Raw genomic sequence first — 57,507 nt, forward strand, 5'->3', positions numbered from 1 at the left:
TTAGTATGCGCCTTACACACAAAGCATCGGGAGATGTAGTTTGGTTTGCCAAATCATCAATAGATAGTGCAAGCTTTCACCGTGAGCCCCTAATCTATAGCTTTACTGAAGAAAAGAAGATCACTAACGAGTTAGAAGTTGTTGCGTTTATTCATAAACATAATACCGAACAGGCTCGGCTTAAGCGTGCTGAACTTAAAAATGAAGTAACGGCCCCTGCTTATAAAACCATTACTAAACTGAGTCGTTTAACTAAATTAAATGGGCCATGTACACGTACTGAGATAAGCGCATTAACTCCCATGATGCAATTTTACTTAAGCAGTATACTTATCGATAAAATTAAGGTTCAGTAGTTGCAGGACGACCGCTACATTTTTTTACAGATTTAGCCAAGAGTTTGACAATATACTAGGGTCTGTTGACCTTTCAAGGTTAAATTTGCAGCAGTCTGTTTGGTATTTAGGCAAGGCAGCGCATATGTGGTGTGGTTATTCCCCATAAATAGGCGATAACGCAGCATCAATGCCAAACAGGCGCTGCCCGAAGGGTTCTGCCTAGGGGCGATTTACTCTTTGTTGCTCGGTTTTGACTTAGCCCACTAGGTTACAAACCTCGCGCCGCGATTAAACCGCCCCTAGTTTGAACAAATTTTAATCCGCAAAGGTCAACAGACCCTAGCCTCTTTAGCAAACTCTAATTTAGGTTCCAAGGATGAAGCATTTCCCACAAAGACATTTTTTCCGTTGTGCAGCCTTATTGTTTGCGCTCATTTTTAGTGGCCAGAGCACAGCAAGCAATCGTTACTATGCCGATAACACATTGGAACCCACTACAGGGTTTGCCTGGGACTGGAGTGCGGGAGCAGGTTATTACATAGAAGATTCTTATTTGGTGGGCATGAATTCTTATGATGTTGGCGCCGAGTTAGATTTAAGCCTTGCGGTTTCTTACGATAATTTTTACCTTGATTTTGATCATAATCAACTCAGCGGTGGACTTGTTTTAGGCTATAGCTTAATTAACAAATACGATTGGGGCCTTGATTTATTAGGCACTAATTCCCAAGCCGGGTTTGACGAACAAGGCTTAGGTATTTATAACGATGGCATTATTGAGCCACTGCGCGGTATCAAAAAACGTAACTATGATTTTGATACTGGCCTTCGATTAACACGTCGATTTGAAAACTCACAAATTTCCCTTGAATACTTACATGATATATCTGGTGCTCATAATGGCTGGGTGGCAAACGTATTTTTTAGTCATATTCAGCCTTGGCGTAATTGGGAGTTTCGCTCTGGTATTGGCCTAAGTGCCTACTCTGCAGATTTTACAAACTATTATTTTGGTATTGATAGCGATGAAGCAAACGCAACTCGCCCTATTTATCAAACCAATGCCAGTACCAGTATTATGTTTGAATTTCATGCTGAATATCCCATTAATCAAGATTGGGTCTTTTTAGCAGGCTGGTTAACGACGTGGTTTTCAAAAGAAATTGATGACAGTCCAATTATTTCCCAAGGATATCAACACAAAGCCAAGGTAGGCGTGCGTTATGTACTTTAGATTTTTTTACTGTTTATTGTTTAGTTATTCAGGCTCTTTGCTGGCAGCCCCAGTGCAAATACCCGCTCAATTGAGTGCAGTACCTGATACCTGTGTGGCCTTACGTGAAGGACGTCACTGTTACGCCGATGTTGTTTTGTCATGGCAGCAAGTAGAAGTGGGAAATTATTGTCTACGCGATGCCACCTCAAAGTACATTATGCAGTGCTGGCTTAAACAGCGACAAGGTTCGTTTAATTATGCCTTTGACTCAACGCAAAGTATTTCGTTTGAACTATTTGACAGTAATACATCACAAGTCATTGCCGTCACAGAAGTAAAATTACAATGGGTGTATCAAAATAGGCAAAAAAAGCGGCGTTGGCGGTTATTTTAGTCACACACTATAAACATTATGATAGCAAAACATCATTTAGGTATGCGAAGAAAGCTTATGGATAATTACGGTACTATTTTACTGGTTGAAGATGATATTTCTCTTGCACAGTGGGTCACTGAGTATTTAACAGAGCAAGGCTATGTTGTACATGTATGTCATCGAGGTGATGAGGTTATAAGCCAAGTAAAACGTTTAAACCCACAACTTATTTTACTCGACATTATGCTGCCAGGGCTTGATGGTATTAGTGTATGTCGTGAGCTACGTAGCTTTTATCATGCCCCAATTATAATGCTTACTGCCCGCGATGAAGAAATGGATGAAGTCATTGGGCTAGAAGTCGGTGCTACCGATTATATAATAAAACCAGTACGCCCTCGCGCATTGCTTGCACGCATTAAATCTGCCTTGCGCTATAGTAGCGACACGCCTAAAACCGATGATCAAGCAAATATGATCAATATCGGTCAATTAAGTATTAATACCGAGTCACGCAACGTTTCCCTTAACCAACAGGATGTGAACATTTCAAGCGCAGAGTATTTATTACTGCATTACTTAGCCAGTAATGCTGGACAAGTTGTTTCCCGCGATGCGGTGTTTAAAGCAACCAAAGGCAGGGAATATGATGGTCTAGATAGAAGCGTTGATGTGCTTATTTCTGCCTTGCGTAAAAAGTTTAATGATGACCCACAAAAACCAGAAAAAATTAAAACCATTTGGGGACGTGGTTATTTGTTTGTGACTACAGCGTGGTAAGTTTTAATGCCTGAGTGCTTAAAATAATTAGCGCGATAGTAATAAAAGTCACTTCAATACACCCAGCCTATTATGGAATAGCATCAATGAAAAAGTTTTATATTTCACTACTAGGCAGTGCGCTGCTTTCAATTATTGTTTTAGGTTGGCTTATTGATGCATTTAGCCAACAAGCGCATGCGCCTTTGGATGAGTTTAGCGTTCAAAGCCAGATTATTGTCGGGTTAAGTAAACAGCTCACGACACTAAAACCCGATGCTCGCCCACAACAAGTAACAAAGCTCGCCGCTGACTTTGACCTTATACTTAACTACAAATTAAATCAGTCGCTGGCACTGCCCTTAGCGCTATTAGATAAAATGCAAACCCAAGGCGGATTAATACTCGAAGACGAGCAAGGCTTTTATATGCTCTACACAAATGATGAGTTAAGTCCTTATCATTTAACCATGCGTTTAGATAAACCCTATGAGGCCACACAACGAAACGATATTATTTTAACGCTATTATTTTACACTGGCTTATGTGTTTTTATGGGTTTTATTATTACCCCTTTAGCAAAGCGCCTTACGGTGTTAAACGAAGCAGCAAAGCAATTTGCATCTGGTAATGTTAAAGCGCGTATTACCCCCTCTCGATTTACCTATATAAAAGATGTGGAACTGACCTTTAACCGTATGGCGAGTCAAATTGAAAAGCTAGTTGCTGAAAACAAGCTAATGGCCTCCAGCTTATCGCATGATATTAGAACTCCAATTGCTTGCTTACGCTTTGGTGTCGACGCCGCTCTTGATAGTCATGACGAGAGTAAAATAAAGCATTATTTAACTCGCATGGAGACCGACTTGGATCATATGGAGTCAATGCTAAAAAGCTATTTAACGTTTGCTACTTTAGAGCAAAATGCGAATAAGCTTACTTACTCATCAGCAAACCTTAAACAATACCTAAGTGATATTGTATTGCAACTTGAGCCTAGAATAACCTCTCGCTCGCTTAATATTTCTTTAGAATGTGATGATCATACCGTTTATGCTGACTTACATTGGCTGGCAAGAGCAATCACCAACTTAATTAATAATGCCTGCGACTTTGCAAATCACAGCATTCAAGTAACCGCTTCAGTACAAGAACGTTTTCTGGTGGTGAACATCGCCGACGACGGCCCAGGCATTGCTCAAGAAAATAATCATAAAGTATTTAGCCCATTTTTTCGTGAACGCAGCCACCGTAATCGCAGTGATAATAGTTATGGCTTGGGGTTAGCAATCGTCGCCAAAGTTGCCGATTGGCATCATGGCACCGTAAAAGTGAGTAAAAGTGAACGGCTCTCAGGCGCCTGTTTCACATTAACCATCGCTCAGTTTGAACATTAATCAACAATGCAAAGATGCTCAATACAGCTGATAAACGAAATATAATTAAAAAAATTGTGCTATTTATAATCAAAATACGCACGTGTTATTTATACAGCTAAATAAAACGCAATAATTGTGCAACAGAGACAAATAAGCACTTTTTATTTAATTACAATTCCAGTAGATTGTCACGGCGTCGAAAAAATAGAGAAGCAGAATAATATGAGTGCAGTAAGAGGTGAGTTTAGCTCCCGCTTTGGTTTTATAATGGCCGCGGCAGGGTCAGCTGTTGGCTTGGGTAATATTTGGGGTTTTCCGACCCAAACAGCAAGTAATGGGGGCGCTGCATTTTTAGTCGCGTATTTAGTACTGGCTTTCTTTTTAGCCTACCCCGCGCTAATGGCAGAACTGATGATAGGTCGCCATGGGCAAGCTAATGCGGTCTCTTCATTAACTAAATTAACCACGCGACCATGGCAAAAGCAATTTGCCTTTGCTGTCGGTTTTGGTGGTATTTTATGTGCTGGATTTATTTTAAGTTTTTATGCCATTGTTGCCGGTTGGATGTTAAGTGCCACTTTAGAACCGGTAACCACATTGGTCGGCGCTGATGCCGCCTCTTTATGGTTAAGTGAGCAATCGCTTACTCGTAATATTCTTTTCACTGTTTTATTTATTATTTTAACTGTTGCTATTATCAGCCGCGGTGTAGAAAACGGCATCGAAAAATGGTCTAAACGCTTAATGCCCGCTCTGCTCGGTATTTTGTTTGCCTTAATTGCCTACGTGATGACTCAAGAAGGCGCTGTTGAGGGGTTAAAAGCTTACTTAGTCCCTGACTTTTCTTCTATTTTTGACCCTACATTGTTAGTGAGTGCCTTAGGCCAAGCTTTCTTTTCATTGTCACTGGGCACCAGTGTGATGATTATATATGGCTCATATATCAGTAAAAAAGAAAACCTTGTTTCCCTTGGCGCGTATGTAACCTTAATTGATGTGTTTATAGCGTTTGTAGCGGGTTTATTGATCATCCCTGCTATGTATGTGGCACAAGCGCAAGGTGTTGAAATATTCTCTGCAACTACAGGTAAACTTCTCTCTGAAGATACTCTCGTATTTCAGGTATTGCCTGCCTTATTTGATGGCATGGGTGGTGTAGGTTTATTTGTTGGCTTTGCTTTTTTTGCATTGATGAGTATTGCCGCACTAACTTCATCTATTTCCATGTTAGAAGCGCCAGTGTCGTACACGGTAGAGCGCTTTGCGATGAAACGTGTTCAAGCAACGTGGTTAATAGGCGCTTTAATTGCCATTGTGAGCATTACCATAGTGTGTAACCTAGGCACTTTATTTGGCTTAGTGATCACCCTAACAACCAAAGTTGCACAACCTTTATTAGGGCTTATGTGCTGTATATTTGTAGGTTGGATCTGGTACAGATCGTCACTACTAAAAGCGATTCAACAGGGTAACCCTGAGGTGCATAATACGTTATTTTGGAAGATATGGCCTTGGTATACTAAGTTTGTATGCCCTATTGCCATTAGCTTAGTATTCTTACATTCCCTACTAAGCTAGTTAAAAGATGCATAAAAAAGGCCCACATCAGTGGGCCTTTTTAGTGGAGCAATACTACTGCTTTAAAATCATATCCTGATGGGGTATGCCATCTTCTATATATTCATCACCAACACATTCAAAACCGAATGAGCGATAAAAATTCAGTAGGTAGGTTTGTGCGCCAATATAAATATCGCGAGTCGGCCATTGCGCCTTACAGCAAGCTATTGCTTCATTGACTAACTGTTTGCCTAATCCAGAACTTCGCTGTGATTGAGCAACCAATACACGCCCTATCGCACTGTACTGAGCATCTTTTTCATAACAACGGGCATAGGCATTCACCGATAGCCCATCAAGTAAATAGACATGACGTGTAGAGTCTGCGATATCGTGATCATCAAGTTCGGGGTAAGGACATGCTTGTTCCACAACGAATACGTCGACACGTACACGCATGATTGAAAACAGGGTTTGGGAGTCGAGCGCAGAGAATGGCTCACATTTAAACGCCATTTAAATACCTTTTTTATTGCAGGGGCTTACCTAAAGTAAGCCCCTAAAGCGATTAAGCAAATAATCGCTCTAACTGATCACATAACTGCGATAAATTAACATGGTCATGCTCTATGGTTAAATCAACATAGCCATCACTTCTAAATGCCCTGTCTAATTCAATCAATACATGGGTTTTATGCGCTTCAGGAATAAACGACAACTCAATTTCTTTTATGCCAAACAAACTGCGGCTATTAGGCTGATACTCAAGCTCTTGATAACATCCTGATACAGATTGAAAAGTAGGGGCACGTAAATGGCCTTGTTCTACATCGGCTTTAACTAAACTAAAACCAAGCTTTTCCATCGCTTGCATGCATGTTTTAACCGCTTCATTAGGATAAATGTGTAAATGGTCTTTATCTGTTGGATCAAGCGCAAGGTCAATATCAAGGCCTGTTTCTAACCATACATAAGATTGATTATAACCTGCAGTAATTTCAGTTATAGGCGTTTCAGAGTGTAAACGGGCTTCAAACGGAATAGTTCTTACTTCACCGGGCTCAATAATACCAATATCGGTAATGCGCCACTGGTCAATCACATGATTAGTGAAATAATCACCGTCTTCACTCGCCACTTTGACACGGGTAACTAACATTAAGTCTAAACCGGTAATTTCTTGGCTCACATCACCTGCAGTAATTACAATTTGCGCGTTAAATAATTGCCCCGGCTGAAGATGCTCGGTCTCTAAAATAGTATCTACTTTGGCGGCACCAATGCCTACCGATGCTAAAATCTTTTTAAACATATTTTCTCCTTAAGCTAAGCAACTCTAATGTTTGCTTACGCTTAAACTCCTTCGTTATGGCATCTTAACCACATTTAAAAGCTCTTGTCAGCGAAAAACTGCTATTTACATGCTGTTTACCATAAAACCAGCCATATATGTGCATTTTTTATACATTAAAGCTACTTTACCTCTGCATAAACTGACAGTAGCAATCATTTGATAAATACTCACTATCACGTAACTAACTGCGTTAAATAAGTAGATTAATTGTCAATAAGCATTGTTTTTCGCTACACTACAGTGCCTAAAAAAGTGGTATTAATAACTATGGAACTAATTTATTTTGCTACCGCCTTCGTCTGCGGTTTTGGTATATACCAGCTAAAATTGCCGCCACTTATCGGCTTTCTTATGGCTGGATTTATTCTTAATTTAGCGGGTTATAAAAGCACGGAACTGCTGGAAACAATTGCATCTTTAGGGGTTACACTGCTACTTTTTAGTATTGGCCTCAAGCTTAAAATTTCAAATTTAATAAAACCTCAAGTCTGGGCTCCGGCCACCTTACATATTATTCTAAGCAGCGCTTTATTTAGTGGCTTTATGCTACTACTGGGTGTTTTTGCACTGCCATTATTCGTCGATTTAAGTTGGCAAAGTGCGCTGTTAGTTGGTTTTGCTCTGAGCTTTTCAAGCACCGTATTTGCGGTAAAAGTTCTTGAAGAGCGCGGTGAAATGGCAAGCCTGCACGGTAAAATAGCCATTGGTATTTTAGTTATGCAGGATATATTTGCGGTTATATTTTTAGCGGTCAGTACCGGTAAGTTGCCGAATATTTGGGCCTTAGGGTTAATTATTGCCTTACCTTTATTTCGCCCTGTTATGTACTGGGTGTTAAACCGCTCTAAACATGGTGAGTTACTGCCGCTATTTGGGTTTTTCTTTGCCTTAGTAGCAGGTTATAACGCCTTTGAATTTGCAGGTCTCAAAGGTGATTTAGGTGCTTTGATTGTAGGTATGATGTTCGCACCACACAAAAAAGCCGGTGAATTGTCTAAGTCATTGCTTAGCCTAAAAGATATATTGCTAGTTGGCTTTTTCCTAAGCATTGGTTTAAGTGCAGAGCTTACTGCCCACTCCTTAGTCGTCGCTTTAGTGCTGGTATTAATTATTCCAATTAAAACCCTGCTTTATTACATACTAACCAACCTATTTAAACTTCGTGCGCGTACCTCTTTGTTAACAGCATTTAGCCTAGCTAACTTTAGCGAATTTGGTTTGATTGTGTGTGCAGTTGCCGCATCTACCGGCATGGTTACCTCTGAGTGGCTTGCTGTTATTGCGATTGCGGTGTCGATCACCTTTGTAATTGCTTCTCCTTTAAATAAACGCTCTAACGAGCTATACGTTAAAATTGAACGCTTTTTATTAAAGTTTGAAAGCAAAACCCGCTTAGCTGAAGAGCTCCCAGTAAACTTAAATGACACAAAAATTGTTATTTTTGGTATGGGTAGGATTGGCACAGGTGCCTATGAAACAATAAACGCAACTCATCCGGATGTTGTTGCAGGTATTGATATTAAGCCTGAGGTAGTTGATAAGCATGTAAAGCGAGGTCGCCGAGTATTAATTGCCGATGCCACCGATCCTGATTTTTGGCAACGTGTTAACCACTCCCACGTTGAAATGGTAATGCTAGCTATGCCTAAGCACATGCAAAATATTTTTGCCTTAGAGCAATTACAAGCATCGGGTTATAAAGGGCAAGTAACGGCGATTGCCAACTACCCCGATCAGCAAAAAGAATTAGAAGAAATGGGAATAGACTCTACTTACAACTTTTACTTAGAGGCAGGTAGCGGTTTTGCAGAGCATGTAAAGCAAACCCTGTTTCCTTAATAGGGTTTAGATGCAAATAGATTGCATTTACATTCCTTTACATCTGCGTATTTTAATGGTTTAAAAATAAGGTAAAATGTCTGTGTTGGTTTAGTAAAGCTAATACCTAAGTGTGTATTTAAATAAAATATACACAACTGGACCCCTTGCTTTTAATTAACCAATAAGATTCTCAAATTAGAGGGCCTACTCCCTCTATCAATAGGCTGTTACTTGCCCGTTACAGCCTATTTTATTTCTTTATTATCCCTTACACTTAACACCTCTACTCATAAAAGATGTCAATAATGGATCCTCAACAACTTAAAGTCGCCATTAATACCATTATGCCGTTTGGTAAATATGCAGGACGCCCCTTACTTTTGCTGCCTGAGCCTTATTTAGTGTGGTTTAAACAGCAAGGCTTTCCTGATAGCAAGCTCGGCTCTCAACTTGCAATGATGTACGAAGTGAAGCTTAATGGTTTAGAGCAAATGTTGATGCCATTACTAGAAAAAAATAGTAAATAAAATAGAACTTTTCTATAAGTGGCCTGTCTATCTATTTGCTACTTGTTGATTTTTTGGTTTTAAACCGCAAAAAAGCGCCTTTACGGCGCTTTTTTATTGTGTGAAATTTACTAGTCTAAGCTAATAATAAACTTAACCCCACCCAGTGTTGAGTCTTCAATTGCGCACTGACCTTTATGCCATGACACAATTTTACTCACTATCGCCAGTCCTAACCCAAACCCACCGGTTTTTTTATCACGACTTTTATCTAAGCGCGTAAACGGCTTAAATACTTTTTCGCGCTCAGAGAAGGCAATGCCGGGGCCATCATCTTCAATCACTAGCAGTAACTTTTCATCGGCAGTACTTAAACTAATATGTACACTTTTCGAGGCATGTTTAAGTGCATTACTGATTAAGTTTTGCAGCACCCGCGACATAAAATGACTATCGCATAAGTAAATAAATTGAGTGGGGAGCGTTGTTGTTAGTTTAATACGGGTATCAAAGTTTACTTTTTCAATATTAGTTTTAATTAATGCAACGATATCGCAAGGGGCTAATTGTAAACTAGGTTGCTGTGTGTCTAAACGGGCGTATTCCAACATTTCAGATACCAAGGACTCCAGTTCATGAATATCCATTTGCATGTCAGATAAATACTGCTGTGCTTTGGTATCGTGAGTTTTATCCTCGAGTATTGCAATAGCAAACTTCAACCGCGCTAATGGCGTTCTAAATTCATGAGATACAGAAGAGGTGAGCTCTTGCTGAGCACTCAGTAAAAACTCAATACGTTGCTGCATTACTTGCAATGTATCGGTGATGGGTAAGAAGAATGACTTTGAGCCATGGCTTAATTGAAAGTCTTGCGAGCCACCCACTGCCTCGCATGCATGACTCAGCTTTGCAAAGTCTCGCCACAACAAAAAGCTCCACAAACCTATTGGTAAACTTATAATAAACAACACCAGTAAATACGGTAACACAGTCCCTGAGCTGCTGTGTTTAACACCCACAGGGCCTACTTGTAGCAATTGTGAATTATTTAGCGTTACATACCAAACGATACGCTGCTGTTTATCATATAAATAAAGGTAATGGTTTTGAAATAGTTGTGCTTGCTGTACAGGTGGAAGCACTAGATCTTGCTGGGCAATGACTTGGCTATCAAAATTATGTTTAAGCTGCTCAAGCCCATCTGGGGTTTGTGAAAGCAGCCATAAAGACTGCCCGAATTCGTCATCTAACAATACACTTTGCTGAGATTCATCATAGGGCCAAAACTGCTCTATAACGCCACTAACAATAAACAAAGAGGCAATAATATACACGTAAAGGCTTATAAATAGCTTTCCCATTAACCTAGCCTAACACCTTGCATTTATTACATATCCCACGCATCTGATACAAATAAATAGCCTTGCCCCCACACCGTTTTAATACGGTATGGTTTATCACTGTTATCACCGAGCTTTTTACGAATGCGTGATACACGAACATCCACCGTGCGGTCTAAACCGTCGTACTCACGCCCTATCATATGTTGATGGACATGCTCTCGACTGAGCACTTCACCAGCATTTGAAGCCAATAACCACAGCAATTCAAATTCATGAGAAGTCAGGACAATTTCAACACCGCTTAGCTTTACAATGCGGCTGGTTTTATCTATTGATAAGTCACCAAATTGAAGTTCTTCAATCGCTTTAACACTTGGCTGTCCACGGCGAAGCAATGCACTAATTCGAGCAAGAAGTACACGCGGCTCTGCCGGTTTTATAACGTAGTCGTCAGCCCCGAGTTCTAAGCCTATGACTTGATCGAAGTCTTCACCCTTTGCTGTTAGCATTAAGATAGGGAGAGTGTATTTGTCACGTACTTGCCGACATACGCTAAAGCCATCTTTTCCTGGCAACATTACATCTAAAATGATCAAGTCGACGTGGTTTTCACTAAGATAAGGGAACACTTCGTCACCGCGTTCTAAAACGTCAACTTCTAAGCCATTATGCTCAAGATAGTCTTTGGTTAATTGTTGCAACCCTAAATCATCTTCAACAAGTAATATCTTTGGCATTTACTGCTCCTAAATTAAAAAAAGCTCCAAGGTGAGCGTAGCCGATGTTTTTTCTTAGCGTATGCGGTTTGCACTTCTATTTGCACACTCGCTAACGATACACCTGTATGGGGATTAATCAGGGAGTATATGGTCTGCACCTGAACACGCGCTTTATAACTAAGTTGGCCTTTTTTGACACCTTGCCAGCATTGTAATTGTGTATCTTGTTGGTATAAACATACATCGCTAGCGGCTGACAGTTGCCACTTAAATTTTAACTCAAGATCACAAAATTCTTGTTGTTCGGAAACCACACAGACTTTGGGTGATACGTTAAGTGAAGAGGCTTTTGCAACGCTAGCGTTGCTAAAAAATGAAGCTGCAAGCACAACCAACATAAAACACTTCATATTAAAATGTATGTTCGAATCCTATAAAGGCGGTCATTGAATAGTCATGTTCAAAAAGCGGGCTGCTATCCATTGCTGAATAATCATAATAGGCTAAATGAAAACGAAGCGCGTTGACTCCATCTACAGGCCAACGGGCGTCGATTTTAGCATAAGGTTGCCAACTACTACCAACTTCTATTTCACCGTAAATGGATTCAGCGCTATTTAAACCATAAAAATAGTTATTTAGTTGGGCTGATTTGTAATTAACGCCTAACGTCGACTTTAACGTTAATTGCTTAAACTCATGGTGATATTGCCATTGCAACGATCCCCTATAGCCATTATAAACGCTGTTTACATCATGCAATAATTGCGCAGAAAATACTTGCTGCTGCTTTACAAAAAAATAGCTGATACCGGCATCAAGTGCGACTCGTCTTTTTTGTATATTATTTATATTTACTTGACGAGGTGAGTCAGTGTGTAGCGATTCTAATATCTCGTTTTCAGACGTTGTTTTAAAGGCGAAAATATTTTGTGGATGCCAATCAATAAAAAAACGTGACTCAGGGTTAATTTCTGACACAAAACTAACGTTATGTTGTTTGCTTTGTAAAAAAGAATAACCAAGACGGCCATTATCAAAAAACCAATTTTGACCATAATAAGCCACTTGCGGAATAACAACTAAGGGGATGTTATCTGCACCATACAGAGGATTTGTGAACACCCCAGCACCAACACTCACACTAAGATTAAGCTCATCAGTGGATATATGTTGCTGCTTCTGAGCAATCGCATTAGTGCTTAATAGCACTAATAACAGGCATGTGTTTATTCTCAGATGGAACCGCATGAAGTTAATCGCTAGTTTATAAAGTGGCTTTGACCCTATAGTAGCAAGTAGTATGAACACAAGCTCTAGAGGGTTACAATCATTAACAAATTTGATACAAACAGAACACGTTTACATATCGGCCGCTATTTCTACCCGATTACGACCATGGGTTTTAGCTAAATAAAGTGCTCTATCTGCCTTTTCAACTAATAAACAGCTCTTACTAAAAGGTTCCATTAAAGCAATGCCGAAACTGGCTGAAATATTACGTTTATTATTACTGTCTTCTTTTTTACGAATCGTCAATTTGGCAATGCTCAAACGAAGCTGATTACAAAATGCCATCGCATCATTAATGCTTTCAAAGTAACCCGTAATACAAAATTCTTCACCACCAAAACGATAAGCTTTGTATTGCTCTTGTACACTATTTTGCACTTTTTGAGCTACTAGCTTGAGTACCTCATCGCCTTTTTGATGGCCAAAATCGTCATTAAAACGTTTAAAATGATCAATATCGAACATAATCAACACCGCTAATTTACCGTGTTCATTTTGTGAAGAGGCGTTCAAACAAAACTCAACAATGTCTGTATCAAACTTACCGCGATTAAATAATCCGGTTAAGGAATCTTTATCAACCGCTTCTTGGGTCACGCTAAGCGCTTCTTTTAAATCTTTAATTTCGTTGTACGCTTGCGCTAATTTGGTTTGGAATCCACGGGCGTAATCTTGCATCGCAATTGATTCGTCAGTTAGGCGCTCAACGCAAGAAAGGATCTCATTAAATGAGTTAATACTAGAGAGCGTTTTTAATTCATTTTGTGAATCAACTAACGAGGTAGTAAAGCTTTTCGAATATTGAATGGAGTCACTAAGATCAAACTGCATTTGCTCTACGGTGCCATGAAACCTTTCAGACATTTGTTGAAAAAATGCAAGCTCTTCGTCATTAATATGCTTATTAAAAATTTCTTGGGCGGTTTGAGCTGAACACGTATTGTGCAAAGAGATGACTTTATCAAGCTCTGTGTTTAGTTGTGGGTTGTCGCCCTGTACATAACAGTACCAAATAGCATAATTTATTGGCGTTACAGGCATTTTGTATTTAACCATCAACGGAATGGCTTTTTTTAAACACTGGGCAGAATGAGCAAGTGAAACCGTATTATCCATAATTAAAACTCTTAGACATCACAACAAAGATGTTAATAAACACATAAATATTAGCGGTTTATATTAACAGTTTTTTATCATCCAACAAGCCTATATTATGTTTTCCCCCATATTTTGTGCAATATTCCAAAGTGCACTAATAGCAGGGTCGTTTAGTTCTTTATGTAATACAGCCAAACCAATTTTAAACCCTTGTGGTGGCTCGCCTTTATACTCTAAAACCTGAACCTTATCGTTAAGCGGACTATTATCGAGTACAATTTTTGGGATCATGGCCACGCCTAACCCTAAACTCACCATAGATACCATAGCTTCATGCCCTGCCACTTGCGCGTAAATTTTTCCTTGTACATTATTTTTTCGCCACCACTGCTCCAACCTTTGTCTTGAAAATCCTTGTTCAGCAACAATAAATTCAAGCTCAGACCAATCAATAGTTTCGCTACTAGTGGCTAATTTTTCTGTGATCGGACATTGAATAGTGGGTGCAATTAATACCAATGGCGAGTAGCCAATATCTACAAATGCAATTTGTGCAGGTAATTTACTGGGTCTGGCTGCAATGGCCATAGATTCATGTCCATCTAACACTCGGTTAATAGCCAAGGCGGGATCGCCCGTATTTAAGGTAATTTCAATATGCTGATGCTGAGCTCTCAGTTGCTCTAAAATATGATGCAAAAAACTGTAAGACGCGGTAACGGAGCAATAAAGGCTCACATTGCCATAAATATGTTGTTGCGGTTCGTTTAAATTAGCTTTAAACCGCTGCCAATGACTAAGTGTTGCACTGGCATACTCCTTAAATGCAACGCCTTCGCGGGTAAGCTTTACACTGCGATTATCACGCTGGAATAACATCACCCCTACTTCATCTTCTAACTGCTTAATATTACGACTTAAAGTGGGCGCACTTATGTGGCATAACTCACTGGCACGAGAGAAATGAAGCGTTTTTGCCAACGCCAAAAAGTAATTTAAATGCTTATGATCCATAACAACACCGGTATTTCATATTATGAAACACTTTAATTCAAATATATCATTTTACGCAAGAAAAGATTTTCCATATTGTTATTCCAAGCAAAGCAAAAGCAATGCATCTAACAAACTGAATTAATAGGAAACTTATCATGGCAAATTATTTTAATAGCTTACCTTTACGCGAACAATTAGCGCAATTGGCACAATGTGAATTTATGGGCGCAGACGAATTTAACGACGGTGTTGCTGCACTTAAAGATAAAAAATTGGTAATTGTAGGCTGTGGCGCTCAGGGCCTAAATCAAGGCTTAAACTTACGTGATTCTGGTTTAGATGTAGCCTATACACTTCGTGATTCAGCCATTGCTGAGCGTCGTCAGTCATTCTTAAATGCATCTGACAATGGTTTTAAAGTGGGTACATATGAAGAGTTAATCCCAACAGCCGATGTAGTACTTAACTTAACACCTGATAAACAACATACTGCAGTTGTTAATGCCATCATGCCATTAATGAAACACGGCTCAACCCTTGCCTATTCACATGGCTTTAATATTGTTGAAGAAGGCATGCAAGTTCGTGAAGACATTACCGTTATTATGGTTGCACCAAAATGCCCGGGGTCAGAAGTACGTGAAGAGTATAAACGCGGCTTTGGTGTACCTACATTAATTGCGGTTCACCCAGAGAATGATCCTCAGGGCCATGGCTTGGCACAAGCAAAAGCCTATGCAGCAGGTACAGGTGGTCATCGCGCGGGGGTACTTAAATCATCATTTATCGCTGAAGTGAAATCTGATCTGATGGGCGAGCAAACCATTTTATGTGGCATGCTACAAACTGGCTCTATTTTATGTTTTGACAAAATGATTGAAAAAGGAATTGATGCCGGTTACGCCTCAAAACTTATTCAATATGGCTGGGAAGTGATCACAGAAGCACTTAAATATGGCGGTGTAACAAACATGCTTGACCGCTTATCAAACCCTGCAAAGGTTAAAGCGTTTGAGCTAAGTGAAGAGCTTAAAGTGATTATGCGTCCTCTTTATAACAAACACCAAGATGACATTATCGATGGCACATTTTCACGTGTAATGATGGAAGACTGGGCAAATGATGACGCTAACTTACTAAAATGGCGTGCTGAAACTGCAGAAACTCATTTTGAAAAAACCCCTGCAGGCGATGTAGAAATTGCTGAGCAAGAATTTTTTGACCACGGTATTTTAATGGTGGCAATGGTAAAAGCGGGTGTAGAACTGGCATTTGAAACCATGACAGCGGCCGGTATTATTGCAGAATCTGCCTATTATGAGTCACTGCATGAAACGCCGCTGATAGCCAATACTATTGCACGCAAAAAGTTATTTGAAATGAACCGCACTATTTCAGATACCGCTGAGTACGGCTGCTATTTATATAACCATGCCTGTTTGCCGCTTCTACAAGAATTTATGCAAGGTATTGATACTGATGTTATTGGTAAAGGCTTAAATGAGCAAAGTAATCAAGTTGATAATCAAACTTTAATTCAAATAAATACGGCTCTACGTGAGCACCCTGTTGAGAAAGTAGGCGCAAAATTACGCGGCTACATGTCTGCAATGAAAAAAATAGTTTAACCCAAGGGTCCTAGAACTTTCACTTGTTAGAAACCAAGCCCACTTGCATTTTGCTGTGGGCTTTTTTAAGTGCAAATTAATCATCAATAGCTGAAAATAAATAATGTGCTAAAATAATTCCCCTCATTGCCTCAGTTGTAAATATAAGCACTATCATGACGATACAAAATCTCTCTATTACTCAAAAAATAACAGCCCTTGGAAGCATTATTGCTATTTGTGTTGCTGTATTAATTGGTTTGACGTCTTTGCATAACTCAAAGAATATTATTGAGCAACGCATGATCGAATCTGAACTGCCAAGTAAATTGCAAACAATCAGTAATCATATTGGTGGCGAGATCAATGAACTTCTTGGTGCAGCACAGCAGCTTTCGGCAAATACCTTTATTTTAGATTGGGCAAATGCTGGCAACAACAACGACACGCTATTACTTAAAGAGCTCAATCGTTTGGTTGACCAATACGATCTTGCCACGGCTTCGTGGGCGAATAAAAACACGGCACAATATTGGAATCAAGATGGCTTTTTACGTGTTTTAAAAAATGATGCCGCAGATGGATGGTTTTTTGCTTTTACACAATCAAAGCAACCTTACTCAATTAGTATTTATCAAGAGTCAGAAAACGATGTAAAAATGTTTGTTAACCACCAACAACCTAATGGTTTAGGCTTGGCAGGCTTAGCAAAAAGCATTACAGATATGCAAAAGCTGCTACAACAATTTAAAATTGAGCAATCAGGGTTTGTGTTTATTGCCGATAAAAACGGATTAATTCAGTTACATAAAGATGCAGACAAAGTCGCTAAGGTTAATATAGATAGTATTTACAGCGCTAATATTCATAACAAATTACTTAATAAAAACGGCTTCGCTTTAGAGGAAGTAAATATCAACGGGCAAGCCACACTCATTGCAGCCACACCGATTAAAAACACTGACTTATTTGTCTTAGCTCAAGTCCCAAAAAGCGAAGTATTTTCTAGTGTAAATACCCTAGAGTGGCAAATATTCACTTTCACTATCATCACTGCGCTAATCGCAAGCGTGATCAGTTACTTATTAGCTCGGTCTTTAGCTTCACCGTTATCAACAATGGCTGAGTTATTTTCGCGTTTAGGGCGTGGCGATGCAAATTTAGCCTATCGCTTACCAATATCTCCCCAACCTGAGCTAAATAATTTAACCACCGGCTTTAATCAATTTATTGAAAAAATAGAAACCGCTATTGTGCAAGTAGCTAATGAGAGCCACGGTATTCGCCACAGCTCAGATCATGTATTTTCGCAAGCCAAGCAAAACTCTTTAGCGCTTGATAAGCAAAAAGAGCAAACTATTTCAGTTGCAGCAGCCATTAATGAAATGGGCGCTACAGTGCAAGAAATAGCGCAAAGTGCTGCCAATGCAGCTAAGTTAACCAACGATAGCCGCGATAACACCAAGCAAAGCCATCAACAAGTGTTACAAAGCCAAACGACAATCTCAGCCCTTGCCAGCGACATTGACGGCATAACCGAGCAAGTTGCTTTGCTTTCTAAAAAGACTATTGATATCGCTAGTATTGTGGATTCAATTAGAGGTATATCTGAACAAACTAACTTACTGGCTCTTAATGCAGCCATTGAGTCTGCTCGTGCTGGTGAACATGGACGAGGCTTTGCTGTAGTTGCTGATGAAGTAAGAGCGCTGGCGAATCGTACCTCACAATCGACCACTGAAATTCAATCAATGATTGAAGAACTCACTCATATTTCAGATGACGTTGTCAGCGATATCGGTCAATCAAAAGATAAAGTACAACAAAGCGTAAGCGCAATGCAAAACTCGGTTGAGTTACTTAATACCATTACTGAAACAGCCAATGAAATTAACGATATGGCGACCTTAATTGCCACCGCCACCGAACAGCAAAGTAGCGTTGTGAATGATGTAGGTCGTAGTATTGAGCAAATAAGTGAGATCAGTGATAAGTCAATGAGTGAACAAATCAATACAGAACAAGCAATTCGTGATTTAGCCACCAGCGCACAAACACTTGATGCACTCGTTGCTACGTTTAATCAGCAACGTTAAATAGAGTGCTACATTAAAAAATAACCTCTGTACAAAATAACCACTATACTTAAGTGTGTTTTTTGTACAGAGGTGTGTATGAATGCTCTCCAAGGTAAACATTATTTACTGATTGTGTGTCTGCTGGCTCTGTGTGCTTGTAGCACCACAGATAACGCCAATATAAGCGTGCCAATCCCCACTATTACTCCTCCCATGCAATTACAACAGCAGCTGGTAGAGTCTGAGCAACAAATATTTCAACTCGACGATAGCCTCAAACAGCAATTAAATGCTTACGTGCAATCGAGTAAATCAGTTGATGAAATAGCGTATAGCCTACTTAGTTTTTTACTCACAAATGGCGATAGCGCTTTATCTTATCAATCCACCACGACACAAACCGCATCTCAGAGCTATCAAAACTTAAACGCCAATTGCTTGTCACTATCAATTTTAGCATATAGTTTAGCTGAGCATTTAGGGCTTAAAGCTCGCTTTCAAAAAGTACACATTCCGGAGTATTGGTCACTAAATCAGGGATTTAATTTACTCACGGGGCACATCAACCTTGCCATAGACAATAAAACGAAACTCAAAGACAGCTCACTTGTTTATCAGCGTAATAAGCGTTTAATCATTGATTTTGATCCCAATAGCAGACAAGCCCGTTTTGCAACCTCATTGCTTTCAAAAAAAAGAGTGACCGCCATGTTTTATAATAATAAAGGGGGTGAGGCACTGGTAAATAAACACTATGATTTAGCGTTTAGCTATTTCAAAGCAGCAATCAATACGGACGCTTCATTTAGTGCTAGCTGGGGCAATTTAGGGGTACTCTTTAAACAATTAGATGATTTAAAGCAAGCGGAGCAAATGTATCGCTATGCTATTGCCTTAAATACTGATAATAATACTGCACAAGGTAACTTAGCATTATTATACACACTCACAGATAGAGTGGCCGAAGGCGAAAAGCTATTGGCTGAGCTTGACAAAAAACGCCAAGAAAATCCTTACTATCATATCTCGCTTGGTAACAGTGAGTATGTAAATGGTAATTTTAAAGGCGCAATTAGCCACTATAAAAAAGCTAACGCTATGTCACCAACCTTACATGAAAGCCACTTTGGACTGGCGCGAAGTTACTTTGAGTTAAATAATATAGCTAGGGCGGAATTTCATTTGCGTAAAGCCAGAAAAAAAGCAGACTTTACACATGACAAACAACGCTATGATAATAAACTCATCGCATTAAAATCACTTATCGTTAAGGCGAATCATTATTAAATTATTTAGTTTAACCTGCATTGTATTTTTTATAAGTTGGAGTGGACTCTCAAAGCCGATTGAGCCGCAGTTATTCACTGATTTAACAACGCTAACCAGCTCTAAATTAGCAGGCAGAAAAACGAATAGTCACTCGGCTTTACTCACCAGAGAATATTTAAAAGCACGCTTTAAAGAGCATCAACTGACGGTTATTGAACAACCTTTTACTTATCCATCAGGGCTGTTTTCTAAGGCGCAAGGCGTAAATATTGTTGCGACCAAAACAGAAAAAAATTTGCCTGTTATTGTTATTACAGCGCATTACGACCATTTAGGCCTAAAAGCCGGAAAATTACACCCTGGCGCTAACGATAATGCCTCGGGTGTTGCCGCATTACTATACTTATCGAACGCTTTAAAGGTGCAATCATCCTATGGTTTTGTGTTTGTTGCAACAGACGCTGAAGAAAACGGTTTACACGGCAGTGAGCACTTTGCCAAAACAATGCGCCAGTTCCCTGTTGCTTTAAATATTAACTTAGATATGTTGGCAATTAAAAAATCGCATAAGCGGTTATACGCGCTAACAAGTCGTTCGTTAAAAAACCAACTCACTCCACTATTTAGCCAAATAAAAAATACGAGTGTCGAATTAAAGCCCGTTTATTCATCACGAAAAATGAGTCGACTCACCAACACGAAACAAATAGACTGGCACAGAGCCAGCGACCATTATTCATTCGCTAAACAGAAAATTCCGTATGTGTACTTTTCGATGGGCGCCGATAATTATCATCACACAGCAAAAGATACGCTCGAAAATATTAATACTGCTCTTTATCAAGAAGCAGTATTGCTAATTGAGGCATTTATTAATCAGCTTTTGACAAAACCTGAGGTATTCAGTCCCCCTTTAAAAGCAGCAACGTAAGCCTCTTTTTTTGCCCGTGGAAGTTTTTTAATCGCATATTCTAATTTACTTGCGTCGCTTTTAGTCCCAACTTGTTGCTGATGAATGAGCACCAGCGGTCCTTTCCCTTTGAGGTTTTTTGCCCCTTTACCCGCTTGGTGCGTTGCTAAACGACGCGCTACATCAACTGTAATGCCGGTATACCAATGACCAAACCGTGTTTGCACAATATACAGTGACCAAACAGCCGGTTTACTTTTACTATTGCACAACTCATCGTTTAAACTTTTTTGATTATTAATGGTCAAAACCTCGCCTTAACGCGCTAAACAAAAACAATTACTCAAAAGGGTTTTACCTTGAGTGACTAATAGGTATCATGCAGATTATAAAAAATAAGGATCACAACTAACAATGCAGTCGTTAAAAACTTTTTCTCTTTGGCTTATCGTCGCTTTAACGCTTAGTTCAGCCGCAGGTTGTTCTAGCTGGGTGTACAGAATCAACATCCCTCAAGGTAACTTTTTAGAACAATCAGACGTTGATAAGCTTCGCGTTAATATGACTCGCGAGCAAGTAATTTATGTACTAGGCAGACCGATTGCCGAAGACGCCTTCGATAAAAATACTTGGCGTTACGTTTACAGCTTTAATAAAGGGCGCGCTAATGAACAATATAAATCATTAGTATTAAACTTTGAAAATGAAAAGTTGGTAACGGTCTCTGGTGACTATGAGCAACCAGAAAACTTTACAACCCCTTTAGAGCAATAAGCCATTTGGGTTTAATTGAAAAAGGTGAGCATGGCTCACCTTTTTTGTATCTAACGATCTAACGGTCGGCCACCGGTTACTTTATTTGCGCGGCCCTCTTCTTTGGCTTTTTCGGCGCGCTTTCTGCGGGCATCTTTAGGGTCGGCAATTAATGGGCGGTAAATTTCAACTCTATCGCCGTCTTTAAGCTCATGATTAAGCTTTACCGTTCTGTTCCATACACCTAAAGTTAAAGCGGTTGCATCAATCTCAGGGCACTTCTTAATAATACCTGACTGGATCACTGCTTGCTCTGCGGTGGTACCTTGGAATACCTCTATATTTAGCGTGGTTGCTTTCGTTGGCAACGCAAACACAATTTCAATATTGATCATGCACGCTCTCCATATACCGCTTTTGCACGTTGAGTAAAGGCACTCACCATATTTTTAGCCACATCATTAAAAATTTTACCAAACGCAAGTTCTATTAACTTACTAGAAAATTCAAAGTCTAGCTGTAAATGTACTTTGCACGCATGTGCATCTAATTGCTGAAAATGCCAACGACCTTGTAAGGTTTTAAAAGGCCCATCGACCAAGCGAAGCATCACTGTTTGCTCATCAATTAGCGTATTTTCAGTGGTAAACCATTTTTTTATACCGGCTTTAGATATTTCTAAACTGGCGGTCATGTTATTATCATGCTGCTTAATAATTTTTGAGTCTGAACAATTAGGTAAAAACTGCGAATAAGCTTCTACATCATTGACTAGATCAAACATCTCTTTAGTGCTGTACATAACCAGCGCACTTTTTTCTATTTGTGGCATACTCACTCCCAACTGTGTGCAGGAATTTTAGCAAGCTTTGTGCGTTTCCCCAAACTTTCATCGCGCTTAAATGAATCCTTCGCTTTTGCATGTATAATTTAAAAAAATCGATGTAAAACATCTCGTATAACGTATATTATAGGGCACTATGGCTAAGAAAAATTCATCAAAATCGACAAGTAATACCATCGCGCTAAATAAAAAAGCGCGACACGAGTATTTTTTACACGACAAGTTTGAAGCAGGTATTGAACTCCAAGGCTGGGAAGTAAAAAGTATCCGAGCAGGTAAAGTAAATATCTCTGAAACTTATATTCATCTTAAAAACGGTGAAGCGTTTTTATTAGGCAGCACAATCCAGCCTTTAAATAGTGCATCAACCCATGTTATTTGCGACCCGCTGCGTTATCGTAAATTATTACTAAGCAGACGTGAACTTGACCGTTTGGTTGGTGCAACCGAGCGTGATGGTTATTCATTAATTGCCACAGCTATGTATTGGAAAAAATGCTGGGTAAAGCTTGAATTCCATTTAGCGAAAGGTAAGAAAATGCATGACAAACGTGAAGACGGTAAAAATAAAGATTGGTCCCGTGAAAAAGAACGCTTAATGAAACATAAAGTTTAAATGAAAAAGCCTAACATCATGTTAGGCTTTTTTTTGCTAAATTTTTAGGAAAATACAAATTATTACAAATTAAAGTCGCTCGGTGATTTATTTTTAAATAATGAGAAGACCCCACTCCCGCACCAGATAGCGAGTATCCCATCGCTTTTCTTTATTAAGAAAATAAGTACATATTCGTGCCGATAACAAAATCATCTTTGCGGCTAATTGATAACGCTTAAGTTACATGATATTAATAATTCGACTTGTAAAAACAAGTAAATTATAACATATCAACAAGGACTTAAGGATGAAGCAATCAATTGCATTTACACCGAGCTTAATCATCGGTGCTACTATCGCATTGTCAGCAGGTTTTAGTACAACAACTTATGCTGCACAGCAAACTGCAGAAAAAGTAGAACGTATTCAAGTAACAGGCTCTCGTATCAAACGTTCCGATATAGAAGGCCCATCACCAGTACAATCCATTAATAAAGAAGACATCGAAAACATGGGTTATGACAACCTACAACAGCTTCTTGAAAGAATGCCTGTTGCAGGTAATGGTACTTTTTCAACCCGTGGTAATAACCAAGACTCAACCGCAAATGGCTCAGCTGCCGTCAGCCTTCGTGGCTTAGGCGCCGATGCTACCTTGGTACTTATTAATGGTCGTCGTGTTGCAATCAGTGCATTTGCTGAAGGGATCACCAACTCATTCGTTGATATCAACAGTATTCCTGTTTCAGCAATCGAACGTATTGATATTTTAAAAGATGGCGCCTCAGCAATCTATGGCTCTGATGCTGTAGCGGGTGTTGTAAACGTTATCTTGAAAAAAGATATTGACGGTATTGAAGTAAACTTAGGTTACGGCGGCACAGATGGCCCTAACTATGAAGAAACTACAGCCAGTATTGTTTGGGGTACTACTAGTGCAAAAAGTAGCGCATCCGTTATTATTGATTACTTTAAAAACACTTCTTTATCATCAGATGAAATGGGCCGCTTAGGTACTGCTAACCAGTCTCCATATGGTGGCATGGATTTTCGTTCATCACGTGGTTTCCCTGGCTCGTTCGATGTAAATGGTGTTCAAACGCCAGATCCTAGCTGTCCTACTGACCAAATAAGTAGCAGTAACAGCTGTGTTTTTGATTATGGTCCATTCGGCTATATTGCCCCGGCGTCAGAACGTGTGGGCGCAATTTCACAATTTGAATACCGCTTTGACAATGGTATCACCGGCTTTTTAGAAATTGCTGTACAGCATAACAGCTCAGTTGCAGCGGGTGCGCCAACGCCACTTGATAAAGATGCGGGTTTAACAGTACCAGGGAGTCACCCTAATAATCCATTTGGACAAGATGTAGGGATTAATTATTTTAGAACTGTCGATGCAGGTGCGCGTCAGTGGGATATCGAATCTGACACGATGCGTTTTGTAGCAGGCTTACGAGGCGAATTTAACGATTGGAGCTGGGAAACAGCGGTACAAAAAGGTCGTAGTAAGTCGTTACAAACAGGCGATCGCTCACAAGGTTGGGTACGCACCGACTTCTTACAACAAGAAATTGACGCTGGTAACTACAACCCATTTGGTGGCACTTACAACGATCCGGCCGTAATTGATAGAATTACTACGAGCTTAGTACGCCAAGGTGAGTCTCATATGACCTCATTTGACGCTAATATTAGCGGTGAAGCGTTTAGTTTTGGTGATGATGTTGTCATGATGGCAGCCGGTATTGAATACCGTGAAGAAGACGTAACTGATACGCCAGATGATCAATTTCAACGTGGATTAATCTTTGGGACAGAAGCCGTTTCAGCTGCCGCAGAGCGCGACCAATACGCTGCCTATGTAGAGTTTTCAATTCCACTTGCGGAAAACTTAGAGCTACAACTTGCTGGCCGTTACGATGATTACAGTGACTTTGGTACCACAACCAATCCTAAAGTCGCTTTACGCTGGGCACCTACTGATGAAATCACCGTTCGTGGTTCTTGGGCGCAAGGCTTTAGAGCACCATCACTTGCACAAGTAGGTTTAGGGCCATCAGAAAAGAGTCAGTTCTTTAAAGATAATTACCGCTGTGATGCAACTGGATTAGATTGTGATGCGCTAGATTACAACATTGAATTTGCCGGTAACCCTGACTTAGAAGCTGAAGAGTCTGAATCTTGGAACGTCGGCTTTATTTGGGCACCTACAACTGACTTTGGTTTGAGTGTAGATGTATGGAGTATCACCCAAGACAATAAAATTGATGAGCAAGAGTTTGGTCCAATTTACAACTCAGAGTGTAATAACCAAAACAGTACCGTATGTGTTCGCTTACCTCCTTCAGGTACAGACAGTTTAGGGACTATTCAAAAGATTTTCAGTACTTTTGAAAACGTGTCATCACAAGAAGTTTCGGGCGTTGATATTTCAGCAAACTACAATCACTCACTGGATGATTTAGGCTTACTAAAATTCAATTTAGAATGGGCTTATCAGGATAAATTTGAAAAAGACGGCCGCGATTATACCGGCGAATATGGTTACCCAGAGCATCGCTGGATTTTCTCAACTAACTGGGAAATTGGTCAGTTCAACACAAACATGAACATTAGTTATGTAGGTGAGTTTGAAGATACGCCAGATATCGATTTCGATGGTAACTTAGACTTCGATAGTAATACATCGCGTACTGTTGATTCACAAGTACTGGTAGATTTACAAACATCATACCGTATTACTGAGTCAGCAAAAGTATCGCTTGGTGTGAACAACTTATTTGATGAAGAGCCACCGTTTGCAATTGGTGACGGTGATTCAGATCTGTATGGTTACGCATCGGGTGTACACAACCCTCGTGGTCGTTACATTTACACTAAAGTTAGCTTTTCGTTTTAATTTAAAATAATAAAAAACCGCCATTTTGGCGGTTTTTTTTCTTAAACTAAAGGGCTAAATTATAGCTCGCCTTCGTTTTCAGATAAGAATTTAGCAACGCCTTCAGGGCTTGCGTCCATTCCTTTTTTACCTTCAGTCCAACCAGCAGGACATACTTCACCGTGCTCGCTGTGGAATGCTAGTGCATCTACCATACGGATCATTTCGTCGATGTTACGACCCAGTGGTAAGTCGTTCACTACTTGGTGACGTACGTTACCTTCTTCATCGATTAGGAAAGAACCACGAAATGCAACGCCCGCTTCTGGGTGCTCAACGTCGTATGCTTTACAGATTTCGTGTTTAACGTCTGCAACTAGTGCGTATTGAACTTTACCAATACCGCCGTCTGCTACAGCCGTGTTACGCCATGCGTTGTGTGAGAATTGTGAATCGATAGAAACACCAATTACTTCTACGCCACGTTTTTGGAATTCTGCATAACGCTTATCAAAAGCAATAAGCTCAGAAGGACATACAAATGTGAAATCTAGTGGGTAGAAAAAGATTACTGCTTTTTTACCTTTGATTTTTTCGTGAAGGTTATAGCTATCTACAATCTCACCGTTACCTAGAACAGCTGCAGCGGTAAAGTCTGGTGCCTGACGGCCTACTAATACACCCATTTTATTCTCCAAATATTTTGAGTTTATTGTCAATTGCTTACGCAATACTGATTACTAATATGGGCACTAATTTTAAAATTACAATAGCAACCATATTTAATTAAACATTATTCTATGGCTATCAAAAATAAATTAACAATCGTATTTATAGATAGCACCGTTCTAAAATAGCGAACGCTTGATAAATGGACTGATTTTTAATCATAAAAAAACCTGCTTTAAGCAGGTTCTTTTTACTAATCCATAATATCGCTAGGCATATCACCGCGAATATGTTGCCATATTTCACCGGTTTGATGACCATATTTACGCATCATGAATATTGCACCATCGTGCTCTTTATTCTCAGCAAGCTTAGTTAAGTCTTTATAAAACTGGCGTGCAAGCTCGCGAGTGCGAGGATCTGAAAAGTAATGGCAGCCAATCTTAGAATAAAAACCTTTAAAGCCATTAAGGATGAGCACATAAATGCGATTATTACCGGCAACAGCTAATTCATGATGAACTTTATAATCATAATCTGCAAACGCTTGCGCGCTGTCTTCTAATTCATCGCTTTGTGATAAAATTTCGATAACACGCTCTGGTGCAAGTTTTATAGCTGCACGGGTATAAATTGCGCTGATATTAGTACGTGCTGAGAGTAACTGATCGGTTAGCTCTGGCATTTTATCTTCATCTAAACGTGCCAGTGTTTCAAGGATATTTAATCCTGAGGTTTCCCAAAAGTTATTAACGCGAGTAGGTTTACCATGTTGTATTGTTAACCAACCGTCCCTAGCTAATCGCTGTAATACTTCTCGTAATGTGGTTCTAGTAACACCAATTAACTCTGAGAGTTCACGCTCAGCAGGCAGAATTGAACCTGGAGGAAAATCACCATTCCAGATTGACTCTACTATGTATTCCTCAGCAAATCCTGCTGGGCTTTTCGCTTTAAAAATTCTCATTCAATTCCTACTCGAATTAATTCACATCACATCGCTACATACGATTAACTGACTGATTGTACCAGACAAGCCACAACTAACAAGTAAAGTAAGTTAAATTACCTAGGTATGTGATTAAAAAGGCAACTTTACTTGTATGATTCGCTAGTTTTACCGATAGGTTTTAAACACAATATGAATGCCAACCTATTATTCATACCAGACACTTTGACTATTATTATTTAGTTGTTTACACCCTCTATAAGCTGGACTAAGTTAATGACATTAACCAGACTATTAAACGCCTCCCTAGGGAAAAATCATGCAACAGAGTGTCCCATCTGCAATATTTATAAATTTTTTAGGTAAAGCACCTCAATGGTATAAATACACCATTATTGCATTTTTAATAATTAACCCGCTGCTGTTTCAATTAAACCCTTATTTGTCTGGCTGGGTACTGGTTATTGAGTTTATTTTTACACTGGCCATGGCGCTCAAGTGTTACCCACTGCAACCTGGTGGTCTACTTGCCATTGAGGCACTATTAATTGGTATGACATCAACCACGCAAGTTGAACATGAAATAGCACAAAACCTAGATGTGCTTTTATTACTTATTTTTATGGTTGCCGGTATTTATTTCATGAAAGATCTGCTGCTGTATATTTTTACCAAGTTAGTGGTTTCAGTAAGAAGTAAAACCGTTTTATCGCTTGCCTTTGCAATAGCTGCTGCGTTTTTATCAGCTTTTTTAGATGCCCTAACTGTAATGGCGGTTGTTATTGCGGTGGCCATGGGCTTTTATAGTATTTATCACAAGGTGGCCTCAGGAAAAGATTTTATTAGTGAGCACGATATTAACGATGATAACCAAGTAAAAGAGGTAAACCGTCAAGAGCTTGAAGAGTTTCGTGCTTTTTTACGTAATTTACTCATGCATGCCTCGATTGGGACCGCACTTGGCGGCGTGTGTACTATGGTTGGTGAACCACAAAATTTAATTATTGCAGAGCGAGCAAGTTGGCTATTTGGAGAGTTCTTTTTAAGAATGCTGCCCGTTTCTTTACCCGTGCTTTTTGCGGGCTTATTAACAACCTTTTTATTAGAAAAAACAAAAACCTTTGGCTATGGGGCAAAACTGCCAGAAACAATTCATGCTATTTTAAAAAACCATGCACAAACACTTGATAAAAAACGCACCAAACGCGATAGAGTGAACCTCACAATTCAAGCACTTATCGCTATCTGGTTAATTACTGGCTTAGCGTTACATTTAGCAACCGTGGGCTTAATTGGTTTATCGGTAATTATTTTAGCCACGTCGTCGGCCGGCATAATAGAAGAGCACCAACTCGGTAAAGCCTTTGAAGAGGCCCTCCCCTTCACTGCACTACTTTGTGTATTTTTTAGTGTGGTTGCAGTAATCATCGATCAACAACTCTTTACCCCTGTGATTACTTGGGTACTAACATTTGAAGGGCACTTACAATTGGTGATGTTTTTTATCGCTAATGGATTGCTTTCAATGGTCAGTGATAATGTATTTGTCGGCACTGTATATATAAATGAAGTTGCTGCAGCTCTAAAAGCAGGTCAAATAACTCGAGACCAATTTGATTTACTTGCAGTGGCGATAAACACCGGCACAAACTTACCCAGCGTGGCCACCCCTAATGGTCAAGCTGCTTTCTTATTCTTACTTACATCAACACTAGCTCCCGTGTTACGCCTATCTTACGGTCGAATGGTGTATATGGCTTTACCTTACACTTTTGTGCTTACCTTTGTTGGGTTAAGCGCGACTTATTTTGGCTTGAGTGAAATAACCAGTTTGTTTTATGACTGGGGGATAATACAACACCACATCCCTGTAGCGAATTCTGGGCATTAAGAGCTTCCCCGACTTTGAGGAGCTAGGAAATTTCATAGCTCCTCACTTTTTCCCTTTTACTTGCTCCGCTGTTTATCCTACGTCATAATCTAAGCCCTTATTTAAATACGGATTTGTTATGAACTGGCTTGCTAATCTAAGTACTCAACGTACACCTTGGTTATTATTCAGTGGGATTGTTTTTCTGCTTGAAGTCATCGCGCTCTTTTTTCAATACAACATGGGATTAGCACCGTGCATTATGTGTATTTACCAACGCACCGCGGTATTAGGCTTACTTTTTGCCGGTATTATTGGCGCCAGTAAACCAAACAACCTCGTAGTCCGTATTGTCGCTTATACAGTGTGGGGGGTTTCAAGTGTATGGGGGTTACTAATAGCTCGTGAGCACATTGAAATGCAAACAACCACTGACCCCTTCGCATTTAGCTGTGAGTTTGAGCCAAATTTTCCAGAGTTTATGCCATTACATCATTGGATACCGCAATTTTTTGAGGCAACCGGTGATTGCGGAAACATAGATTGGCAATTTGCAGGCTTAAGTATGCCAGCATGGATGGAAGTTATTTTTGTATTGTTTACCGCCACACTTATTGCGTTAGTGGCCAGTCGATTAATCTCTAAAAAGTCACTTTAATATGTTTACTTTTTTTTCAAGCCACGTTGACGAACTTAAACACTTAAAAGTTCGTCAAAGACAAACCGTTATTGCGATCTCGTTAAGTATGCTCTCTCCTAGTGACAGAGTGTTAATGCGTATTGTAAAGCTTATGCTGCTAAGCCCATTTTTTTTAATATTTACCCTTTTTGAAGGATGGCTACTCGTGCCCTTTTTGATTGTGGCTGGTTTAAGCTACCCGCTACTAACCGCCCCCGTAGATGTTAATTTTGCTAAAAAGCACCTTGGTGCTGCCTTAAAACAGTTTAATCAGGGCGCATAGCGCCCTTTTAAGTTAAAACGCCACCTTTCCATCAAGTTTGGCTAGCATTTTTTTACCCACCCCTTTTACTTTAGCTAGATCTTCAAGTGATGAGAAATCACCATTTGTTTCTCTATAATCGATAATTGCCTGTGCTTTTTTCTTGCCAACACCTGGTAACTTAATTAACTGTTTTAAATCAGCAGTATTAATATTAACCACGGCTGATTGCATCTGCTCTGATAGCATATCGCTTTGCGCAAAGGTGCTACTCATAGGTAATAAACATAAAGCAGCGGCTAATGAGATGATTTTAATTAATTTCATACTATTTCCTTTTGTGTTCTTACATGAACATTCGTTGATTATTTACACCCAGCACTTTTACATAACGTTGTGGTTACTAAGTACTAACGGTAACAATCACTCCTTGCGACTCCTTTACTGCAACGCGTTATAAAGTGACTTAATAAATAAAGTAGAGTTACTCTTTATTGTCAACCAAGCTGCAGATAAACTAAGGCTAAAGCTTGCAAAACCACGCGCAAGCTTGTACTGTATATAAAAACAGTAATCTAATGATTTAAATTAATCATATTGCCACGTAAGTAAGCAGGAGAAATCATGGCTGTTGTTGTTAAATATGTTGTAGAACGAAACGGAGTCGAGCGCATGACGTTTACTACTAAAAAAGAAGCTGATGCCTATGACAAAATGCTCGATATTGCCGAGTCACTAGAACTCATGCTTGAAAAAGTAGATGTGCCACTAAGTGAACAACAGGTTGAGTCGCTCGCGCTGGAGATTGCAAAAAGTAAAGACGACTTTATGGCCGTACTTAAAGGTGGTAAAGAAGTACCCACTAAAGCTAAAAAAACAAAGTCAGATAACGTTGCGGATATAAAAGATAAAGCAGCGAGTTAGTACTTTCAAAAGCTCAATAGTAATTATTAAAAAACTGAATTCGGTATTCGAATTCAGTTTTTTTATGCCTTTAAATAATAATAGCTAAAGGTCAGCTAAAGCTAATAAAAAATGCCAACCAGTTAAACTGATTGGCATTTATAAAAACCAACACTTTACGTTAGCTAATCAGTTACAATGACGATTCAACTTCATCAAACAGATCAGTAATTTCTTTTTTCGGTTCAGCTGTCACAAGGCTTCCTACCACAATAGCAATACTCGCTAAAATGAAGCCTGGGACGATTTCATAAATTACACTGCTTAAGCTCTCACCATTAATGGTAATAGGCGCATAAATCCATACAAGCACTGTTAAAGCACCAACAACCATACCGCTAATAGCCCCTTTTAAGTTCATACGTTTCCAGTAAAGGCTAAACAAGACAAGTGGACCAAATGCAGCACCAAAACCAGCCCATGCGTTACTAACTAAATCAAGTATTGAACTATTACGGTCATACGCTAGGTAAATAGCAAATAACGCAACCAGTATTACGCTAATACGCCCTACTAACACCAGCTCAGTTTGCGAGGCATCGCGGTTTAAGTAAATCTTGTAGAAGTCTTCAGTAAGCGAGCTTGAACACACCAATAATTGCGATGAAATCGTACTCATAATCGCAGCTAAAATAGCAGCCAGTAGGAAACCAGCAATTAATGGGTGGAAAATAAGTTCAGCTAATACTAAGAAAATGGTCTCTTTATCGGCAATTGGCATTTGGTTTTCAATCATAAAGGCAGCACCAAATAAACCGGTAAATACCGCACCAATCGCAGATAGTGTCATCCAAGACATTCCAATACGACGCATAGTTGGCATTTCTTTTACTGAGCGAATAGACATAAAGCGAACAATAATATGTGGCTGACCAAAGTAGCCTAAGCCCCAAGCCATCGCTGAAATAATAGCAATGGTAGAACCACCAGCAAACCAATCAAGCATATTCAATGAATGGATTTCACTGGCTTTTGGTGAACTTAACAACTGCTGGTAATTTGCATTTGCTAAAGTATCCATAAATGGCTGATCAAGCATCATATAAGTAGCGATAGGTACTGCAAGCAAGGAGATAAACATAATACAACCTTGCACGAAGTCTGTTAGGCTAACCGCTAAAAAGCCACCAAATAAGGTGTAAACAACAACCACACCTGTGGTGATGTATAAACCCATTTCGTAACTCATCTGAAATGAATTTTCAAATAACTTACCACCGGCGACAACGCCTGATGAAGTATACAAAGTAAAGAACACAATAATAACAATTGCAGAGATCACACGAAGGATATTCTTGTTATCATCAAAACGATTTGCAAAATAATCAGGGATGGTAATAGAGTCATTTGCTTTTTCAGTATAAACACGCAGTCTTGGGGCGACTAAGAAATAGTTTGCCCATGCGCCTAACACTAAGCCAATAGCAATCCAAACCTTGCTAAGCCCAAACAAGTACATTGCGCCAGGTAGGCCCATAAGTAACCAACCACTCATGTCTGATGCACCCGCTGATAAGGCAGCAACACTGGGGGCTAAATTACGACCACCTAGCATATACCCTGATATATCGCTGGTAGATTGCTTATATGCGTATAGTCCTATTCCCAGCATTACAATAAAATATAATGCCAGTGAAATAATCATTCCTGTTTCCAAATTTGCCTCCACTTAAATAAGTAATAACAGGCTTTTAATCCAAATAATGACTCTTGAAATCTTATAATTAAGACAGTATTGGAATAAAAGCTTTCTACTGAACTATAACACGGTAATTGCTAATAACTCCAACCCGCTCATTTAAGTAGATAAAAAACCATCGGTTAGCTCACTTTTGCAACAAATAAAATGAAAAACAATAAAATTAGATTAAGAAATACCAAACCAACCATAGTATTTTATTAATAATGTTCATTTTACCGATGCTATTTTGAATGTTTTCCAATATATTATTACAATGTTAATCAATTTCTACTCTTTCGGAATCTTATATGTATTTTTACGCTGCTCGGCAACCTATTTTAGATCGCAATAAAGAACTAATTGGCTATGAGCTTTTATTTCGTGATGGAGTTGATAACGTATTTCCAAATATTGACGGCGATGAAGCCACGTCTCGACTGATTGAAGGCAGTCAATTTAACTTTGGCTTAGAAGATTTAACTGATAATAAACCCGCTTATATTAACTTTACCTTAGACACCTTGTTAAAAGGCTACCCAACCCTTTTAAACAAAGATGGGGTGGTAATTGAAATACTCGAAACCGTCCAGCCAGGTAAACGCTTATTGGCAATTGTTAAAGACCTAAAAGAAAAAGGCTATACGCTAGCGCTAGATGACTATGCACATCAACCTGTATGGCGGCACTTTTATCCGTTTATCGATATTATTAAAGTCGACTTTTTAACTTGTGATATTGAAAACGTTAAAACGATCATAGAGGATTTAAAACCTTATCCACACATAAAATTACTTGCTGAAAAGGTTGAAACTTACGCGCTTTACAATCAAGCTTTTGAACTAGGTTTTGAATACTTTCAAGGCTTTTTCTTTTCAAAACCAGAAATGGTGCAAAGCAAGGCATTACCGCCATCGGGCATGGCACTGGCTGAGCTACTCTATGAAACATCCAGCGTAGAAATGGATCTTAAAAAAATCACCGATGTATTTGAGCGTGATGTTAACTTATCGTATAAGCTGCTACGCTACTCAAACTCGGCAGCATTTGCTCGCCGCTCTGAAATAAACACAATAAAACAAGCGCTTATTGTATTGGGCGCGGCTGAAATAAAAAAACTACTCTCTTTATTATTTGCCGCACAAGTCTCTGCAGACAAACCTCTGGAGCTTATTAGGTTGTCGCTAACACGCGCGCGTTTTTGTGAGCTTTTAGCAATTTCACATGGCAAACTTAGAGATACAGGAATAGCATTTTTAACCGGCATGATGTCGCTTATGGATGCCATACTAGATGAAGAGATGGACAGTGTAATGCTTAAACTACCGCTTTCAAATGAGATAAAAGCGGCACTGTTAAACAATGAAGGGCTGCTTGCTGAGTATTTAAACTTAGTAACCCTCTATGAGCAGGGTAACTGGCACGCTGCTAACGATAAAGCCCAACAGCTTAACTTAGGTGATGATGTGCCTGATGCTTACCACGAAGCACTTAATTGGGTTAGTGAACAAATGCAGATAATGATTGATAATTAAAGCGCTCATTAGTAATTAATAACTAAAAATAAAACGCCAGCATTTGCTGGCGTTTTTATTTTTATCAAAGGCTTTCTAAGAAATCTTCGTCAAAATCTTCAGGCTCTTCTTTTATTGGCGGATTGCCATCGTAGAGTTCATATAACTGACGCTGAAAGTAAATGTCTTTAACAAACAGGTATGGGTCTAATGAATCATTTAATAAACCCTCTTGAGCCATTAAAGACGCCCTTGCCTCAACCGCCTTTAACGCAAACACTAAAATTGTTTGTGGTGTTGTCAGTGCAATTTCAGGTAAAACCACATTATCAACAACATCACCGGTTAAGTTACGTGCAGTTGATGGCCCCATTGCCGGGATCATTAAATAGGCACCATCGCCTACTCCCCACACACCTAAGGTTTGGCCAAAATCTTCATCAGTTACTTCAAGCCCTAACGAACTTGCAACGTCAAATAAGCCAAACACTCCCACCGTAGAATTCACTAAAAAGCGCGCAAAATTAATTCCGGCACTGCTTGGCTTTCCTTGCAGACCCGCATTAATAATATCAACCGGTGCGGTAATATTATCGGTGAAATGCACAATACTTCGACGCACAGGCTGTGGGGTTACTGTTATATAACCCACTGCCGCAGGCCTTAAAATATAAGCATCAAGTACGTCCATATTAAAGTCATAAATAGGTCTGTTTACACTTTGTATGGGATCGCGCTCATCATATTTACTCTCAGGAACTTGAGCACAACCCGATAACGTGAGTAAACATAATAAAAGTAAGCCTTGTTTTAACATCTCAAATCCTTAAGGTATTAATGTATCAATGTTCAGTTGCACTTGGCGCACCTCTTTAGAAGCAAGCACTTGAGAATGCCCTTCAAGCTCCCCAGTGCTTGGCATAACTGAATCATCATTAGAGATACGCGCAGAAATGATAATTTCACTCGCACTCGATAAGTTTAGCCCTGCCATCATGGCATTAGCATCGCTCAGCTCAACCGTAATTGGAAAGCTATAGTCTGTTAGTTTGACCACGGCTAAAGGCATCGGTGATCCCTTAACCGCTTTAGCAAACACAAACAAAATACCGTTATTGGGCTGTTTGTCTGCAAGTTGGCTATCGATATCAACGGTAACTTGAATACTTTGAGCCGCTAACTGATCGCCACTGGTTGCCACGTTTTGCTGAGCAATTTGTAGATCGATTTCGCTAATACGTTGGTTGATCATAGCATAGCGCGTATCAGACTCATCCATACTTGCAAGTAGCACCTCAAACGCTGCCTTTGCCTGTAGCCAGTCTTTTCTCTCAAAGGCGATCAGTGCAAGTAACGAAATCGCATCAAGGTTATTTGGTTGAGCTTGCAGTACTTTAGAAAGCATACCCGCTGCACGAGTCATGTTTTCTTCACTGCCCTCAAGTAATAGCACCTGAGAGTAGCTAACAAGCGCTTGCATATTATCAGGGTTTATTTTTAATGTTTTATCGAATGACTGTTTCGCCATATCAAATTCATTTAGCATTAAAGCAACACGCCCTAACAACATCCAAGCCACTTCATCATCACCGCTTTGACTTAACTTAGTACGCAGTGCTAGGGCAAACGCTTGTAACTCATTTTTAGTTAACGGCTCGCCCTTTTGCATTACGGCGCGCTGACCATAATCGGCCAAGTTATCCATTGCATCATGCCAAGCTGCAATTTGTTGCTGGCTGCCTGTCATTGCATAGAAAATACCTGCTAATGCAATTAAAAACGCCGCCCCTGTTAAAGCAAATATACGATTGTCACCACGGCTATTTAGTGACTTCTCCGGCGATAATTCATTAAGTAAACGGCGTTTTAATTCAATAATAGCTTCGCTGTGATTTTGCGAGTCTATACGTTGATTATCTAAATCTGCCTGTAATTCAACTAAACGCTGTTCATAAATGCTGATAAGCTGTGCATTGGCGTTATGGGTGATGGTTACTATGCGCTCTTTTTTTAAAAAAGGCACAATAATAAACAGCAATGCAATGAGTGTGAGTAAAGCAAAAGACGCCCACATTAAAATCATTTAACTTTGCTCCTGATGTTTATTTTGTTTAATCAGCTTATTGAGCATCACTTCATCAGCGTCACTCCAGGTTTGTTTTACCGACGCTTTACGTTGGCGAATCACAATAAAGCCAAACCCAATTATTACAATGAGTACCGGAAGTACCCACAGTATTAACGTGGCAGGTGTTACCGGTGGATCGTAATGAACAAAATAGCCATATCGATCAATCATGTAATCAATAACTTCATCTTTGGTTTTGCCATCTTTTACCAACGCCAGCACTCGCTCGCGCAAGTCTTTTGCGACAACGGCATCAGAGTCAGCAATATTCTGATTTTGACACTTCGGGCAACGTAATTCTTTTGTTAGCTCTTCAAAGCGAACAGCTTGCTCGTTGCTATCAAATTGATAACGGTCTTGCTGAGCAAACGCAGCTACACTAACAAAAAAGCTAAGGGTTAATAAAAACAATCTCATGGCTGCAGCTCCTGCATAATAGGCGCAAACTTAGCACGCCAAACTCGAGGGTTTATATCACCAGTGTGATGTAACAAAATGGTGCCATTTTTATCTACTAAAAATGTCTCTGGTGCACCGGACACCCCTAAATCTAAAGACAATGAACGTTCTAAATCTAAAATATTAAATTGATAAGGGTCGCCCGCACGTGAAAGCATATTACTCACATCATCACGCAGCGCTTGCATATCAAATGGGCCATCAAAATCGGCGTCGTAACTTTGTACATAATACAAGCCGATAATTTTAACCCCTTGCTCGCGTAGCTTAGTTAAATAGCCAAGCTCAGCTAAACACGTCGGGCACCATGTACCCCAAACGTTTAGCAAATACACGTCACCCTTTAGCTGCTCATCAGTCCAACGTTTATCGTCTTGCATTAAATCAGGTAAATTAAACGCAGGCACCGTTTGACCAATTCGCCCTGTTTGTATTTCCCGCGGGTTGGCAAACAACCCTTGGTATAAAAACACACAAATAAAGATAAAAATTAATAAAGGGGCAATTGCGATAAGTTTACGGTTCATACTGCCCCCTCTATTTCATCTTTTCGCGGTGAGGCGCGATAGCGCTTATCGAATAAAATCACAAAACCAGCGAGTGAGATCAGAATACCGCCAATCCACATCCAACGTACAAACGGCTTATGGTAAATGCGTAATGACCATGCCCCTTCACTTAGTTGCTCACCAAGCGCAAGATATAAATCACGAGTGAATCCGGCATCAATAGCGGCTTCGGTCATAAATTGCATACCAATATCGTAACGACGCTTTTCTGCATATAAACGCGTTACAGTGTCATTCCCTTTTAATACCGTCACGACACCAGCATGACCACTGTAGTTTGCACCACGAATAGTCTTCACACCTTCAAAGCGGTATTGATACTGGTTAAGCTGCACGATATCGCCTTGCTTCATCGATACATCACGCTCAACTGAATACGCCGAGGTGAGTGTAATGCCCGCTATAACGAAGGCTAAACCAACATGCCCCAGCACCATTGCCCAATAGCTTAAACCTAAACGCTTTATACCGAGCTTAAGCGAGCCATGAACCGCTGCTTTGGTATATAAATCAATAAAAGTGGCAATAAATATCCATACACCTAGCGTGGTTGCTAAAAGTGTTAATGGAGTCACTACCTCATAGCTACTAAATAACCATGCGCAGGTAATGATAATACTGACTAATGCGCCTACAAATATTTTATTTTGTAAAAAGGCCCACTTATTTTGCTTCCAACGCAGGAAAGGTCCAATGCCCATTAAAATAGCAAATGGCACCAGTAAAATAGCAAACATTTTATTAAAGAAAGGTTCGCCAATTGAAATACTGCCTAGCCCCATTTCCTTGTGCACCATAGGTAATAATGTACCTAACAGTACAATTAACGTAGCAACCACTAAGAAAATATTGTTTAACCAAAGTGCCACTTCACGCGATACAAATTTATAACGCCCTTCACTTTTAACTTGTGAGACACGCAAGCCATATAACGCTAAACCGCCGCCAACAACTACGGCCAAAAAGCCAAGAATAAATAAGCCACGATCAGGGTCTGTTGCAAAGGCATGCACCGAAACAATAATTCCTGAGCGAACGATAAAGGTGCCTAGTAAACTTAATGAAAATGCCGCAATAGCCAGTAACACTGTCCATGATTTAAATACGCCACGTTTTTCAGTCACACTTAAAGAGTGCAGTAACGCGGTTGCGAGTAACCATGGCATGAGTGATGCATTTTCAACAGGATCCCAGAACCACCAGCCGCCCCAGCCTAGCTCTGAATAGGCCCACCAACTACCTATGGTGATACCTAAGGTTAAAAAGCCCCATGCCGTCATTGTCCATGGGCGTGACCATTTTGCCCAGGTGTTATCAAGCTTGCCGGTTAACAACGCGGCAATAGCAAAGGCAAAAGCAACAGAAAGACCGACATACCCCATGTAAAGTAATGGAGGGTGAATGATCATCCCCGGGTCTTGTAATAATGGATTTAAATCGCGTCCCTCAACAGGGAAATAGGGCAGTAAACGTTCAAACGGACTTGAAAGTAGCAAGGTGTACATCATAAATCCGACACCTAAAAAACCAAGCACACCTAATACGCGAGCACGAAGTACCCAAGGCAGTGACTTTGAACGCAAAGCAACAACGGCGGTCCAACCGGCCTGCATTAATAACCACAGTAAAATAGCGCCTTCATGGCCACCCCATGTTGAGGTTATTTTATAATACCAAGGCAAGGTGCTACTTGAGTGATACGCTACATAAGATACGGTAAAATCATCGGTTAAGCTGGCATAAATAAGCGCAGCAAAAGACAAAGCAACAAATGCAAACTGACCAATAGCAAGTGATGGCGCAGCGCGCATCAAACGAAGGTTTCCTGTGTGTGCACCCCAAAGTGGGAAAATACACAACAGAATACTCAGTACCATGGCCAATGTTAGGGAAAAATAACCAAGTTCTGGGATCATATTAGCTCCCACTATCTAAATTGTATTTTGGTTTCTCGTGCTTAATTCCTTTTACTGCCTCGGCAACCTCGGCTGGCATATATTCTTCGTCATGTTTAGCCAGTACTTCAAACGCTTCAATGACGTTAGGTTCAACTAGCACACCTTGTGCAACAATTCCTTGCCCTTCACGAAATAGATCAGGCAAAATTCCTTGATAACGCACCGTGACCAATGGGCCAGTATCAATCAACTTAAAGCTTACCTGTAAGCTTTGCTCATTTCTTTGCACTGTACCAGGGACAACCATACCGCCAATGCGGAGCTTTTGTCCTATATGAGGCTTTTCTTTATTCGGGCCTTTACCATCAATTAATTCACTGGGGGTGTAAAACAAATTAATGTTTTCTTGTAAGGCGTACAACACTAAACCAATTGATCCACCAATACCAAAGAGTACGGCAATAATAACCAAAAGGCGTTTTTTACGTCTAGGGTTCACGAGGTTTGCTCCTGCTTAGAATTTTTAATTCGAGTTTCACGCGCAATTTGCAGCTCTACCGACGCTAAAATTTGTTTTTTGTCGCGTAACGAGCTAAATAAAATGCCTAATAAAATTAATGCGCATGTACCAAAAGAAAGCCATACATAAAAGCCATAGCCTCCCATTGCAATAAAATCTGAAAACGAGTCAAACTGCATAATTACCCCTTAGTTAACAACTGTCGCACCCATGGGCGGTGCTTTTCACGGTGTAAAATTTCATTTTTAAGACGAATTAAAGTCACAGTACCAACAAACGCGGCAAAGGCTAAAATATTAATCATTAACGGCCAAAACATACTTGGATCTACCGCGTCGCGGTTAAACTTAGTGATGCTTGCCCCTTGATGCAGGGTATTCCACCATTCCACCGAAAAGTGAATGATAGGCAAGTTAATAACCCCAACAATAGCTAAAATAGACGCGGCGCGACCGGCTGATTTTTTATCTTCAAAGGCATGGTACAAAGACAACACCCCTAGATATAAAAATAACAAAATGAGCTCAGAGGTCAGTCGTGCATCCCATACCCACCAAGCACCCCACATAGGTTTACCCCACGCAGCACCGGTGATTAAGGCTATTGCGGTCATGCAGGCACCTACGGGTGCTATTGCAATAACCGCAAGCTCTGCATTGCGTAATTGCCATACCAACGCAACAATGGCAGCAATCGCCATTGATGAATAGGCGCCCATAGATAAAATAGCGGAGGGCACGTGAATAAAAATAATACGGTAACTGTCTTTTTGTTGGTAATCGGCAGGAGCAAAACCTAATCCCCATACCCAACCGACAATCATACTAATAACCGTTACTACTGCAAAATATGGCAGTAGAGTATTGCATAATTGATATGCTCGCTCTGCTTTCGCATACGGATGTAACCACTTCCACATATTAACTTACACTCACTTTTAATGCTGATGATATGGCAATTGGCGCACTGATAGTCGCAACGACTAACATCGCACCAAGGATTGCAAGCTGACCACTGTAATCCAGCGACATAGTGCTGGTATCAATAGCGGAAGTTGCAAAAATTAAAACCGGAATATACAAAGGCAAAACGAGCAGACTCATTAAAATGCCGCCTTTTTGTAATCCCACAGTCAAGCCCGCCCCTATTGCGCCTATGAAGCTTAATAAAGGCGTACCCAATAATAGCGTTAATAACGTAGCCATTAGGGCCGTCGTATCTAAATTTAGTAGTAAAGCAAATAAAGGAGTCATTAGCACTAACGGGAGGCCGGTGATCACCCAGTGTGCGGCTACTTTGCCCAGCACCGTTAATGATAAGGGGTATGACGAAGCAATGAGCTGCTCCAAAGAGCCGTCGTGGTAATCATCTCTAAACAGTTTATCAAGGCCAAGCATGGTCGATAATAAAGCCGCAACCCAAATAATGCCCGGTGCCATTCTTGATAACAAGCCTGGCTCAGGCCCTATGGCTAATGGAAACAGTGAGATAACAATTAAAAAAAACAAGATAGGATTAACTATTTCAGCGCGCTGACGAAAAGCGAGCTTAACGTCTTTGCTAAATACCGCGACAAATAACTGCCAATATGAATGCTGTCGTGTCATTAGTGGCGGTACTCCAAAGTCAACGTTTGTAAGTCACTAAAGTGGGTGGTTAAATCTTGGTGTGTTGTTAACAAAATAGCGCCCCCCTTTGATAAGTGCTCAGTAAAACGTTGCTGTAAAAAGGCAACCCCGCTTTTATCTAGCGCCGTGAAAGGTTCATCTAAAATCCATAACTTCGCTTCAGATAACCATAATCGAACGAGTGCCACCCGCCGCTGTTGACCCGCAGATAACATTCTTACAGGCACATCTTCCAGCCCCACTAAACCTAACTTACTTAATAAAGGGTATAAGTCAGGAGTATCAACATAACCATTAATAGCCAACCAATGTGCTACATTTTCAAGTGCACTAAGTTGTACGTTAACACCGGTTTTATGGCCTATAAATAATAAGTCTCTGGCATATTCGTCATAATATTTTTTGATAGATTGATTTAGGTATAAAATATCACCTTCATCCGGCAGCGAAAAACCAGCAATAATGCGCAATAATGATGTTTTACCAGCCCCATTAGGGCCGGCTAACTGCATGATTTGACCGCTTTTAAGGCTAAAATTAAGTTCATCAAACAAACAACGCTCTTGCTTGATACAAGTAACGGACTTAATGTGTAACAAGATGACGATTCTCTCTGCCAAAAATTAGCCGTAAGTCTACCATAATGATAGGGTAATACGAATATTGCTTTAGAATCGATTTACTTAAAATAAAGAAAACTTGATATAAAATAATGAATACACCAACGCACATCACATTGTCTAACCCACAGGTTAGTAATCAAACAACTGATTCAGGTAAGGCTGCGTTAGCAACACTGCCACCTGAAGTGCTGGTGGCAAAAAATATTCAGTTTTCTAAAGATTCAGTCACGCTTGATGTGTTTATGAATAAGCATTGGCAAACGATTCGCCTTGGGACAACTGAGACATTCACAAACGTTGAAAAAATAGCAAGCGCTAACATACAGTTAAGTGCAGATGGTAAAAGCTTAACCATCATCCCTAACAATACAACTTTAACAATTAAACAACCGGCTCAGTTGCAACGATTTTTAAATTTTATAAACACCCAAAGTGATATTCAAAACAGTCCACTATCACTTCAGGTGGTATTACAACCAACACCAAAGTTGGTCATTGAAAAATTTAATGCCAGTATTGCTATTAATAAACACGTTGCACAATTACTCGCAGATGAGCCTTTAATAAAGGGGATGATTGAAACGGATAGCAAAGGTACACGACTTAATATTATTAACCGTTTTGCTGATATAGTGCATTCACAGCCAATAAACCAAGCCAAACTAACACAGTTGCTTGCCAGTAATTTAACCCCTGCTCAGCTTCATGCTATGCCTAAGTTTGCGGTATTAAGCCCAAACTCTTTTAAAGACTCATTAACTATTAACCTAAGTCATCGACAATTAAGTGAACTACCTACCATCCCAACTAAGGTAAACATTACTCACCAAGCAGATAAATTACTGATCAAAACCGCTTATCATAATATGACTGTGAGCCTTAAAAACTCATTTAGTAAACCGTTTAATGAGATGCTCTCTTTGCAACAATCGCAAGGCCTAATTGATCCCTCGCCAAGTAAACAGCATCCGCTCAGCACGATAAATAGTCCCATACAATCATGGTTAAAAAGCAGTTTTGCTGATTTTAAAACACGTATTTTAGATGCAGTAAAGTACTTTGAAAGCAAGCCATTTACGACCTCGGTAAGCTCATCTCAAAAACCAGAATTTACAGGCAATGCTCAGCAAAAATGGCTCACCCCAATGCAAAAAATTGACATGATACAATTAAAAAGCGTGTCAAATTTAGCGCCGCCCCTAATGCAATTTACCCAGCAAATAAAATCAAGCGTTTCTATGTGGCAACAACAACCGTTAGCAGCACACGCTTTATCTCCTTTAGTGACTCCTTTTTCATCCTCACCAACTAACGCAGTTACATTTGGTCAGAGCTTACAGCCTTTAGAAAAACTCTTATTAGCGACGGTTTTAAAACACAGTCCAAACACCTCAATAGAACAAAAAGATGCGACCAACCAAATAGTAAGCAGCCAACTTAATACCATTACAAGCAAACTGACGGATCAAGGAACCGATTTAAACCGTTTAGTTAATCAGGCTTTTAATCGCATGTTGTCAGATAGTAATTTGCACCCAGCAACCATACAGCGCGAAATACTCAGCACCATAAAGCCCACACAACTTCAAAGCGACATCTTACAAAGCTCGTTTAATAGAGGTGTTGAACAGCTTTCATTAAGCATTTTAGCCGCGCCTATCATTAACCAAAATCCAAGTGCGGTGAGTATTAATAATCAAACGGGTTTAGAAGCTTTACTGCAGGTTTTATTACCGACGTTTAAAGTGGGTAATAGCGCCAATAAATTGTTGGAACAATTACAGCAACCACAAGTACAAGCATTAGCAGGTGAATTAACCCAAATTAAAAATACATTAAGTCAAGTACAAACGCCTGCTATTAGCCAACAACCTGACACAAACGCCTTAGTGCAATTTTTATTACCGATGAAGCTGCCTGCTGAAGCGGCGCAAACAGAAATAACTTTAGGGCAGTATAAAAAGCACAGTAGCGGTAAACTAGCGGATAAAAATGTCTGGTTTGTTAGGCTCAACTTTGATTATGCCGAGCTGGGTAAGCTACAAATAATCGCAGAACTCATGGATAAAGCTTTAGATTGTCAGTTGTTAGCCTCAACCCAAGCGGTGAGCGCTTTAGCTCATCCACATCTTGATAATTTACGCTCAAAACTGGCAAAACAAGGCTTACAAGTGGGTGAGCTTAAACTAAAACGAGCGGATGACAACCATCAAGCATTTTACCAATCGCATGCCATTATTAATATTAAGGTTTAGCCATGACTGAGTCATCAAAAAGCAATTCAGCAATTGGACTACTCTACGAGGCAGGACATTCACCCATTGTAAGTGCTAAAGGGTTTGGTGAACTGGCGGATGAAATTATTGCCCTAGCCAAAGAAAAAGGAATTTTAATCCATCAAGATGAAGCACTTGCAAATACACTATCGAAACTAGACCTCGCAGAAGAGATCCCCAAAGAGTTGTACTTTGTTATTGCTGAGCTTATTGCGTTTTCATACGTGGTTAGAGGAAAGTTTCCGCCTGGTTGGCAAGACTTTCAGGGAAAGCTAAATATAAAAGCATAACGCAGTGTTATAAAAGCAAAAAAGGCGCTAAGCGCCTTTTTGTTTGTGTAATGAAAACAACAGTTCAGCCTCGGCGCGGGGTAATTCACATTCGCGAATAACCTCATCTAAATCAGCACCTAACTCAACCATTTTTACCGCACGAGAGTATATTTTAGCATCGGGGTCATCGTATTTTTGAGCTGCTTGTTGCTGTATCAGCTCTTGGTTTTGTTGTTCTACCTCAAGCACACGCTTACCAATACTCAGTAAACCGGTTCGCAACTCAGACACTTCGCTACGTAAAATATTAATCTGCTCTGATGAATCTTTAAACTGTTGTAATTGCGCGCCAAGCTCACTCGCATAGCGCTTTTTAAACATCACAATTAAAAGCAGCGAGAATAGTCCAAAAACTAAACCCGCAATAGCAATACCAAGTAATAACATAGTTTTATGTAGAGAAGCTTATATATCGCTTAACTCATCCCATTCGTCATCACTAAGTAGTTTATTTAAATCAACCAGAATAAGTAACTCATTGTCGCGGTTACATACACCTTGAATAAATTTAGCACTTTCCTCTGTACCTACATTTGGCGCACTGTCAATTTCAGAGCTACGTAGGTAAACAACCTCAGAAACGCTATCGGCTAGAATGCCAATCACTTGCTCTTCTGCTTCAATAATTAAAATACGTGAATTATCCGTCGCTTCAATATCAGGTAAACCAAAACGAGAGCGAGTATCAATAACGGTAACAACATTACCACGTAAGTTAATAATACCAATCACATACGAAGGCGCACCTGGTACAGGAGCAATCTCGGTGTAACGCAGTATTTCTTGCACTTGCATTACATTTACGCCATAAGTTTCATCTTCTAGCTTGAACGTAACCCACTGCAAAATCTCATCATTATTATCTGCATTTTTCTTAGCTGACAGTAATTTATCTTCACTCATGCTCTTACCTCGTAATGGTCATTACTTGTGACGGCTATCTAAGCCTTTCTCTAATAGTGCGTTTAAATTATTAACATCTATTAAAGCACACATTTTTTCTTTAATTACTCCAGCAAGCCATGGGCGCTTACTGTTATTTGTACGCCATTTTACATCTTCTTTACTCAATGTAATGTTATTTATTAGTTTTTCTGCTAATAAACCCCATTGGCTATCACCTAAAGTGATGAGATATTGATAATTTAAAGATGCCTCTAACTGCTCATCGTACTTTTCAGGCATAACCCAGCGAGCGGTATCAACAACATTGAGCTTTTCTTCTCGGTTGATCATAACCCCTTTAAACCACTTAGGCTTGCCAAATAAATGATTTACTTCTCCAAGCTCATGAATGCCACCTAAGGCTTTTAGCGGCACCGCTAAAGTAAGCCCTGCCACTTCAAAAAACAGCGCTTGAAACTCACCATCAAAGTAGTCAGCTTCACCACCTACAACCACCTCTTGCTCAGGCACGACGTGTTGCTCTTGGTGGGTGTCAATTTCTACATTCGATACTTGCTTATTGAGCTTTTCAACTTCAACAACAGGCTCAACTATTACTGGTTGTTCTTTTTGCTCTTCATACGTTACCTGCTCAAGCAGTTTAGCAACAGGCTCAAGGTCTTTTGTTGGTTCGTCATCAGATAATAACGCCCCGAAGTACTGAGTGACTACTTTTTCATTAGCAAATAATTGCTTACTCATTTATTAACCTTGTTTTATTAAATATTTAAGTAATGCTTTATAAGCATAGACTCCACGCGCATTTGGGCAAAAATCTACCGGTACTTTTTGCGCTAAACTTGCATCTCTAAATTTAGTATCAACAGGAATAACGCCTGGCCATACTTTTTCTTTATACGTTTCTTGTAGTGTTTTATAGGCCTCAAGCGATGCTTTGGTTCGTTTATCATACATAGTTGGAATTATAGTATATTCATAGCTTTTCGCTTGAGAGGTTTGCATTAATTCCATAGTACGCATCATTCTATCGAGCCCTTTAAGCGCCAAGAACTCAGTTTGCACCGGCACTAAGACTCTTTCACAGGCGGCAAGCGCATTGACCATCAGCACACCTAAAACAGGTGGGCAATCTAAAATTGCGTAATCGTAATACTCGCTAATTTTAGCCAGTGTTTTTTTTAAAATCAGGCCCATTCCCGTTTTATTACCCATGCTACGGTCAAGTGTCGCGATCGCCATAGTTGCAGGTAAAATATCTAGGTTTTCAATTGTTGAGGGGCATAATGCTTGCAGTATTTCTTCACTTTTCATACTCGAGCCGCGAGTAAAAATATCGTAAACACTGACCTCTAAATCTTCTGAATCAATACCAAAGTAATAGGTTAGTGAAGCATGAGGATCTGTATCAATCAATAACACACGCTTGCCTTGAAGCGCAAGGATCCCTGCAAGGCTAACCGCTGTAGTGGTTTTGCCTACTCCCCCTTTTTGATTGGCTACTGTCCAAACTTTCACATTACATCCTAATTACTGTTCGTTGCGCGTTGTAACACGGATGCCACCATGCGGTAAACGAATTATTTTTATTGTATCGTCTTGGGCTGGTAGCTCAATTTCTGGCTGACTTTGCTCTGATACTGAAATTGATGATCTCGTTTGTTCATCAGAGGGCTCGGGTGCTAAACCATATTTAGAAAGTGCAATCACGACTTTACGGTTTTCAGCACGCCCAGCTTCGGTATTATTATCAGCAAAGGGAGAGTATTGACCATATCCCTCAATGGCCATGCGCGCGGATTCAATGCCCAAACGCTCTAGCTCAACTAATATTGAGGTTGCACGCGCCACTGATAACTCCCAATTAGAACGAAATATTTCATTTCGTATGGTTTCGTTATCTGTATACCCGCGTACTCTTATATAGTTATCGACTGATGCGATGATTGCTTCAATTTTTTTTACAATCTCTTTGGCCTTGTTATGTGCAACAGCACTACCACTAGCAAACAACAATCCGGAATTGAGCTCAATAACCAACCAGTCTTGGCTTAGTTCTAAGCTAGCCTCGCCACTGCGTATCTCATCAATCAGCGACGATTGTAATTTAGCCAACAAACTATCCAGCGGCTTACCTAAGTGGCGTTGACTAATATTGCTATTGTCACTTTGACCATCGAGTAACATTGGGCCTTGCTCTAGCTCTTGAATACTTTCGCCATAGAGAATTTCAGCCTCAGGGGTCACCCTTTCAAGCAATAAAGCATCACCATTTACCCCGTTACCCTGCTTAGAATATTGTTTTGCAGACTTATCAAAAACATGCTCAAGAGAATCAGATAAAACCTTGATGTTGTCTTCTTTGTTTATCGCAATTGCATACAATACAACAAAAAATGCAAACATTATGGTCATATAATCCGCATAAGAAACTAACCAACGCTCAGTATGTTGGCTCTTTAATTGGTGATGACGTAAGCGACGGCGTAACATAGGCGCTAATGGGCCTGTAAAATTGGACGTTCAACGCGGTAGGCTTCAAGCTTTAGTTCTATATTAATAGGGCTCTCACCTTGGCTAATAGCAATTACACCTTCCGCTAACATTTCGTGATAAAGCATCTTTTGTTCAACCCGTTGCTTTAGCTTATTGGCCATAGGTAAAAATAATAAATTAGCCAAACCAACACCATATATAGTTGCAATGAACGCGGTGGCAATACCCGTTCCTAACTGCTCAGGATCGTTAATAAATGACATGGCTTGAATAAGCCCAAGTACAGCACCTAAAATACCAATAGTTGGGCTATACCCACCCATTGCTTCATATACCCGGCTAGCCTCAAGTAATCGTTCTCGCTCAAGTAATAAGTCAATCTCGAGGGTATCGCGTAGTTTTTGCTCTGAACAGCCATCAACTAATAAACTCAGTCCTTTGGCGGCATAGGGATCTGAATGCGCAAGTGCTTCGTTTTCTAATGCTAAATAACCCTCTTGACGGGCTTTATGCGACCAGCGTTTTACTTGCTCAATAGCATCTTCAATATCATGGTCGTCGGTAACAAAAACCCAATGAGTAATACTAAGCATTTTTTTAAATGTATTGGCTGATGTTTGTAGCATCACCGCACCTAATGTACCGCCTAATACAATAATTAGTGCAGGCCCATTAAACAGCGCAGATACCACACCTCCCTCTAAAGAATAACCGATTGCAATAGCACCTAATGCAACCAGTAATCCTAAAACAGAAAGCTTATCCACAGCCAACCTCTCTTTTTAAGCGTGCAGCCACATCATGAAGGCTAATGCTTTCGCTTGCTAAACCTGCACTGGCTATCGCCTGAGGCATACCATAGACAACACAGCTTTTTTCATCCTGAGCCCAAATTGTAGCGCCAGTTTGCTTAAGCATGCGAGCACCATCACGACCATCTGCACCCATGCCTGTCAAAATAATGGCAAGCACATCACCTTGATACGCTTTGGCAGCACTGGCAAAGGTAATATCAACACTTGGTTTATAGTTTACTCGTTCATTTTTATCTTCAAACACACGAAGGGTTCTATTAGAGCCACGTCCTTCTACCATCATTTGCTGGCCACCTGGCGCTAAATAAGCGCACCCAGGTTGTAATCTATCGCCTTGCTGCGCTTCTTTTACCTTAATCTTACACAAGCCATCTAAGCGAGTAGCAAAGGCCGGGGTAAATGCAGCAGGCATATGCTGTATGAGTAAAATAGGGTGTGGAAAATTAGCAGGTAATTGCGTCAAAATAGTTTGCAGTGCAACTGGCCCACCTGTGGATGTACCAATAGCAACTAACTGATACTGCTTACCACTGGCACGCGCTGAGGCACTGCTGTTAGTAGGTGCAGGACTCGCATTATTAAAGCTACGATCAGGTTGAACTATCGGCTTTTTAGCAAGGTTAGAAAAGCGTTCAGAACTGTTTGACGCTGGTTTACTAATACTTGGAGATGGGGCCGTTCTCGTAATTCTTCCAATACGCTGGCGGCCTATTTCCTTAACCTTATTTTGCAATAACTTAATTGCATCGTCGTTATTGCGAGCAATATCTTCAAACTTTTTAGGTAAAAAGTCCATCGCCCCAGCATCAAGCGCATCCAAAGTGGCAGATGCCCCTGCTCGTGTTAACGATGAAAACATTAAAATAGGTGTTGGATTACTCGCCATGATCTCTTTCACAGCACTAATACCATCCAGCACCGGCATTTCAACATCCATGGTGATAACATCAGGACGTAACTGAGCTGTTTTTTCGACGGCCTCTCGGCCATTTACAGCAAAGCCTATTACCTCAATGCCGCTGTCTTGTTCAAGAATTTCACTCACTCTGCGGCGAAAAAAGCTTGAATCATCAACTACTAAAACTTTAACAGCCATTTCGCTCTCTTATTCAATGAATGGGTAGGCATAAAGTTTATACCTACTTTTTATTATCCAGCGTAATGCTTTAGCATACTCGGTACATCTAATATCAGTGCAATTCCACCATCAGAGGTAATAGTCGCACCCGCCATACCCGGCGTACCTTGCAATAATGCATCTAGAGGCTTGATCACCACTTCTTCTTGACCTATTAGTGAATCAACAACGAACCCTACTTTTTGAGTCCCTATTTGCACAATAACGACATGCCCTTGTGCTTTTCGCTGACCTCTATCAGCGCCTTTTATAAGCCAATGTTCAAGGTAGAATAATGGAATCGACTTTTTACGAACAATAATCGTTAGCTGGCCATCAACCACATTAGTTTTTGTTAAATCTAAGTGGAATATTTCACTTACACCCGCTAGCGGCAAGGCAAAGGTTTGCTCTCCCACCACCACCATTAAGGTAGGCAATATCGCAAGTGTTAGTGGAACTTTGATTTCTAAAGTAGTCCCTACGCCCATTTCTGATTTTATGTTAACCGAGCCATTGAGCTGAGTGATTTTTGTTTTAACCACATCCATACCAACACCACGGCCAGAAATATCTGAGATTTCTTCTTTGGTTGAAAACCCAGGTGCAAAAATAAGGTTATAAGCTTCAGTATCAGAAAGACGACTCGCTTGGTCGTGATCAAGCACCCCTTTACTAATCGCAATCTTTTTAAGCTTTTCAGCATCCATACCGGCACCATCATCTTGGATGGTAAGTAAAATATGATCACCCTGTTGCGAAGCTGATAAAGTCACCGTACCTGTTCTAGGTTTACCCGATGCTTCACGAATATCGGGCATTTCAATACCATGGTCGACCGAGTTGCGAACCAAATGCACCAATGGATCGGCCAATGCTTCCACTAAATTTTTATCTAAATCGGTGTCTTCACCGACAAGTAATAAATTAATATCTTTTTTAAGTGTTCGTGCTAAGTCACGTACAACACGAGGAAAACGGCCAAATACTTTTTTAATCGGCTGCATTCGTGTTTGCATTACTGCACCTTGGATATCAGCAGTCACAACATCTAAGTTGGAAATAGCTTTACCCATAGCCTCGCTATCAGAGTTAGTCGCCAAACTCACTAAGCGATTTCGCACAAGTACTAACTCGCCCACCATGTTCATTATTTGGTCTAGGCGTTTGGTATCAACACGTACAGTTGTTTCTGCCGGTGGAGGCGCTGCTTTTTTGGGCGGCGCAGCTTTAGCTGCTTGTGCCGCAGGAGCCGGCTTAGCTGGCTCTGGTTTAGGCTGTGGCTTAGCTGCAGCAACTGGTTCTGGCTTTTTAGCTGCCACTGGTTCTGGTTTACTTACAGGAGCCGGTGTTTCTATCGACTTAGGTGCACCTTTACCATGAAGTTCATCAAGTAACGCTTCAAACTCATCGTCACTTATTTCATCATCGCCCGAGCTTTGCTCGTTACTTGGTGGAGCCACAGGAGCTGATGGTGTTTGTTGTGGTGTACTTGCGGTTGCTTGGCTCACTTCGCCAAAGCTGCCTACACCATGAAGTTCATCCAATAAGCTGTCAAATTCATCGTCAGTTATATCACCACTGACATCATTGCCACTTGATGATGATTGTTTTTCTTGTGGGGCTTGCCCTTTTCCATGAAGTTCATCAAGTAGGCTTTCGAATTCGTCTTCGGTTATTTCATCAATCTGAGACTCAGTACTGCTGCTATCTGGGCCGCTAAATAATTCATCAAAAGCAAACGGGTCTTCTTCAGCATCGTTGCTCGATTGCTCTGCAACTGGTTCAGGCTCTACCGATGGAGTTTCCACAGGAGCTATATCTTCAACCACAGAATCGCCGGCAAGCTCTTCTGCTGTCGGTGGCTGTCCAAGTTTGTGAAGTACTGCAAGTAATTCTGGATCAGCAGGCTCTGGCTGGTCACGATTTTTAATCGTGGCAAACATTTCATTAATGGTATCCAGTGCTTGTAAAATCACATCCATTAATTCAGAGTTAACTGTTCTTACACCTTGGCGCAGTAAATCAAACACATTTTCAGCACCATGACATGCATCAACAAGCTCTGTCATAGCCAAAAAGCCAGCGCCACCCTTTACAGTGTGGAAACCGCGAAATATTGCGTTTAGTAGCTCAGTATCATCTGGGTTGTTTTCCAGTTCTACTAACTGTTCAGATAAAAGCTCAAGGATTTCTCCGGCCTCTACTAAAAAGTCTTGTAAAATATCTTCATCGACTTCAAAGCTCATGCAGTACTCTCCTATTAGAAGCCCAAACTTGATAATAGATCATCAACTTCATCTTGATCAGATACAACATCATTACGCGTTTCTTTATCAATAATAGGCCCTTCGGGACCTGCTAGTGTTTGTGCAACAATGGGATCTTCTATTTTTTCTGGTTGTTCAGTTGGTTCAACCTCACCACCTTGCGCTGCAAATGCAGTTAACAGGTGAATTAAACTTTCTTCAACTTCACGGACAAGTTCAATAACACGGCGAATAACCTGACCGGTTAAATCTTGATAGTCTTGAGCCATCAGCACATTAGTCATCAGCATTTGTAACTCATCGGTTTTGTGATGAGAACTGCTCATAAACTTATCAATACTATGACAAAGTGATTTAAACTCACCAAGCTCTATTTCGCGGTTCATTAAACGATCCCACGTTGGCTTGATATCAGCTATTTCGTCAGCGATTTCTTGTGCTAATGGTAAGCTTGCTTCAACCGCATCCATTGTCTTATTGGCTGCGTTTTCTGTCATTTCCATGACATAGTTAAGGCGTTTTTTTGCGTCAGGGATGGCATCAGTGGTAATGTCTGTTAAACGCGTGTCTAACTCGAAACTTTTTAAAGCTTCGTGCAGTTGACGCGTCAACTTACCCACCTCAGCAAATAACTGTGATTGCTCTTGTGAAGCTGTTTCTAAAATTAACTGATTCGCTTTATCTTGCTCACCATTTTCTAAAAAAACAACTAACTGGCGAGCTTGTTCTAAAGTAATCTGAGGCGCAGCAGGTGCTGACATAAGCCTCTCCCTCTCATTAACCTAAGCGTTCGAACACTTTTTCTAATTTAGTTTTCAATGTACCTGCAGTAAATGGTTTAACAATATAACCATTAACACCTGCTTGGGCCGCAGCAATTATTTGTTCTTTTTTAGCTTCTGCTGTAACCATTAAAACAGGAATATGCTTTAATTTTTCATCAGCTCGAATTGCCCTTAAAAGATCAATACCTTGCATGCCTGGCATATTCCAATCTGTTACAACAAAATCAAACGCTTGATTTTGCAACATAGGCAAAGCAGTTGACCCGTCATCTGCTTCTTGAACATTGGTAAAACCTAAATCGCGCAACAGGTTTTTAATAATACGTCTCATTGTTGAGAAATCATCAACAACAAGAATTTTAATGTTTTTATCCAAAACATCCTCCAGTGAGGCCTGAACCTTTATTTACTTACTTCTAGTTTATCCAGTCATTGATTTTTGCTTTAAGCTTAATCATCGCCTGACCATGTATCTGACTTACACGCGATTCACTTACATCGAGTATATGCCCAATTTCTTTTAAATTCATCTCATCGTTATAGTACAAAGAAAGCACCATTGCATCTTTTTCAGGTAACGACTTTATTGCACTGAGTAAAGACTCATTAAACCGTTCATTTTTAACATTATTGAACGGTTTGTCTAGTGCTAAATCTTGGCCATGAGGTGTAATCACATCGTCATCTATACCAAGGTCTTCAATACCTAACACTTTGCTTACATTTACATCGTTTAAAATATGATGGTACTCATTTAGCGAAATTTCAAGTTTTTCAGCAACTTCACTATCTTTAGGTTCACGGTTTAAACTGTTCTCAAGCGCAACAATAGTTTCTGCAACCAAACGGCTTTTTCTGTGAACTGAACGTGGAACCCAATCGCCTCGGCGCATTTCGTCTATCATCGCACCACGAATACGAATACCGGCAAAGGTTTCAAAGCTTGCGCCTTTGCTTGCATCAAAGTTTTTTGAAGCTTCAATTAAACCAATCATACCCGATTGAATTAAATCATCTAGCTGCACACTTGCCGGTAAACGAGCAATTAAATGGCACGCCACTTTTTTGACTAATGAGGCATGCTTTTCAACAATCATATTTAAATTTTGTGTTGACTGATATCCCATAGCTCTATTCACCGGTATAGTCATTGTTAGTTACTAACTAGTTTCTCAATGAAAAACTCTAAATGACCCGAGGCTTGACTAGGTGTTGGCCACTTAGCAATTTTTGTAGCCAGTGTTTTAAAAGCAATTGCAGCAGGCGACCCAGGAAAAACCTCAACAATTACTTTTTGGCGGCGCGTTGATTTGCGCATATTTTCATCATATGGAACCGTTGCAACCAACTCCATTGATATATCTAAAAATCGGTCGGTAACCTTTGAAAGTTTTGCAAACAATTCCTGCCCTTCGCGTAAACTACGCACCATATTGGCAACAATTTTAAATTTATAAACGCCGTGCTCACGGCTAAGTACTTTAATTAAAGCATAGGCATCGGTAATTGATGTAGGCTCATCACATACCACCACAACCACATCTTGCGCTGCGCGAGAAAAACTCAGCACCATATCGGAAATACCCGCAGCGGTATCAACAATTAAAATATCAAAGTCGGTGTTAAGTTCACTAAATGCACGAATAAGTCCAGCGTGCTCTGAGGGTGATAACTCAACCATACTTTGCGAACCCGATGTTGCAGGCACTATTTTTATGCCTGCGGGACCTTCGACTAAAATATCATCAAGTTCACATTCGCCCGATAAAACATGAGATAAATTACGCTCAACGCGCAGTCCAAGCATCACATCACAATTCGCTAATCCTAAATCAGCATCTAGTACAAGCACACGTTTGCCTTGTTGGCCTAACGCGATTGCCGTGTTAAGGGATACGTTCGTTTTACCCACTCCACCTTTGCCGCCGGTGACAGCGATAACTTTTACGCCGTTATTATTATTCTTGCTCATTTTGCGAAGGCCGCTTGCTTGATCTAAAACTGTGTTAATCATACATCTCTACTGTGCTCGACGCCACTGATTGGTGTCGTGATTGTTGTGCTTTTATTCTTTTTAAATACAATTGCTCAGCTTTTTTTACTAGTTTTTCGGCATTTGCCACTCTAATATCTTCTGGTACTCGCTGACCGTTAGTAAGATACCCTATTGGGAGACGATTTTGAATCGCAATACTAATAATCTCACCTAAACTCAATGACTCATCAAGTTTAGTAAAAATACATCCGCTTAGCTGTACTTTTTTAAAGTGCCTTACTGTTTCTTGTAATACATTAATTTGCGCCGTCGCACTTAATACTAAATAACTACGTATATCAACACGCTGATTACGCATTAAGGTGTTTAACTGCTCGGTTAAGCGTAAATCACGTTGACTCATTCCCGCTGTATCAATTAAGACTAGACGTTTATTTCGTAAATGGTATAAAACTTCTGCTAATTCATTTGCATCTTTAACTTGTTTAACGCCACAACCTATAATACGACCATACGTTGCTAGCTGCTCATAAGCACCAATACGGTAAGTATCGGTAGTAATAAGCGCTACTTTATCGGCACCGTATTTTTGTGCACCCAATGCTGCCAGTTTTGCAACTGTGGTGGTTTTACCCACGCCTGTAGGCCCGACTAACGCAAAAACACCGCCTTGGCGAAGTATTTCGTTGTTCGTAGTTTGCATTTGATCTTCAACCATATTCAATAAAGCTTTCCAGCCTTGTTGGCGAGACACATCGTCTGGTACAAAACATGCCATTTGCTCAGCAACATTTTTCTCTATCCCCATACCGACTAAGCGGTCAATCATACATGCACGGGTCGGGTCGCGACGTGCCATATCTTGCTGCATTAAACCTGATACTTGGTGCTCTAATAGTTGACGAATTGCGTTCATTTCTTCACGCATTGTGCTGATGTCACTGGATTCTTTATGCATTGTTTGCTGACGCGGTGCGCTAGGTGAATCTAAATCGTCAAAGCCACTGTCTAAATCGTCAAAACCTAAGCTATCGGCTTGGGTGCGAGGGCGCACTGGCGCGCTTTGTTCACGTTCAAACATATTTTTAGGTCGTGATTGCACAGGCTCTTGTTCTTGATAGTGACCAGAAGTGTCAATGCCAGAGTGTGAAAACATTGAAGCAAGCTCTGCTGAACGAGGACGTGGAGACTGACGCTCTAGTAAGGCTTGTAAGCTATCTGCAACCTTTGCTTGTGGCTTAGGTTGAGCGCGTTGCGGTTCTGGTTTAACAAAATTATGTGAACTTTGCTCAGTATGTGCAAATGAAGCTCTTGCAGCGGGTTGGCTTTGAGGCTGCTCTGGCGGTTTTGTCGCTGCTTTGTCGTAATCAACTGCAGCAACAATTTCAACGCCATTAGCTAGTTTTTTATTTGACATAATAACCGCATCAACACCCAACTCTTCTTTTACTTCTTTTAGTGCAGTGCGCATGTCTTTAGCAAAAAAACGTTTAATTTTCATAATTCAAACCCCTTTAAAATCTTATTGTTGGCCTACAGAGCTGACAATCTTGATCTGTCTTTCATCTGGTATCTCTTGATAAGACATCACTCGCAATCCTGGAATGGTGTATTTAACAAATCGAGATAACACAGTGCGTAACATTCCTGACGTTAGCAATATTGAAGGTTCACCGGCCATTTCTTGATTTTGATGCGCTTCATTCAATGATGTTTGAAGTCTATCAGCAAGCCCTGGTTCTATTCCGGCACCTTCATCACCTGCATTTTGAAGTGACTGATGCAACATCTGTTCCAACTCAGGCGCCAAGGTTATGACAGGGATTTCAGAAGACATACCAACGGCATCTTGAACGATTAATCTACGCAGTGATATTCGCACTGCAGCCGTTAATACATCTGGGTCTTGGCTGCGAGGGCCATACTCAACAAGGGTTTGAACAATTGAGCGCATATCTCGTATTGCCACCCCTTCGTTTAATAAATTTTGTAGTACTTTCACGATGGTGGTCAGCGGTAATACCTCAGGTACAAGTCCTTCAACTAAGCGAGGGTGACTCTTACCTAACATATCTAATAAGTTTTGTACTTCTTCATGTCCGAGTAATAAAGCGGCGCTATTGGTGAGTAACTGGCTAATATGGGTTGCCACCACGGTAGCCGAATCAACCACCGTGTAACCTAAAGACTGTGCTTCATCTTTTTGATCAGGTTTTATCCAAACTGCATCTAAACCAAACGCAGGATCTTTAGTTTCAATTCCTTTTAACGGGCCAAATACTTGGCCTGGGTTAATCGCTAATTCATCACCATGTTTAAGCTCACCCTCACCACTTGATACACCCATCATGGTTATGCGGTATGCATTTGGGTCGAGTTCTAGATTATCGCGTATATGCACCGGCGG

At 40.3% G+C, this 57,507-nt stretch carries 61 protein-coding genes (2 of these 61 running past the window's edge); 22 read left to right on the forward strand and 39 right to left on the reverse strand.

Going from position 1 to position 57,507, the window contains the following annotated elements:
• From ABZP26_RS11575 to ABZP26_RS11600, 6 genes are all read left to right on the forward strand, one after another.
• Positions 1-356: the 3' end of a hypothetical protein gene (locus tag ABZP26_RS11575; protein WP_013465502.1), read on the forward strand. 454 nt of this gene lie to the left of the window's left edge; only the last 356 of its 810 coding nucleotides appear in the window; its start codon lies off the left edge, out of view; its stop codon occupies positions 354-356.
• 358 nt (positions 357-714) lie between these two features.
• A complete protein-coding gene (locus ABZP26_RS11580; protein ID WP_024602061.1) occupies positions 715-1,572 on the forward strand; it encodes a MipA/OmpV family protein in 858 nt (285 codons plus the stop codon).
• Positions 1,562-1,948, forward strand: coding sequence for a DUF3019 domain-containing protein (locus ABZP26_RS11585; RefSeq protein WP_016899250.1), 387 nt, complete (start codon positions 1,562-1,564; stop codon positions 1,946-1,948). Before ABZP26_RS11580 ends, ABZP26_RS11585 begins: the two co-directional genes overlap by 11 nt.
• 57 nt (positions 1,949-2,005) lie before the next feature.
• Positions 2,006-2,710 (forward strand): response regulator transcription factor, encoded by a 705-nt coding sequence (locus tag ABZP26_RS11590; protein WP_024602060.1) that lies wholly within the window; start codon positions 2,006-2,008, stop codon positions 2,708-2,710.
• An 86-nt stretch (positions 2,711-2,796) separates the two neighbouring features.
• Positions 2,797-4,086, forward strand: a complete 1,290-nt coding sequence (locus tag ABZP26_RS11595) for an ATP-binding protein (protein ID WP_028834011.1) — start codon at positions 2,797-2,799, stop codon at positions 4,084-4,086.
• 204 nt (positions 4,087-4,290) lie between these two features.
• Complete coding sequence (locus ABZP26_RS11600; protein ID WP_024602058.1) at positions 4,291-5,646, forward strand: sodium-dependent transporter; 1,356 nt, start codon at positions 4,291-4,293, stop codon at positions 5,644-5,646.
• Between the two features lie 54 nt (positions 5,647-5,700).
• Here the strand turns inward: ABZP26_RS11600 and ABZP26_RS11605 are convergent, their stop codons facing one another.
• Both ABZP26_RS11605 and ABZP26_RS11610 read right to left on the reverse strand, forming a co-directional pair.
• Positions 5,701-6,144, reverse strand: a complete 444-nt coding sequence (locus ABZP26_RS11605; protein ID WP_028834010.1) for a GNAT family N-acetyltransferase — start codon at positions 6,142-6,144, stop codon at positions 5,701-5,703.
• Between the two features lie 52 nt (positions 6,145-6,196).
• Complete coding sequence (locus ABZP26_RS11610) at positions 6,197-6,940, reverse strand: sporulation protein (protein WP_368484962.1); 744 nt, start codon at positions 6,938-6,940, stop codon at positions 6,197-6,199.
• 309 nt (positions 6,941-7,249) lie between these two features.
• On the opposite strand from ABZP26_RS11610, the gene ABZP26_RS11615 reads away from it, so the two are divergent.
• Complete coding sequence (locus ABZP26_RS11615) at positions 7,250-8,821, forward strand: cation:proton antiporter family protein (RefSeq protein WP_024602056.1); 1,572 nt, start codon at positions 7,250-7,252, stop codon at positions 8,819-8,821.
• A 287-nt stretch (positions 8,822-9,108) separates the two neighbouring features.
• On the forward strand, positions 9,109-9,330 hold the full coding sequence (locus ABZP26_RS11620) for a DUF3820 family protein (protein WP_010387988.1): 222 nt from the start codon (positions 9,109-9,111) through the stop codon (positions 9,328-9,330).
• A gap of 110 nt (positions 9,331-9,440) precedes the next feature.
• Here ABZP26_RS11620 and ABZP26_RS11625 read toward each other — a convergent pair whose 3' ends face one another.
• From ABZP26_RS11625 to ilvY, 6 genes are all read right to left on the reverse strand, one after another.
• A complete protein-coding gene (locus ABZP26_RS11625; protein ID WP_368484963.1) occupies positions 9,441-10,673 on the reverse strand; it encodes an ATP-binding protein in 1,233 nt (410 codons plus the stop codon).
• A 26-nt stretch (positions 10,674-10,699) separates the two neighbouring features.
• Complete coding sequence (locus ABZP26_RS11630) at positions 10,700-11,392, reverse strand: response regulator (RefSeq protein ID WP_013465514.1); 693 nt, start codon at positions 11,390-11,392, stop codon at positions 10,700-10,702.
• 14 nt (positions 11,393-11,406) lie between these two features.
• On the reverse strand, positions 11,407-11,772 hold the full coding sequence (locus ABZP26_RS11635; protein WP_368484964.1) for a DUF3019 domain-containing protein: 366 nt from the start codon (positions 11,770-11,772) through the stop codon (positions 11,407-11,409).
• Positions 11,773-11,785: 13 nt separating this feature from the next.
• Entirely contained in the window at positions 11,786-12,625 is an 840-nt protein-coding gene (locus ABZP26_RS11640; RefSeq protein WP_368484965.1) for a MipA/OmpV family protein, read from the reverse strand.
• Positions 12,626-12,736: 111 nt separating this feature from the next.
• Positions 12,737-13,783 (reverse strand): GGDEF domain-containing protein, encoded by a 1,047-nt coding sequence (locus ABZP26_RS11645; RefSeq protein ID WP_368484966.1) that lies wholly within the window; start codon positions 13,781-13,783, stop codon positions 12,737-12,739.
• Positions 13,784-13,873: 90 nt separating this feature from the next.
• Positions 13,874-14,779, reverse strand: a complete 906-nt coding sequence (gene ilvY, locus ABZP26_RS11650; RefSeq protein ID WP_024602050.1) for an HTH-type transcriptional activator IlvY — start codon at positions 14,777-14,779, stop codon at positions 13,874-13,876.
• Between the two features lie 137 nt (positions 14,780-14,916).
• Here ilvY and ilvC point away from each other — a divergent pair, with 137 nt between their 5' ends.
• The 4 genes from ilvC (at position 14,917) to ABZP26_RS11670 (ending at position 20,646) form a co-directional block, all read left to right on the forward strand.
• Positions 14,917-16,389, forward strand: a complete 1,473-nt coding sequence (gene ilvC, locus ABZP26_RS11655; protein ID WP_016899248.1) for a ketol-acid reductoisomerase — start codon at positions 14,917-14,919, stop codon at positions 16,387-16,389.
• A 155-nt stretch (positions 16,390-16,544) separates the two neighbouring features.
• Positions 16,545-18,464 (forward strand): methyl-accepting chemotaxis protein, encoded by a 1,920-nt coding sequence (locus ABZP26_RS11660; RefSeq protein ID WP_368484967.1) that lies wholly within the window; start codon positions 16,545-16,547, stop codon positions 18,462-18,464.
• A gap of 78 nt (positions 18,465-18,542) precedes the next feature.
• Positions 18,543-19,733 (forward strand): tetratricopeptide repeat protein, encoded by a 1,191-nt coding sequence (locus tag ABZP26_RS11665; RefSeq protein ID WP_028834004.1) that lies wholly within the window; start codon positions 18,543-18,545, stop codon positions 19,731-19,733.
• A gap of 193 nt (positions 19,734-19,926) precedes the next feature.
• On the forward strand, positions 19,927-20,646 hold the full coding sequence (locus ABZP26_RS11670) for a M28 family peptidase (RefSeq protein WP_286673122.1): 720 nt from the start codon (positions 19,927-19,929) through the stop codon (positions 20,644-20,646).
• On the opposite strand, the gene ABZP26_RS11675 is transcribed toward ABZP26_RS11670, so the two are convergent.
• Entirely contained in the window at positions 20,592-20,933 is a 342-nt protein-coding gene (locus tag ABZP26_RS11675; RefSeq protein WP_069438684.1) for a GIY-YIG nuclease family protein, read from the reverse strand. The genes ABZP26_RS11670 and ABZP26_RS11675 overlap by 55 nt on opposite strands.
• Positions 20,934-21,039: 106 nt before the next feature.
• Between ABZP26_RS11675 and ABZP26_RS11680 the strand changes: the two genes are divergently transcribed.
• On the forward strand, positions 21,040-21,399 hold the full coding sequence (locus ABZP26_RS11680; protein ID WP_013465523.1) for an outer membrane protein assembly factor BamE: 360 nt from the start codon (positions 21,040-21,042) through the stop codon (positions 21,397-21,399).
• Positions 21,400-21,449: 50 nt separating this feature from the next.
• Here the strand turns inward: ABZP26_RS11680 and ABZP26_RS11685 are convergent, their stop codons facing one another.
• Positions 21,450-21,773 carry an RnfH family protein gene (locus tag ABZP26_RS11685; protein WP_013465524.1) on the reverse strand — a complete coding sequence of 108 codons (324 nt, stop codon included), beginning with the start codon at positions 21,771-21,773 and terminating at the stop codon, positions 21,450-21,452.
• The gene (locus ABZP26_RS11690; RefSeq protein ID WP_013465525.1) at positions 21,770-22,210 is read right to left on the reverse strand and encodes a type II toxin-antitoxin system RatA family toxin; all 441 of its coding nucleotides are present in this window, start codon (positions 22,208-22,210) and stop codon (positions 21,770-21,772) included. Before ABZP26_RS11690 ends, ABZP26_RS11685 begins: the two co-directional genes overlap by 4 nt.
• 148 nt (positions 22,211-22,358) lie before the next feature.
• Between ABZP26_RS11690 and smpB the strand changes: the two genes are divergently transcribed.
• Both smpB and ABZP26_RS11700 read left to right on the forward strand, forming a co-directional pair.
• Positions 22,359-22,838 (forward strand): SsrA-binding protein SmpB, encoded by a 480-nt coding sequence (smpB, locus tag ABZP26_RS11695; RefSeq protein ID WP_013465526.1) that lies wholly within the window; start codon positions 22,359-22,361, stop codon positions 22,836-22,838.
• Positions 22,839-23,127: 289 nt separating this feature from the next.
• Positions 23,128-25,722 (forward strand): TonB-dependent receptor, encoded by a 2,595-nt coding sequence (locus ABZP26_RS11700; RefSeq protein WP_368484968.1) that lies wholly within the window; start codon positions 23,128-23,130, stop codon positions 25,720-25,722.
• A gap of 59 nt (positions 25,723-25,781) precedes the next feature.
• Here the strand turns inward: ABZP26_RS11700 and ABZP26_RS11705 are convergent, their stop codons facing one another.
• Positions 25,782-26,387: a peroxiredoxin gene (locus ABZP26_RS11705; protein WP_008109095.1), complete on the reverse strand. Its 606-nt coding sequence runs from the start codon at positions 26,385-26,387 to the stop codon at positions 25,782-25,784.
• A 236-nt stretch (positions 26,388-26,623) separates the two neighbouring features.
• Positions 26,624-27,337 carry a fatty acid metabolism transcriptional regulator FadR gene (gene fadR, locus ABZP26_RS11710; RefSeq protein WP_008109093.1) on the reverse strand — a complete coding sequence of 238 codons (714 nt, stop codon included), beginning with the start codon at positions 27,335-27,337 and terminating at the stop codon, positions 26,624-26,626.
• 301 nt (positions 27,338-27,638) lie between these two features.
• Between fadR and nhaB the strand changes: the two genes are divergently transcribed.
• The 3 genes from nhaB (at position 27,639) to ABZP26_RS11725 (ending at position 30,151) form a co-directional block, all read left to right on the forward strand.
• Positions 27,639-29,210, forward strand: coding sequence for a sodium/proton antiporter NhaB (nhaB, locus tag ABZP26_RS11715; protein WP_013465528.1), 1,572 nt, complete (start codon positions 27,639-27,641; stop codon positions 29,208-29,210).
• A gap of 118 nt (positions 29,211-29,328) precedes the next feature.
• Positions 29,329-29,847: a disulfide bond formation protein DsbB gene (dsbB, locus tag ABZP26_RS11720; RefSeq protein ID WP_013465529.1), complete on the forward strand. Its 519-nt coding sequence runs from the start codon at positions 29,329-29,331 to the stop codon at positions 29,845-29,847.
• 1 nt (position 29,848) lies between these two features.
• Positions 29,849-30,151 carry a DUF6170 family protein gene (locus ABZP26_RS11725; protein ID WP_013465530.1) on the forward strand — a complete coding sequence of 101 codons (303 nt, stop codon included), beginning with the start codon at positions 29,849-29,851 and terminating at the stop codon, positions 30,149-30,151.
• A gap of 12 nt (positions 30,152-30,163) precedes the next feature.
• On the opposite strand, the gene ABZP26_RS11730 is transcribed toward ABZP26_RS11725, so the two are convergent.
• Positions 30,164-30,457, reverse strand: a complete 294-nt coding sequence (locus ABZP26_RS11730; RefSeq protein WP_368484969.1) for a ComEA family DNA-binding protein — start codon at positions 30,455-30,457, stop codon at positions 30,164-30,166.
• 297 nt (positions 30,458-30,754) lie between these two features.
• Here ABZP26_RS11730 and ABZP26_RS11735 point away from each other — a divergent pair, with 297 nt between their 5' ends.
• Complete coding sequence (locus ABZP26_RS11735; RefSeq protein ID WP_013465532.1) at positions 30,755-31,054, forward strand: YebG family protein; 300 nt, start codon at positions 30,755-30,757, stop codon at positions 31,052-31,054.
• 172 nt (positions 31,055-31,226) lie between these two features.
• On the opposite strand, the gene putP is transcribed toward ABZP26_RS11735, so the two are convergent.
• A complete protein-coding gene (putP, locus tag ABZP26_RS11740) occupies positions 31,227-32,738 on the reverse strand; it encodes a sodium/proline symporter PutP (protein ID WP_008113313.1) in 1,512 nt (503 codons plus the stop codon).
• A gap of 344 nt (positions 32,739-33,082) precedes the next feature.
• On the opposite strand from putP, the gene ABZP26_RS11745 reads away from it, so the two are divergent.
• Entirely contained in the window at positions 33,083-34,306 is a 1,224-nt protein-coding gene (locus tag ABZP26_RS11745; RefSeq protein WP_013465534.1) for an EAL and HDOD domain-containing protein, read from the forward strand.
• Positions 34,307-34,370: 64 nt separating this feature from the next.
• Here the strand turns inward: ABZP26_RS11745 and ABZP26_RS11750 are convergent, their stop codons facing one another.
• From ABZP26_RS11750 to ccmA, 10 genes are read right to left on the reverse strand one after another with little or no spacing between them, the layout of a single operon-like run.
• Complete coding sequence (locus tag ABZP26_RS11750) at positions 34,371-35,102, reverse strand: VacJ family lipoprotein (RefSeq protein WP_028834001.1); 732 nt, start codon at positions 35,100-35,102, stop codon at positions 34,371-34,373.
• Positions 35,103-35,111: 9 nt separating this feature from the next.
• Positions 35,112-36,368: a c-type cytochrome biogenesis protein CcmI gene (ccmI, locus tag ABZP26_RS11755; protein ID WP_138764390.1), complete on the reverse strand. Its 1,257-nt coding sequence runs from the start codon at positions 36,366-36,368 to the stop codon at positions 35,112-35,114.
• A complete protein-coding gene (locus ABZP26_RS11760; RefSeq protein WP_368484970.1) occupies positions 36,369-36,830 on the reverse strand; it encodes a cytochrome c-type biogenesis protein CcmH in 462 nt (153 codons plus the stop codon). It lies immediately after the preceding gene.
• The gene (locus ABZP26_RS11765; RefSeq protein ID WP_013465537.1) at positions 36,827-37,399 is read right to left on the reverse strand and encodes a DsbE family thiol:disulfide interchange protein; all 573 of its coding nucleotides are present in this window, start codon (positions 37,397-37,399) and stop codon (positions 36,827-36,829) included. Before ABZP26_RS11765 ends, ABZP26_RS11760 begins: the two co-directional genes overlap by 4 nt.
• Positions 37,396-39,357, reverse strand: coding sequence for a heme lyase CcmF/NrfE family subunit (locus ABZP26_RS11770; RefSeq protein ID WP_368484971.1), 1,962 nt, complete (start codon positions 39,355-39,357; stop codon positions 37,396-37,398). The genes ABZP26_RS11765 and ABZP26_RS11770 overlap by 4 nt, the downstream gene beginning before the upstream one ends.
• Position 39,358: 1 nt before the next feature.
• A complete protein-coding gene (ccmE, locus tag ABZP26_RS11775; RefSeq protein ID WP_008465420.1) occupies positions 39,359-39,838 on the reverse strand; it encodes a cytochrome c maturation protein CcmE in 480 nt (159 codons plus the stop codon).
• The gene (gene ccmD, locus ABZP26_RS11780) at positions 39,835-40,038 is read right to left on the reverse strand and encodes a heme exporter protein CcmD (RefSeq protein WP_368484972.1); all 204 of its coding nucleotides are present in this window, start codon (positions 40,036-40,038) and stop codon (positions 39,835-39,837) included. The genes ccmE and ccmD overlap by 4 nt, the downstream gene beginning before the upstream one ends.
• 2 nt (positions 40,039-40,040) lie before the next feature.
• Complete coding sequence (locus tag ABZP26_RS11785) at positions 40,041-40,778, reverse strand: heme ABC transporter permease (protein WP_029609912.1); 738 nt, start codon at positions 40,776-40,778, stop codon at positions 40,041-40,043.
• A gap of 1 nt (position 40,779) precedes the next feature.
• Complete coding sequence (gene ccmB / locus ABZP26_RS11790; protein ID WP_033104087.1) at positions 40,780-41,466, reverse strand: heme exporter protein CcmB; 687 nt, start codon at positions 41,464-41,466, stop codon at positions 40,780-40,782.
• Positions 41,466-42,107, reverse strand: a complete 642-nt coding sequence (ccmA, locus tag ABZP26_RS11795) for a cytochrome c biogenesis heme-transporting ATPase CcmA (RefSeq protein WP_231893539.1) — start codon at positions 42,105-42,107, stop codon at positions 41,466-41,468. The genes ccmB and ccmA overlap by 1 nt, the downstream gene beginning before the upstream one ends.
• 92 nt (positions 42,108-42,199) lie before the next feature.
• On the opposite strand from ccmA, the gene ABZP26_RS11800 reads away from it, so the two are divergent.
• On the forward strand, positions 42,200-44,365 hold the full coding sequence (locus ABZP26_RS11800) for a flagellar hook-length control protein FliK (RefSeq protein WP_368484973.1): 2,166 nt from the start codon (positions 42,200-42,202) through the stop codon (positions 44,363-44,365).
• 2 nt (positions 44,366-44,367) lie between these two features.
• Complete coding sequence (locus ABZP26_RS11805; protein WP_010387940.1) at positions 44,368-44,676, forward strand: EscU/YscU/HrcU family type III secretion system export apparatus switch protein; 309 nt, start codon at positions 44,368-44,370, stop codon at positions 44,674-44,676.
• 27 nt (positions 44,677-44,703) lie between these two features.
• Here ABZP26_RS11805 and ABZP26_RS11810 read toward each other — a convergent pair whose 3' ends face one another.
• The 14 genes in view from ABZP26_RS11810 to flhA are tightly spaced (at most 53 nt apart) and all read right to left on the reverse strand, a layout consistent with a single transcriptional unit that may run on beyond the window.
• Complete coding sequence (locus ABZP26_RS11810) at positions 44,704-45,105, reverse strand: DUF2802 domain-containing protein (protein WP_008112228.1); 402 nt, start codon at positions 45,103-45,105, stop codon at positions 44,704-44,706.
• 18 nt (positions 45,106-45,123) lie between these two features.
• Positions 45,124-45,621 carry a chemotaxis protein CheW gene (locus tag ABZP26_RS11815; protein ID WP_008112225.1) on the reverse strand — a complete coding sequence of 166 codons (498 nt, stop codon included), beginning with the start codon at positions 45,619-45,621 and terminating at the stop codon, positions 45,124-45,126.
• A gap of 21 nt (positions 45,622-45,642) precedes the next feature.
• Positions 45,643-46,365: a chemotaxis protein CheW gene (locus tag ABZP26_RS11820; protein WP_368484974.1), complete on the reverse strand. Its 723-nt coding sequence runs from the start codon at positions 46,363-46,365 to the stop codon at positions 45,643-45,645.
• Between the two features lie 3 nt (positions 46,366-46,368).
• Positions 46,369-47,139 (reverse strand): ParA family protein, encoded by a 771-nt coding sequence (locus tag ABZP26_RS11825; RefSeq protein ID WP_008112222.1) that lies wholly within the window; start codon positions 47,137-47,139, stop codon positions 46,369-46,371.
• Positions 47,140-47,151: 12 nt separating this feature from the next.
• Complete coding sequence (locus ABZP26_RS11830; RefSeq protein WP_368484975.1) at positions 47,152-48,114, reverse strand: flagellar motor protein MotB; 963 nt, start codon at positions 48,112-48,114, stop codon at positions 47,152-47,154.
• Between the two features lie 5 nt (positions 48,115-48,119).
• Positions 48,120-48,884: a flagellar motor protein gene (locus ABZP26_RS11835; RefSeq protein ID WP_028833993.1), complete on the reverse strand. Its 765-nt coding sequence runs from the start codon at positions 48,882-48,884 to the stop codon at positions 48,120-48,122.
• A complete protein-coding gene (locus ABZP26_RS11840; RefSeq protein WP_008112216.1) occupies positions 48,877-50,028 on the reverse strand; it encodes a chemotaxis response regulator protein-glutamate methylesterase in 1,152 nt (383 codons plus the stop codon). Before ABZP26_RS11840 ends, ABZP26_RS11835 begins: the two co-directional genes overlap by 8 nt.
• A gap of 53 nt (positions 50,029-50,081) precedes the next feature.
• The gene (locus ABZP26_RS11845; protein WP_368484976.1) at positions 50,082-52,298 is read right to left on the reverse strand and encodes a chemotaxis protein CheA; all 2,217 of its coding nucleotides are present in this window, start codon (positions 52,296-52,298) and stop codon (positions 50,082-50,084) included.
• Positions 52,299-52,312: 14 nt separating this feature from the next.
• The gene (locus ABZP26_RS11850) at positions 52,313-53,080 is read right to left on the reverse strand and encodes a protein phosphatase CheZ (protein ID WP_010387932.1); all 768 of its coding nucleotides are present in this window, start codon (positions 53,078-53,080) and stop codon (positions 52,313-52,315) included.
• A 16-nt stretch (positions 53,081-53,096) separates the two neighbouring features.
• Positions 53,097-53,480, reverse strand: a complete 384-nt coding sequence (gene cheY, locus ABZP26_RS11855) for a chemotaxis response regulator CheY (protein WP_008112210.1) — start codon at positions 53,478-53,480, stop codon at positions 53,097-53,099.
• A 40-nt stretch (positions 53,481-53,520) separates the two neighbouring features.
• On the reverse strand, positions 53,521-54,231 hold the full coding sequence (locus ABZP26_RS11860; protein ID WP_008112209.1) for an RNA polymerase sigma factor FliA: 711 nt from the start codon (positions 54,229-54,231) through the stop codon (positions 53,521-53,523).
• A gap of 26 nt (positions 54,232-54,257) precedes the next feature.
• Complete coding sequence (locus ABZP26_RS11865; protein WP_010387928.1) at positions 54,258-55,118, reverse strand: MinD/ParA family protein; 861 nt, start codon at positions 55,116-55,118, stop codon at positions 54,258-54,260.
• Positions 55,111-56,601, reverse strand: a complete 1,491-nt coding sequence (gene flhF, locus ABZP26_RS11870) for a flagellar biosynthesis protein FlhF (protein ID WP_013465549.1) — start codon at positions 56,599-56,601, stop codon at positions 55,111-55,113. Before flhF ends, ABZP26_RS11865 begins: the two co-directional genes overlap by 8 nt.
• A gap of 21 nt (positions 56,602-56,622) precedes the next feature.
• Positions 56,623-57,507, reverse strand: the final stretch of a protein-coding gene (gene flhA / locus ABZP26_RS11875) for a flagellar biosynthesis protein FlhA (protein ID WP_008112204.1). Its footprint extends 1,224 nt past the window's final position; the window shows 885 of its 2,109 coding nt (coding positions 1,225-2,109); its start codon lies beyond the right edge, outside the window — the gene reads right to left on this strand; its stop codon occupies positions 56,623-56,625.

This window comes from Pseudoalteromonas sp. SD03 (genome assembly GCF_040937955.1).
Taxonomy (GTDB): domain Bacteria; phylum Pseudomonadota; class Gammaproteobacteria; order Enterobacterales; family Alteromonadaceae; genus Pseudoalteromonas; species Pseudoalteromonas tetraodonis.

What these genes read in the sequence shown, in the direction of transcription:
- ABZP26_RS11580 (WP_024602061.1), top strand. Translation starts at nt 715, where the DNA reads ATGAAGCATTTCCCACAAAGACATTTTTTCCGTTGTGCAGCCTTATTG.
- ABZP26_RS11585 (WP_016899250.1), top strand. Translation starts at nt 1,562, where the DNA reads ATGTACTTTAGATTTTTTTACTGTTTATTGTTTAGTTATTCAGGCTCT.
- ABZP26_RS11590 (WP_024602060.1), top strand. Translation starts at nt 2,006, where the DNA reads ATGGATAATTACGGTACTATTTTACTGGTTGAAGATGATATTTCTCTT.
- ABZP26_RS11595 (WP_028834011.1), top strand. Translation starts at nt 2,797, where the DNA reads ATGAAAAAGTTTTATATTTCACTACTAGGCAGTGCGCTGCTTTCAATT.
- ABZP26_RS11600 (WP_024602058.1), top strand. Translation starts at nt 4,291, where the DNA reads ATGAGTGCAGTAAGAGGTGAGTTTAGCTCCCGCTTTGGTTTTATAATG.
- ABZP26_RS11605 (WP_028834010.1), bottom strand. Translation starts at nt 6,144, where the DNA reads ATGGCGTTTAAATGTGAGCCATTCTCTGCGCTCGACTCCCAAACCCTG.
- ABZP26_RS11610 (WP_368484962.1), bottom strand. Translation starts at nt 6,940, where the DNA reads ATGTTTAAAAAGATTTTAGCATCGGTAGGCATTGGTGCCGCCAAAGTA.
- ABZP26_RS11615 (WP_024602056.1), top strand. Translation starts at nt 7,250, where the DNA reads ATGGAACTAATTTATTTTGCTACCGCCTTCGTCTGCGGTTTTGGTATA.
- ABZP26_RS11620 (WP_010387988.1), top strand. Translation starts at nt 9,109, where the DNA reads ATGGATCCTCAACAACTTAAAGTCGCCATTAATACCATTATGCCGTTT.
- ABZP26_RS11625 (WP_368484963.1), bottom strand. Translation starts at nt 10,673, where the DNA reads ATGGGAAAGCTATTTATAAGCCTTTACGTGTATATTATTGCCTCTTTG.
- ABZP26_RS11630 (WP_013465514.1), bottom strand. Translation starts at nt 11,392, where the DNA reads ATGCCAAAGATATTACTTGTTGAAGATGATTTAGGGTTGCAACAATTA.
- ABZP26_RS11635 (WP_368484964.1), bottom strand. Translation starts at nt 11,772, where the DNA reads ATGTTGGTTGTGCTTGCAGCTTCATTTTTTAGCAACGCTAGCGTTGCA.
- ABZP26_RS11640 (WP_368484965.1), bottom strand. Translation starts at nt 12,625, where the DNA reads ATGCGGTTCCATCTGAGAATAAACACATGCCTGTTATTAGTGCTATTA.
- ABZP26_RS11645 (WP_368484966.1), bottom strand. Translation starts at nt 13,783, where the DNA reads ATGGATAATACGGTTTCACTTGCTCATTCTGCCCAGTGTTTAAAAAAA.
- ilvY (WP_024602050.1), bottom strand. Translation starts at nt 14,779, where the DNA reads ATGGATCATAAGCATTTAAATTACTTTTTGGCGTTGGCAAAAACGCTT.
- ilvC (WP_016899248.1), top strand. Translation starts at nt 14,917, where the DNA reads ATGGCAAATTATTTTAATAGCTTACCTTTACGCGAACAATTAGCGCAA.
- ABZP26_RS11660 (WP_368484967.1), top strand. Translation starts at nt 16,545, where the DNA reads ATGACGATACAAAATCTCTCTATTACTCAAAAAATAACAGCCCTTGGA.
- ABZP26_RS11665 (WP_028834004.1), top strand. Translation starts at nt 18,543, where the DNA reads ATGAATGCTCTCCAAGGTAAACATTATTTACTGATTGTGTGTCTGCTG.
- ABZP26_RS11680 (WP_013465523.1), top strand. Translation starts at nt 21,040, where the DNA reads ATGCAGTCGTTAAAAACTTTTTCTCTTTGGCTTATCGTCGCTTTAACG.
- ABZP26_RS11685 (WP_013465524.1), bottom strand. Translation starts at nt 21,773, where the DNA reads ATGATCAATATTGAAATTGTGTTTGCGTTGCCAACGAAAGCAACCACG.
- ABZP26_RS11690 (WP_013465525.1), bottom strand. Translation starts at nt 22,210, where the DNA reads ATGCCACAAATAGAAAAAAGTGCGCTGGTTATGTACAGCACTAAAGAG.
- smpB (WP_013465526.1), top strand. Translation starts at nt 22,359, where the DNA reads ATGGCTAAGAAAAATTCATCAAAATCGACAAGTAATACCATCGCGCTA.
- ABZP26_RS11700 (WP_368484968.1), top strand. Translation starts at nt 23,128, where the DNA reads ATGAAGCAATCAATTGCATTTACACCGAGCTTAATCATCGGTGCTACT.
- ABZP26_RS11705 (WP_008109095.1), bottom strand. Translation starts at nt 26,387, where the DNA reads ATGGGTGTATTAGTAGGCCGTCAGGCACCAGACTTTACCGCTGCAGCT.
- fadR (WP_008109093.1), bottom strand. Translation starts at nt 27,337, where the DNA reads ATGAGAATTTTTAAAGCGAAAAGCCCAGCAGGATTTGCTGAGGAATAC.
- nhaB (WP_013465528.1), top strand. Translation starts at nt 27,639, where the DNA reads ATGCAACAGAGTGTCCCATCTGCAATATTTATAAATTTTTTAGGTAAA.
- dsbB (WP_013465529.1), top strand. Translation starts at nt 29,329, where the DNA reads ATGAACTGGCTTGCTAATCTAAGTACTCAACGTACACCTTGGTTATTA.
- ABZP26_RS11725 (WP_013465530.1), top strand. Translation starts at nt 29,849, where the DNA reads ATGTTTACTTTTTTTTCAAGCCACGTTGACGAACTTAAACACTTAAAA.
- ABZP26_RS11730 (WP_368484969.1), bottom strand. Translation starts at nt 30,457, where the DNA reads ATGAAATTAATTAAAATCATCTCATTAGCCGCTGCTTTATGTTTATTA.
- ABZP26_RS11735 (WP_013465532.1), top strand. Translation starts at nt 30,755, where the DNA reads ATGGCTGTTGTTGTTAAATATGTTGTAGAACGAAACGGAGTCGAGCGC.
- putP (WP_008113313.1), bottom strand. Translation starts at nt 32,738, where the DNA reads ATGATTATTTCACTGGCATTATATTTTATTGTAATGCTGGGAATAGGA.
- ABZP26_RS11745 (WP_013465534.1), top strand. Translation starts at nt 33,083, where the DNA reads ATGTATTTTTACGCTGCTCGGCAACCTATTTTAGATCGCAATAAAGAA.
- ABZP26_RS11750 (WP_028834001.1), bottom strand. Translation starts at nt 35,102, where the DNA reads ATGTTAAAACAAGGCTTACTTTTATTATGTTTACTCACGTTATCGGGT.
- ccmI (WP_138764390.1), bottom strand. Translation starts at nt 36,368, where the DNA reads ATGATTTTAATGTGGGCGTCTTTTGCTTTACTCACACTCATTGCATTG.
- ABZP26_RS11760 (WP_368484970.1), bottom strand. Translation starts at nt 36,830, where the DNA reads ATGAGATTGTTTTTATTAACCCTTAGCTTTTTTGTTAGTGTAGCTGCG.
- ABZP26_RS11765 (WP_013465537.1), bottom strand. Translation starts at nt 37,399, where the DNA reads ATGAACCGTAAACTTATCGCAATTGCCCCTTTATTAATTTTTATCTTT.
- ABZP26_RS11770 (WP_368484971.1), bottom strand. Translation starts at nt 39,357, where the DNA reads ATGATCCCAGAACTTGGTTATTTTTCCCTAACATTGGCCATGGTACTG.
- ccmD (WP_368484972.1), bottom strand. Translation starts at nt 40,038, where the DNA reads ATGCAGTTTGACTCGTTTTCAGATTTTATTGCAATGGGAGGCTATGGC.
- ABZP26_RS11785 (WP_029609912.1), bottom strand. Translation starts at nt 40,778, where the DNA reads ATGTGGAAGTGGTTACATCCGTATGCGAAAGCAGAGCGAGCATATCAA.
- ccmB (WP_033104087.1), bottom strand. Translation starts at nt 41,466, where the DNA reads ATGACACGACAGCATTCATATTGGCAGTTATTTGTCGCGGTATTTAGC.
- ABZP26_RS11800 (WP_368484973.1), top strand. Translation starts at nt 42,200, where the DNA reads ATGAATACACCAACGCACATCACATTGTCTAACCCACAGGTTAGTAAT.
- ABZP26_RS11805 (WP_010387940.1), top strand. Translation starts at nt 44,368, where the DNA reads ATGACTGAGTCATCAAAAAGCAATTCAGCAATTGGACTACTCTACGAG.
- ABZP26_RS11810 (WP_008112228.1), bottom strand. Translation starts at nt 45,105, where the DNA reads ATGTTATTACTTGGTATTGCTATTGCGGGTTTAGTTTTTGGACTATTC.
- ABZP26_RS11815 (WP_008112225.1), bottom strand. Translation starts at nt 45,621, where the DNA reads ATGAGTGAAGATAAATTACTGTCAGCTAAGAAAAATGCAGATAATAAT.
- ABZP26_RS11820 (WP_368484974.1), bottom strand. Translation starts at nt 46,365, where the DNA reads ATGAGTAAGCAATTATTTGCTAATGAAAAAGTAGTCACTCAGTACTTC.
- ABZP26_RS11830 (WP_368484975.1), bottom strand. Translation starts at nt 48,114, where the DNA reads ATGTTACGCCGTCGCTTACGTCATCACCAATTAAAGAGCCAACATACT.
- ABZP26_RS11840 (WP_008112216.1), bottom strand. Translation starts at nt 50,028, where the DNA reads ATGGCTGTTAAAGTTTTAGTAGTTGATGATTCAAGCTTTTTTCGCCGC.
- ABZP26_RS11845 (WP_368484976.1), bottom strand. Translation starts at nt 52,298, where the DNA reads ATGAGCTTTGAAGTCGATGAAGATATTTTACAAGACTTTTTAGTAGAG.
- ABZP26_RS11850 (WP_010387932.1), bottom strand. Translation starts at nt 53,080, where the DNA reads ATGTCAGCACCTGCTGCGCCTCAGATTACTTTAGAACAAGCTCGCCAG.
- ABZP26_RS11860 (WP_008112209.1), bottom strand. Translation starts at nt 54,231, where the DNA reads ATGGGATATCAGTCAACACAAAATTTAAATATGATTGTTGAAAAGCAT.
- ABZP26_RS11865 (WP_010387928.1), bottom strand. Translation starts at nt 55,118, where the DNA reads ATGATTAACACAGTTTTAGATCAAGCAAGCGGCCTTCGCAAAATGAGC.
- flhF (WP_013465549.1), bottom strand. Translation starts at nt 56,601, where the DNA reads ATGAAAATTAAACGTTTTTTTGCTAAAGACATGCGCACTGCACTAAAA.